The following is a 55,259-nucleotide window of genomic DNA, read 5'->3' as shown; positions in this document are numbered from 1 at the left end:
ATGAAGTATCATAGGATTTTTTTATAAAAACTCGAATTAACAGGTACGTTTTGTCTTGTTTAGTTTTCAAAGATCATTTTCGTTATCGCTCGTAAGCGACTTTAATATCTTACCATTTTAAATCAGTTAAAGTCAAGAACTTTTTTCAATTTCTTTTTTTAACCTCGTTGCTGTTTTGCGGCAACGAATAATAATATACCATCTGGATTCTTTCCTTGCAATAGTTTTTTTAAAAAAAGTTTCATTTTATGAAAAATAAAAAGCGCCATAGATAAAATGGCGCTTTGGTTGATGTATTAGCGGTTTCTCATTTGTGGGAAAAGCAGTACATCTCTGATTGATGGAGAATTTGTTAAAAGCATGATTAATCGGTCGATTCCGATTCCTAGACCACCTGTTGGAGGCATACCGTATTCTAATGCTTCAACAAAATCGTCATCCATTAGATGTGCTTCGTCGTTTCCTTCTTCACGTTCTTTTAATTGAGCTTCAAAGCGTTCTCTTTGATCGATTGGATCGTTTAGCTCTGTGAATGCATTTGCATGCTCGCGGCGTACGATAAACAGCTCAAAGCGATCAGTAAAGCGAGGGTCTTCAGGATTTTTCTTAGCTAATGGAGAAATCTCCACTGGATGTCCGTAAATGAATGTAGGCTGAACCAATGTTTCTTCTACTTTTTGCTCGAAGAACTCATTGATAATATGACCTACTGTCATATTTTTCGTGATTTCAACACCATGATCAGCCGCATGCTGTTTTGCTTCTTCAACAGACATCTCCTGCCAGAAGTCTACACCTGTTGCTTCTTTGACCGCTTCAACCATATGAAGTCTCTTCCATTCAGGTTTGAGATCAATTTCATCTTCTCCATATTGAATGGTTGTTGTTCCTAACACCTCTTGGGCAATATGAGCAATCAGGTTTTCAGTCAGATTCATGATGTCTTTGTAGTCTGCGTATGCTTCATACAGCTCGATCATAGTGAATTCTGGGTTGTGACGAGTTGATACACCTTCATTACGGAATACGCGGCCAATCTCGTATACTTTCTCTAGACCACCGACAATTAGGCGTTTTAAGTGCAGCTCGATCGCAATACGCATATAAAGCGGCATATCAAGTGCATTGTGATGAGTAATGAAAGGACGCGCTGATGCACCACCAGGGATGCTGTGCATTGTTGGTGTTTCAACTTCTAAGTATCCTTTAGAATCTAAGTATCTTCTCATGGATTGAATGATTTTGCTTCGCATGATGAACGTCTGCTTACTTTCTGGATTTACAATGAGGTCAAGGTAGCGCTGACGATAGCGTTGTTCAACATCTTTTAATCCATGATATTTATCAGGAAGCGGTCGAAGTGCTTTCGTAAGAACCTCAAAGCTGGTCGTTTTAATAGAAAGTTCTCCTACATTTGTTTTAAAAACAGTCCCTGTTACACCGATGATATCGCCTAGGTCTGAGCTTTTGAATAATTCGTAAGCTTCTTCCCCTACACTATCTTTACGAACATAGATTTGAATTTGTCCTTCTAGGTCTTGAATATGTGCAAAGCCAGCTTTTCCTTTTCCGCGCTTTGTCATCATACGTCCAGCGATTGTTACTTGAGCCGCTTTTCCTTCTAAGTCTTCTTTAGAAAACTCGTCATATTCAGCGATAATTTGCGCAGATTGATGAGAACGGTCATATCGTTCACCGAATGGATCGATACCCTCTTCTCTCATTTTATTCATTTTGTCACGTCTGACCTGGAATTGGTCATTTAATTCTTCGTTATTAAGCCCTTCATTACTCATTTATATCACTCCAATAATGTATTTTGCAGAGAAAAGCAGAAAAACTGCCAGTACATGCACTAGCAGTGAGCTACAAAAAGAAAGATAGTCTTATCCTACTTTTATACTTTGAAGCTCTTTTGCCTCGGCTTCGATCGTAAAGTCATCAAGAACTTGTACAAGCTCCGCTCTCGTTTCACTTTGATTGATTTGATTTCTCACGTCCGCATTGCCTCGGACACCTTTTAAGTACCATGCTGCATGCTTTCTCATTTCTCTGACAGCCACATGCTCGCCTTTCAGGTCAATGAGTCTGTCTAAGTGAAGTTTGCACACTGACATTTTCTCACGCACGTTTGGCTCTTCTTTCAGTTCACCCGTTTCTAAATAATGAACCGTTCGATAGATCATCCACGGGTTTCCTAGTGCGGCTCTTCCGATCATGACAGCGTCCACACCCGTTTCATCAAGCATACGTTTTGCATCTTGAGGGGTTTTGACATCGCCATTGCCGATGACAGGAATGGATACAGATTGTTTAACCTCTCTCATGATATCCCAATTCGCTGTTCCTTCGTACATTTGCACGCGTGTCCGTCCGTGAAGCGCAACCGCTTGTCCACCTGCTCGTTCAACAGCACGGGCATTATCAATAGCAAAGATATGGTCTTCGTCCCAGCCCATTCTCATTTTCACTGTAACTGGTTTGTCTACAGCTTCTACGACAGCAGAGACCATTTCATAAATTTTGTTTGGATCAAGCAGCCATTTCGCTCCTGCATCACATTTCGTAATCTTCGGCACAGGACAGCCCATGTTGATATCAATAATATCCGCTGTGGTATTCTTGTCTACAAACTTTGCCGCTTCGACGAGTGTGTCTTTTTCCCCTCCAAATATCTGAAGGCTCAAAGGCTTTTCCCGTTCATCAATGTATAGCATACCCATTGTTCTCGCGTTGTTGATCAGGATCGCTTTGTCACTGACCATTTCAGCGCAGACTAAGCCCGCTCCAAACTCTTTCACCGTCAGTCTGAAGGCAGAGTTGCACACGCCAGCCATCGGCGCGAGCACTACTTTGTTTTTAATCTCGATATCTCCGATTTTAAACATTTTTCCCCCTCCTTTCTTCTTCAAGAATTGGCGAAAGTTCTTCCACCGTTATATTTAAAGCATCTGCTATTTGACCAACCAATTGGTTTGTTGGTAATCGATTGCCTCGCTCAATTTCTCCTAAGACAGAGACAGAGATGCCCAGTCTTTTCGCGAACCCTTCCTGAGTATACCCTTTTAGCTTTCGGTATGCACGAATTCTTCTACCCCACATGTCTTTTTCCATATGCTTACACCTTCTTGGTCTGTTACGGCATTTATTTGCACTTCGCCGATTTCTGGGCAAATCTCACTCATCGGAACAAGAACGAATAAACGTTCGTACATTCTAGGATGCGGCACTACAAGTTGTTCTGTTTCAATATTTTCACGATTATAAAGTAAAATGTCAAGGTCAGCCGTTCGCGGACCCCACCTCACTTCTCTTGTTCTGCCTAACTCTTGCTCAATTTTCTGAGTAAGAGACAGTAGTTCCTCTGGACGAAGTGAAGTGGTAATTTTCACGGCCATATTTAAAAAATCATCTTGGTTTTCGTAGCCTACAGGTGTTGTTTCATATATCGATGAAATTAATTCCACTTGAACCTCTGGATGTTCATGCAGTTTTTTAACGGCTTCTTTTAAATAGGTTTCTTTTTTACCTATGTTTGAGCCTAGTGCGATGTATGCCGTGTTATTCATGTGCGTGATCTCGTCATTTCAATTGCAACGGACTGATAGTGACCTGGAATTGGCGGATCTGGCTTGATCACCTTCACTGTACATTCCTGGACTGTCGGAAAGTCCTTTAACACTTGGTTTGCAATTCTTTCTGTCAGTGTTTCAACGAGATTGACCGGCTCACCTTCTACGATGCTTTTGCAGATTTGGTAGAGCTCTGCATAGTTGATCGTCTCATTGAGGTCATCAGTTTGTCCGGCTTTACTTAAATCAAGTGAAGCTGTTAAGTCCACGCGGAATCGCTGCCCTAGTTTGTTTTCTTCTGCAAATACGCCGTGGTACCCGTAAAATTCCATTCCGTTTACATATACTTTATCGATGATAAGCGCCTCCCTTATTCAGCATGGCATCCATCATTTTTGCCATTCTTGCAATTTCTTTTACATCATGTACACGGACCATCGCACTGCCCTTTTGAATCCCAAGACAGACCGTCGCACCTGTTCCTTCAGTACGTTCTTCAGGCGGCAGATCTAAGACAGCACCAATGAATCGTTTTCGAGATGTAGCTAACAGCAGTGGATACCCAAGGTGACAAAAATGTTCGAGTTCATTCATGACCTTCAGGTTGTCCTCTTTATTTTTCGCAAATCCTACACCTGGATCTAATATGATCATGTCATCGCGGACACCCGCTTGCTGGGCAATTTGGACACTCTCTTTCAAATCGGCGATCATATCTGAAATCAGATGTGTGTAGTTTCGTTCTGGCCGATTGTGCATTAAAATGATTGGGACATTGTGCTTCGCTGCCACATGTGCCATTTGGGGATCTGCCTTTGCTCCCCATACATCATTAATGATGGAGGCTCCAGCTTTCACCGCTTCATCTGCAACACGAGCTTTATACGTATCAATAGAGATGGGTACATCTAATTCTTTTGTGATCTTCTCAATGACCGGAATGACTCTTGAAAGCTCCTCTTCTTCCGAGACAAGTGCCGCTCCCGGTCGAGTCGATTCTCCGCCAATATCAATAATATGTGCCCCGTCTTCTATCAGCTGCGCTGCATGAGCCAGCGCTTTATCTACTTGATTAAACTTTCCTCCATCTGAAAAAGAGTCAGGTGTGACATTTAAAATGCCCATAACTAATGTCTTTTCTTCATAACTAAGGGTATGGTGCTTGGCCTGTATGATTTTAGGCTGTTTTATCAATTGTTGTGTCATTGTGTCCACCTACTCTTTATGGTCTTGACGTTCTTTAGTGTATTGCATTCTTAACTTTGTTGAAATTGTCCGGCTGTTTTTGGGAAAGTGGATTTCTCCTATTCCTCTGAACGGTACAACTCCCTGAACAGAATTGGTCATCCATGCCTCATCAGCAGAAAGCAAATGTGAGACTGGGTATCGCCCTTCCTTTAGCGAAGCCCCCATAGCGCGGAGCGTTTCCATACAGTATCGACGAGTGACCCCATTTAAAATGCCTGTATCAAGTGACGGTGTATAGATCACATCATCTTTTCGCCAAAATATATTCGAGGTAATGCCTTCTGCCACATCATCTTCTTTTGTTAAAAAGATGCCTTCTAACGACGGGTCATTTCCCACTTCCCTTTTAGCGAGCAGGTTGTTCATATAATGATGAGACTTGAGGCGCCTTGGGCCTTCCGGTGTATTTCTTCTCGTTTGAAGAATGACTCCCTTTTTCTCATCCAAAATAGATTCTGGACGGAAAGGAGAAATCATGACAAAAACGACAGGCTCTTCATAAGGATCTGCAGAAAATCCGTTTCCTCTGCCCGCAGATACATTCAAGCGAATTCTCGCATGGCCGCCGGCTATTTGGTTTTTATTCAGTAAGGTATGAATGATGTCGAGTACAAATGGTTTCTCTATTGTGGATTCGATGCAAAGGTCACGTAATGATTGATTGAGCCTTTCAAGATGCCAATCCAACAGGAAGACTTGTCCTGCCAGGCTGGTAAATGTTTCGAATACACCGATGCCATATAGAAAACCATGATCAAAAGGAGAAAGAGTCGCGTCTTTCTCCTCTATATACTGACCGTTCAGATAAATGATCATGCGTTTACTTCATGCCCCTTTTTACGATAGGTTTCAATGAAATTTTTCAGCATTTCTTTTCCGAAGGACGTCATAATTGATTCAGGATGGAATTGCACACTTTCAATCGGCAATTCTTTATGGCGAATCGCCATGAGCTCGCCTTCCTTTGTGCTGGCTGTTGCGTCAAAGCACTCTGGCAGCGTCTCGTTTTTGACAATTAATGAGTGATATCTCGTTGCAACGAGCGGATTTTGAAGTCCTGTGAAGACACCTTTTCCGTCATGTTTAATCTCTGACGTTTTACCGTGCATTAAGCGCTCTGCTCGAACAACATCCCCGCCAAAGACTTGTGCGATGGATTGATGGCCTAAACACACACCGAAGATCGGAATACTTCCTGCAAAGTGCTTGATTGCCTCCATACTAATTCCCGCTTCATCAGGACTGCATGGCCCTGGAGAAATCATGAGAAAATCCGGCTTGAGCTCTTCGATTTCTTGAATGGTGACTTGATCATTCCGTTTCACGATCAATTCTTCTCCAAGCTCACCTAAATACTGGACCAGGTTGTACGTAAATGAATCATAATTATCAATCATTAAAATCATACTCTGCTCACCTCTAACTCAAAATAGTCTCTTCTTTGCTCAACTGTATTGCTTTTTTCACTGCATAGGCTTTTTTAATGGATTCTTTGTATTCGTGTTTTGGGACAGAATCTATGACGATCCCCGCACCTGACTGCATAAAGGCTTTTCCTTCTGTACAATACGCAGTCCGAATAACGATATTAAAGTGCATATCTTGATTGAATCCAAACCAGCCTATAGATCCAGTATAAAGCCCACGTCTTGTTGGCTCAAGTTCTTCTATGATTTCCATTGTTCTCACTTTTGGAGCACCTGTAATCGTTCCACCTGGGAATACAGCTCTCATGACATCTACCGCGTCACATTCATCACGCAGCTCTCCTTGTACATTGGATACAATATGCATCACGTGTGAATATTTCTCAATCGCCATAAATTCGTTCACTTTTACGGATCCATAAGTAGATACTCGTCCAAGATCATTCCGCTCAAGGTCAACGAGCATCACATGCTCTGCGCGTTCTTTTTCATTTTCAATCAGTTCTTTTGCCAGCGCTTGATCCTCAGAATCGTCTTTGCCTCGTGATCTTGTTCCAGCAATTGGTCTTGTTTCTAGCTGAGTTCCTTTTTTCTTAATAAGCAGCTCTGGAGATCCACAAACAATCTGGAAGTCAGGCGTATGCAGGTAAGACATATAAGGAGATGGATTCACTTGACGTAACGTTTTGTATAAATCATACGGATGAGTGTGAAGCTGTTCATCTTGTCTGATAGATAAGTTCACTTGGAACACGTCACCGTTTGCGATATATTGCTTAATTTTCTCTACTGCTTCCCCAAAGGTTTCTTCAGTAAAAGGTGCTGCTGGTACAAATTCTGTGGAAGATTCATTGACAGGTGATTGTGCTGATTCTTCAAAAGAGCTTGTCCACTTTCGCTTCCATTCTTCAAGCCTTTGATTCGCTTCACTCATTGGTTCTGCTTCCTCTGTGTGAGTAATAAGCCACAGTGCGTTCTCTTCATGATCAAAAACTGCAACATCGTTAAATACGAGGAAATAAAGGTCTGGTGTTTTAAGATCATCAATTGCCAGCATCTTAAAATGCTCGATGTATCTAGCATAATCGTAGCTTAAAAACCCAATCGCTCCGCCTTGAAAGTCGGGGTATTCGTCGTTCGTTTCAGTTTGAAGGGATTGAAACCAATCCGTAAACGCTCTGAATGGATCACCTTCTTTGAACAATACCTCATCTTGATAATGGATGGTCGTCATCCCATCTTTCCCCTTCGCTTTAGCGATCGGGTGAATACCAGCAATGCTATATGAACCGCCGCGTGCACTTTCAAGAAGCACATGATGTGTTTCACGAGCAGTTAATTGTTCGTATCTTTTCAAGAATGCATCTTTCGTAAAAGGAATTTTGATGCCCATCGGCCTGCGTTGTGTCATGTTATCATCCTTTTTCATTTTCATTAATCTTATTGTAATGCAATCCAATTTATTTAGAAAATAGTATTTGCTTTCCATCTTCAGAATTCATGAAAAAACCCCAGCAAATGCTGGGGTGATTGGTTTAATCAAATTGATAAAGAGGTGTACTGAGGTAACGCTCACCGTTACTTGGGATAATTGCGAGAACCTTTTTCCCTTTACCAAGCTTCTTCGCTGTTTGAAGTGCTGCGTAAATAGCTGCTCCGGAAGAAATACCGCCAAGGATTCCTTCTTCTTTCGCTGCTTTTCTTGCAAGCTCAAATGCATCTTCGTTTTTCACTTGGATGATGCCGTCATATATTTCTGTGTTCAGGATTGAAGGAACAAAACCTGCTCCAATTCCTTGAATTTTATGCGGCCCCGGCTTTCCGCCTGATAATACAGGGGAATCTGTCGGCTCTACCGCATAAAGCTGGATCGATGGGATGGCTTCTTTTAGGACTTCACCAGCACCTGTAATCGTACCGCCCGTACCGACACCTGCAATAAATGCATCAAGTTCGCCGTCAAACTGTTCAAGAATTTCTTTCCCAGTTGTACGACGGTGAATCTCCGCATTGGCTTCGTTGCTAAATTGCTGAGGCATGAAGTAACCATGCTCTTCTGCCAATTCTTCCGCTTTTTTGATGGCACCTTTCATTCCTTCTGCACCTGGTGTTAAGACAAGCTCCGCACCATAAGCGCGTAAAAGGTTGCGGCGCTCCTGACTCATTGTGTCTGGCATAACCAAAATCGCGTTGATTCCTTTAGCAGCTGCTACCATCGCAAGGCCGATCCCTGTGTTTCCACTTGTAGGTTCAATAAGGGTATCTCCAGCTTTTAGTGTACCTTTTGCTTCAGCATCTTCGATCATCGCTAAAGCAATACGATCTTTGACACTGCTTCCCGGGTTCATATATTCAAGTTTCAAGTAGACATCCGCACTGTCTTCATCTACTAAACGGTTTAATTTAACGACTGGTGTATTTCCTATTAGTTCAAAAACTGAATTTGCAATACGAGCCATCACTAACACCTCTATCTCCGAGTAATTTTATTGTATTAATATTAAATTATCAATTTCAAAAAATTTTGTCAATGCTTTTAGTCCTGCTCGCCATCGTAAAACCATGTGACTTTTGCTTCCTTCCACAGGGTTTTGACATTCGCCTTTTCACCTAGATCTTCCATGGCGATCTGCCTTTTAATCTGATCTTTGACTTCGTCATAGGAGAAAGAGCGGCCATTTAATTTTTCTTTTAACTGAATAATGGCATACCCGTTTTTGGTCTGAATTGGCTCTTTCGTCCATTCATCTGGCTGAAGCTTTTGAGCTTCTTGTATGTATAGGGCTGGGATACTTTCCTGCTCTTCTGTCACAAATCCAAGATCTCCGCCGTATGGTGAGGTGTAACGGTCGATTGAACGTTCAGCTGCTACGGCTTCAAAGCTGGATCCACCTTTTAAATCTTTCAATACATTTTCAGCCTCGTCCTTTGTCTTCACGACAATATGGCGAATGCGGTATGAATCATCATATTGATATAAGTCCTTGTTTTTTTCATAAAACGATTTCGCTTCTTTTTCAGAAACGACGGCATCTCTTGTTAAAAGCTGCTCTAATAAAATTTGATAACGAATCTGTTCTTTCCATTCCTTCTCACTTGTATGTCCATCTTCGTAGAAATTATTAGATACTGCTTTGAGCATAAGCAATTCACGATTGATCTCTTTCGAAGACACGTCCAGCTTGTTTTGCTTGGCAAGCTGATTGACCACCTTCTGATTGATCATTTGTTCAAGTGTTGCCTTTCCGTAGCGGTCTTCCATCTTCTTTAACCATTCTTGACGCGTTACCTTCTCTTTTCCAATCGATGCAATTTCTTCACCGCTCTTCCCGTTAGAAGAAGCCTGTGACATTTGTGACTTTGTTAATACATATGCAATGACAACGGCATTAATCATGAGCAACACGAGGATAAATGTCCATACCACTCTTGCTTTTAATCTCATCTTTCGTCTCCTTTCCATTCTAAAAAGAAAACCCGCTGCTTAGAGCTTAGCGGGTTAATTCTTCACGTAGCTCTTCTAGCTCTTCTTTTGTAAATACATACGTTTCGTTACAAAAATGGCATTGAGCTTCTGCTTGTCCGTCTTGTTCAATCATATCATCAATTTCGGCTTTCCCTAGGCTGATAATGCCATTTGCAAACCGTTCTTTTGAGCAGTTACAAGAAAATTCGACAGGTACAGTTTCTAAAATTTGAGGTTTTTCACCGAGTACTTCTTCTAATATTTCTTCTGGTGTCATCCCTTTTTCAATGAGTTTAGAGATTGGTTCAATGGTTGACAGGCGCTTTTCTAGTCTTTCAATGACAGCATCTTCTGTACCAGGCAGCAATTGAATGATGAAACCGCCTGCTGCGAGAATCGAATTATCTGGATTGACAAGGACGCCTACGCCTACAGAGGAAGGCACTTGCTCAGAAGAAACAAGATAATATGTGAAGTCATCTCCAATTTCACCCGATACGATTTCAGTTTGACCTGTAAAGTGGTCCTTCAGCCCGATATCTTTGACAACACTTAACGTTCCAGATGTTCCGACTGCACGTCTAACATCCAGCTTGCCATGTTCATTTAAGTCAAAGTGAACTTGTGGGTTTGAGACATATCCTCGCACCTGACCTTTTGCATTTCCATCAGCAATAATGGCGCCGATTGGTCCACCGCCTTCTATTTTGACAGTTAGCTTATTCTCACCTTTCAGCATAGCACCCATCATGACGGTTGCTGTCATCGTTCTGCCGATGGCAGCTGATGCAGTCGGCCACGTATGATGTCTTCTTTGTGCTTCGTTGATTGTATCTGTTGTGTTTGCAGCATATGCGCGGACTTTTCCGTCATATGCTAACGCTTTAACTAAGTAATCCATTTGATTTAAACCTCCTATAATACACCGACACGATTACGTTCATAAATGAGCTGCAGTCCTTTTAATGTGAGGAACGGATCGACAATATCAATACAGTCTGATTCATTTCCAATCAATGTAGACAAACCGCCTGTTGCAATGACTTTCGGTGTTTGTTTGGCTTGCTGCTTCATCCGTTTCACTATTCCCTCGACTTGACCAACATATCCATAAAGGATGCCGGATTGCATCGCACTGATGGTGTTTTTTCCAACAATGTGATCAGGACGGACAATTTCAATTCTCGGCAGCTTCGCCGCTCTTGTATATAAAGCCTCAGTTGAGATGGTAATACCAGGTGCAATTGCTCCACCCATGTATTGTTTTTGTTCATTGATATAACAGTAGGTTGTTGCTGTTCCAAAGTCTACCACAATAAGAGGCGCCCCATATAGATGAATTGCTGCTACTGCATTGACAATTCGATCTGCACCGACTTCCTTTGGATTGTCACACATAATGTTTAATCCAGTCTTCATTCCAGGCCCTACAATTTGGGGTGTTAGGTGAAAATACTTTTCGCACATTCTTTCAAGTGCAAACATCATTGGCGGGACCACAGACGAGATGATAATCCCTTCTATTTGATCAAACATCAGCCCCACATAATCGAATAAGGCCCTAATGGACATACCAAATTCGTCTTCTGTTTTATGTCGGCTTGTTTCAATTCGCCAATGGTAGTTTAGATCGCCATTATGATAAACACCTAAAACGGTATTTGTGTTTCCTACATCTATCACGAGTAACAACTTCATCACCACTTTGAATAGTTTCTCAAAAAGAGCATTTTTCGACTTTCTATCATACCATACACGAATTGAGTTCCATTTGTAAACAATTCGAAACCGATCCATTCATGAATCGAAATAAAAAAGCTGCCGGTGATCCCGGCAGCTTTCACAGAAGGAGATTAGATCTCCTCATCTTCTTTTTTCTTGATGTTTACTTTCACATCATCGTTTTTCTCTTCGTCATCTGCGTATACACGCTCTGGAAGCTTTCCAGTTTCGTAAAGAGATTTAATTTGTTCAGCATCTAATGTTTCAACTTCTAGGAGGGCTTGTGCGATGATTTCTAGCTTATCTTTATTCTCAGTGAGAATTTGTTTCGCACGTTCGTAGCTCTCCTTAATGAAGCGCTGAACTTCTTGGTCAATTTCGTAAGCGATCGCTTCACTATAATTCGGCTCATTGTTGAAATCACGGCCAAGGAATACTTGACCTCCTTGTGATTGACCGAATTGAAGCGGACCAAGTTTATCAGACATACCGAACTCTGTGACCATTCTTCTTGCAATGCCTGTTGCACGCTGGAAGTCGTTGTGAGCGCCTGTACTTACTTCACCAAACGTAATTTCCTCTGCAACACGACCGCCGAGCAAGCCGACAATCTTATCAAGAAGCTCTGGCTTCGTTTGGAAATAACGGTCTTCTCTTGGAAGCATGACCGCATATCCGCCTGCCTGACCACGAGGAACGATCGTTACTTTATGCACCATGTCCGCTTCGTCTAAGATAAGACCAATGACGGTATGACCTGCTTCATGGTAAGCCACGATATTACGTTCTTTCTTCGAAATGACGCGGCTTTTCTTCGCCGGCCCAGCGATGACACGGTCAGTCGCTTCGTCGATATCACGCATATCGATTTTCTTTTTGTTTTGACGGGCAGCAACAAGTGCTGCTTCGTTTAGTAAGTTCTCAAGATCTGCTCCAGAGAACCCTGGTGTTCTGCTTGCAATGGCTTTTAAGTTGACTGACTCGTCAAGCGGTTTGTTTTTCGCATGAACTTTCAGTACTTCTTCACGGCCAATAACATCTGGGCGGTCAACCGTAATTTGACGGTCAAAACGTCCCGGACGCAGCAATGCAGGGTCTAGAATATCTGCACGGTTCGTCGCAGCAATGATAATAATACCTTCGTTGGCACTAAAACCATCCATTTCGACAAGAAGCTGGTTAAGCGTTTGTTCACGCTCGTCATGACCACCGCCAAGACCGGCTCCACGCTGACGCCCCACTGCATCAATCTCATCAATAAAGATTAAGCAAGGTGCATTCTTTTTCGCATTTTCGAATAAATCACGTACACGTGATGCACCGACACCGACGAACATCTCGACGAAGTCAGAACCACTGATGCTGAAGAAAGGAACGCCTGCTTCTCCTGCAGATGCTCTCGCAAGCAATGTTTTACCTGTACCTGGAGGTCCTACTAGTAAAACCCCTTTAGGGATTCTTGCGCCAAGCTCCGCAAATTTACGTGGATCCTTCAGGAATTCCACCACTTCTACAAGCTCTTGCTTTTCTTCATCTGCACCAGCAACATCTTTAAATTTCACACGTTTCTTCTCTTCTGTGTAAAGCTTCGCCTTACTCTTACCAAAGTTCATGACTCGGCTTCCGCCGCCCTGAGCTTGGTTCAATAAGAAGAAGAACAGGATAAAGATGATGATAAACGGAATGATGGTTGTCAGAACTTGCAACCATCCATTTGTTTCAGGTGCTGGTTCTACTTTTACATCTGTATTCTTCAGTGCACTGTAAATTTGGTCAACACCTTGACCATCTGGAACATGGGTAATGAAGAATTGATCTTTCTTCGCGCCATCTAATTGACCACGAATTTCATAAACCCCTCTTACAGGCTGAATGGAGATACTCTCCACTTTTCCCGCACTTAGATTTTGCGAAAATTTGCTGTAAGACATGTTCTCAGGCTTTTGATTTGGGGATCCTAACCAACTAACGACCCCTATCACAAGTAATAAAATAAGTATATAAAAAATCGTATTACGAAAAACCCGATTCATTCCTTACCTCCTCCCACAGTAAGCACAACTATGTTCAATAGTATCATAGAAAATCATTCCAACACAACCAATAACCTCATGTATACGTATGCTGATCAGCCTTCGTAAACAGATGGTTTTAACACTCCAATATACGGGAGGTTTCGGTAACGTTCAGCGAAATCCAATCCATAGCCGACAACAAATGCATCTGGCACTTCAAATCCAACATAATCTGCTTTGATGTCTGCTTTGCGGCCGCTTGGTTTATCAAGCAATGTCACAATTTTAATGGAATTTGCTTTACGGTATCGGAAAAGCTCTACCAGATAGCTCAAAGTTAACCCACTGTCGATGATATCTTCCATAATCAAAATATCTCTTCCTTCAACAGAAGTATCTAGATCCTTAATGATCTTTACTTCTCCAGAAGATACGGTAGACTTTCCGTAGCTAGATACATCCATAAAATCAAGTTCTAAATATGTATCAATGTGTTTGATTAGGTCTGCCATGAATGGAAGAGCCCCTTTCAAAACACCAATAGCCAGGGGAAATTTACCATCATAATCGCTGGTTAATGTTGCACCCAGTTCCTTCACTTTTTGCTGGATCTCTTCTTCTGAGATCAAAATCTTTTCAATATCTTGTTTCATGCTTTTGCTTGCCCCCTACAAATTTTCGTGCTGTCTATATTGTAATACAATGAGATCGCTGTTTGTCATATCAATTTCTTCAAAAACAGATTTTTTCAGACCTGGGATCCAGATGATTTGATGATCCGAGTCAGTGACGATCGGCCAGCTGTCTCTTTCTGCAAGAGGCACTTTTTTATCAATAAATATATCCTTCACCTTTTTTGATCCATTCATCCCTTTAAGTTTGATTCGATCACCATTTTTTCGTGAGCGAATGATCAAAGGGAGACGAACATGATCTTTTTGAAGCAAGAAAAAATGATTTCCGTTCCGTGCATCCTTCGGAACATGATTTGATACGACGATAGACTGTCCATTTGGGAGAAAAAGCTCTTCTCCAAGCTCAACCTTTAAGTGAAGAGCATAAGACTGGTCTAATACATGCGATCGTTCAAAGGTAAACATACAGTGATCATAAGACTTGACAGCTTGTAAACCTTTTGGCAAATCTAATGATCCAGACGGTTGATCGGTATGAGATAACCAGTCCAAAGTCCCTAGAATATGCTGGTTTGAAAACGCTGATTGAGTGTTTTCATAAAGATAGTTTAATATTAGTTGAATGCCTCTTCTTTGTAAAGGCAAAGGCAGGTCAAGCAAAGGCTTCGTTTTGATCTCAATTTGCTTAGGCGATTGACTCATTATCACTTGGTTCATTTGTTCCTTTGTTAAAGCCTGCAAGTATTGCTCATCCTCAGTCAGCATGTCACTTACAAACTGAAAGCTTTCATGTACATGAGGTGCCTCTTCTTTTAACACGGGAAGAACGTGTCTTCTTACCCGGTTTCTCAAGTAGTCATCTGTATGATTGCTTTGATCAATGACATAGGGAACATGTTCTTTTTCACAAGCTTTTAGCACGTCGTCCTTAGAGTATCCAATGAGCGGACGAATCAGCCATCCATTTTGAAAAGGACGTTTTGCTTGGATACCCGCGAGTCCTATACCAACAGTTCCTCTCGCAAGTCTCATCAACATTGTTTCTACTTGGTCGTCTCCATGATGTGCAAGCGCTATAAATTGAGCGTTGTATTGCTCCATCAATTGACGAAAGAAAGCATATCTGCACTCCCTTGCAGCTGCCTGTTTGTTTAAGCGGTTTTCTTTTGCATATTGGGTGACCTGTATGCGGGACGATTCAAAAGGGATTTCGTGCTCCTTACAGTAAGCCTCAACAAATGCCAAATCAGCAAAGGACTCTTCTCCTCTGAACATGTGATCTACATGGGCTGCAATCAGCTGATAGGAACCTTTGCGACGCTTGTTAAGTTCATGCAGTAAGAGCATAGAATCCGGTCCGCCGGAAACCCCGACAATGACTGTCGTATTTTCAAGGTAAACATCATGTTTTTTCAAAAAAGATTCAATTCTATTCACAACTTCCTCCTCACAAAGAGCAGGTAATTTAAAGATATACATATCCTATCACTTTCAGTAGCTCCAAGCAAAGAAGAAGCCTGCTTTTTTACAGCTCTACAACAGGAACAAAACCACATATGCACAGTAAAGGGCGAGTACACTGCACACGATAAGAATGGTTTCAAAAAGTCCGCCTGATTTTTTACGTACTGACGTTCTTTTTGCTGCTGCAGCCCGCGATCGTGAAGCCACTTGTTGATTTTGATTAACAGCGGGTTTTGGCGCGTTTTTTTGCTGTTGCTTCTTTTGGCGCGTTTTTCTTGATTCAATCAGCTGTCCTTCTTTCAGCATCGCACTTTTCATGTCTGCTGCTGATTGATATTTACCTTGTAAAGCAGCCTTTAACACCCTTTCATATCGCTTTAATAAAGGATGTCCTTCAATGGCTCGATAAAGCTGCTTTTCTGGTTCTGCCCCTTTTTTGAATTCTTTCTTATACGCACAGTTAACCATCACCATGGCTAGGGCAAATAAATCATAAGCTGGTTCAGCTTTTCGTGAGCCGAATCCCCAATAGCCTCGATCAAAAAACTCGGTATACTCCTTAATTGCCCTGCCCGCTTTTGTCGTTCCTCCCACATCAATGCACCGGATCGTGGCCGGGGGACCAGAAACAATGAGATTATCAGGCTTTAAGTCACCAAAAATCCATCCTTCCTGATGTAAATGAGCCAGGCTAGATAAAAGCTGAATCATCAAAACAACGATCCATTCATCACCCTTTTGTTTCACAAATTCAAGCAGTAATGGGCCTCTGACATATTCCATCACGTAAAAGGAGCGTTTTTGAGGCATACCGGGATAAATCGCATCATCCATATCATAAAAAGAAGGCCCCATGGTTTTCACAGGAGCCTTTGAAAAGGATTTTAATACATTGACTTCAGATGCAATGAGCATACTGTCATCACTCACTTTAAGGGCCGCTTGCCCATGTGGCGATTCGGCCAGATAGACAACACCGTTCGCCCCTTTTCCAAGCTCTTTTACAATACGGTAATGATGGTGGTGCCATTTCCCTTGAATCACCGTGCCTAACGGGATGTTAGAAACCGAATTCATCATCATGCTCTTCCTTTGCTTCAAGTAGCCCTTTACGTGAGCGAACTGACTTGAAATGCTGAAGTGCTTCCCGAAGTGCTGGTCCCGTTGGGGTGATTCCTCCAGTGGTCAGTTTTGGGAAAATAGATGATAATGAATCGAATCGAGGCGTCCAATTCAACACAATTTCAGCATCTGAGTTTTTCCCGGGAAATACACACATCCCAAACTGATTTTCTCCAATTCTTGAATTTAAACTGATGGAAAGGTCGATAAGTGCTTCTTTGACAGTCGGCAGCTTCGGTTTCATACTTGCACTTGTATCAACAAGTACGAGTACTTGAAGGTGAACCGTCTCTCCTAACTCATCAACAACCTCCATTACTTCCCCGCGCTTATCAGGTGGAAGCTCTTCAATTTCAGTGTCTTTGCCGAGTATTTGCTGCAATTCTTTATTCACAACACCTTGTAAGGTTTGTGTCATCGCTTTTTTCGTGACCATTTGTACTGTTTGAGATAATTGCTGGACGTAGACAACTTGATGGATGCCTCCGCCTGCGAGAGCAATCCCCTCTACTTCTTTCATCGCTTCATGATCGTGTCTGTTTTCTTCCATAATGCCAATGACATTGACTGTAATCCCTTGTTCCTTTGCCAATGAGGCAATCGCAAGCGGATCTTCCCCGTGATTTGAGCAGCCATCTGTAATCAATAAGATTTGGTTGACGTGACCTTTTCGCATCTTCATTCCTCCTGGGATTGTAACTGAATGCTTATATCCCCATCATCGCCAGAAGAAATTCATATTATACGATATTTTAAGAAATCTCTTGTTTCTCAAGATAGAATGTACCTGTCGGAATGGAAGCCCATTTTGGTGTGTTGTGGTCGAGCCTGATGACAACAACCGTCATATCGTCATCAATTTGGCCTGCTCTTGTTCGAATGACCTCTTCCATTAATAAATCAGCAATTTCTTGTGGATCTTCTGTTTTAAAGCTTTTCATTTTCCGTTTCACCCACAGATCATGATTTTCAATATGCTTTGGTCCCTCAAAAATGCCGTCACTCATCATAATCAATAGATCTCCTGCCTTCATCTGTTCGCTCACAACCTCGACTTCGAACTCATCAATAATGCCAATCGGCAAGTTGCTTGCTTGTACCTTCATCACCTGATCACCCCGTTTAATAAAGCTGGGTGTTGAACCAATCTTCAGGAACTTACAGCTTGCATCCTGTAAATCAATAATCGATAAATCCAATGTTGAATAGATCTCGTCCGTCGTTCGTAAAGATAAAATACTATTAATGGTTTTAATCGCTACTTTTTCATTGATACCTGACGCCAATATTTTTTCTAACAGCTTAATCGTCTCATTGCTTTCAAAATGAGCACGTGCTCCGTTGCCCATTCCATCACTAATAGCTGCGGCATACTTGCCTGCACCAAGCTCCATCATGCTGTAGCTGTCTCCAGATACCAGTCCTCCGCCTTTTGCTGCATGTGCCACGCCTGTAGCCACTCGATATGATTTGGCAGAGCCAAATACAACGTGACAATAGCCTGTTGGATGCTCTGCACACTGCTCTGCTTTGACTAAAATCTGTTCTTCTAAAATATCTGAAAGCATTGGAGCAATGATTTTTTCACATTCCCCATGCCCTTGGCAATATGGGATTCTCATTTCAATATCGACATTTCCCTGCTCCAAGCTATAGATTTCTACTTGCTGAATTTCAATACCAAAGTGCTGAAGCGCTTCTATCATCTGCTCTTCTTGAATAAAATGCTGTTCTCTTTCTCGTTTTATTTCCCGGGAAAAATCCTCCATCACTTGTGAGACACCCATCAGCTGTTCAGCCACAAGACGCCTGCTGTCTTGGACTTTTTTCTTCAGTGTCTGGTTGGCTTTATAGTAAGCGATCTCCTCTTCAATCAATTCCTCGACATGTTTTGATTTTGAGCAGTGCTGACTAAATTTCTTTTTCAATTTCCGATTATGCTCATACGTTTTTTCATCAGATTCATGCATAACTTGTTTCATTAGTTCATAGGTTGTATCAAAGTTCTGCACCCAGCATTTATTTTTCTTATAGCACGTTTGACAGGATCGTTCTGTGATCGTACTTAAAAAAAGATCTACATCCTCTTCCTGCTTCTTCTCTTCAGGAATGGATTCGTAAAATGTCGCAAAACTCTCAGACAGCGCATGAAATACATTAGAGAATTGGTCTACCTTTTTTGCTGTCACGTCTCGTACTTTCCGAGCATATTGCTGCTGCTCCTGTACATGCTCTACAGTACCAGGAATGTATTTCGCTACCTTGGAGGTGACTGATTGCGGCGTGAGCAAAAAGAGCGCAACCGCTATAAGTGATTCATACAGTGTAGTCATGAGACCTGCTGACCCTTCCCCATACAGTGAAATGAGTAAGGAACCCACAATTAAGCCGATGGCTGCCCCTGCTTTCTTCCCTTCTTTCAGCAATCCGCCTAATAAACCTGAAAAGGCAAGAAGACTCATCTGATAAAGGTTTCCGATGTTGGCGAGACCGAGAATTAATCCTGTCACGACACCGACCGTACAACCAATACTGGCTCCGCCAATAAAAGCAAAGGTCAGCACTACATAACGTGACAAAATATGCTCTGCCTGCATCCCTTGAAAAGAGATCCCAGCAAGTCCAGTTAAAACTGAGGCAATTAAAATCATAAAACAAATAATTTCTTCGACCTTTAAAGAGTGTTTAATTTTCCTGACTGTAAAAATCGGCAGGCTTTGAAGAAAAATCAGTGTCAAAATGAAGGCAAGTCCTGCTTCGACACCCGCCATGACGTAATCATAGCTTTGCACAGCACCTTGCTCTAGGTAAACAAACGCTCCTCGGGTGATCAGCATCGAGAGAACAATGACAACCGGTAATGTTTTCACTGGGTCTTTAATGATGAAAGAAACCACCTTTGACATAAGGAGAAACATAAGTAGCGATGCAAACACAAACAATGCATTTTGAGGTGATATCGTCATCGCCCCAGCGAGTAAAGCGAGACAAGCAAGCATTGCCTTATCTCTTTTAATAAGCAGCATGGAACCAAAGAAAGGCAGAGCAAACGGCATAATTTCAGATAATATAAAGGCTCGTCCCAATAAAAAGCCTAGAACAACATAAATAAACCCTTTATAGAAAAAAAGAGAATGCGTGTGATGAAGAAACAGGTTTTTCATCTTTTTTAACCCTGCACTGATTCTTTCAAACCCCGCTCCTGTTAAATCAGTTCTTCTTTCTAGTTTTTCCATCTTCTCATCCCCCACCTGATATTCGTTGCTTGTCATTATAGCGAAGGTGAAAAAGAAATTTTGTCAAAAGAAGTTGTCGTTTCCATAAAACGTTCGACGCTTTATTCGTCAAAGAGGCATACTTTCATGAAAGTCGATGTCTTTCATCAGAATTTTACGAAAGCACAAAAAAACAGCTTTCCTATAGAAAGCTGTTTCGAAGATGACCCGTACGGGATTCGAACCCGTGTTACCGCCGTGAAAGGGCGGTGTCTTAACCGCTTGACCAACGGGCCTTGCTTTATGTTCTAGTTAAAAGGATAGCGGCGGAGGGGATCGAACCCCCGACCTCACGGGTATGAACCGTACGCTCTAGCCAGCTGAGCTACACCGCCATAATAATAATGCGCTAAGAAGCACAAGAACTATAATACAAAGGATTCGCTTGTCCGTCAATAGAAAGTTTTAAATTAAATGACGAAATCTCAAAAAATGTAGGATAGGTCATGAAAAAAAGCACCTGCTGAACAGCAGGTGCTTTGTTGTGAAAATATATAGAAAGCAGCAACAAGTTAACCTCTTCTTGCTCCGCGCCCCCCACGTTTTGATTCCGTGTTACGTTTTAAAGATGTTAAGCGATCTTCGCTATCTTTTAAGAATTTGTTCATTTTTTGTTCAAACGATTCCTTCGGACGGAAATCATTTCTGCTTGGTCTTGATTGTTGTTGAGGACGATCTTTTGCTTTTTTAATGGACAAGCCGATTTTACCGTCTTTTTCAACGTTAATCACTTTCACTTCAACTTGTTCACCGACTTTTAAATGCTCATTAATATCTTTTACATAGTTATCGGCTACCTCACTGATATGAACGAGACCAGTTGAACCGCCTGGCAACTCCACAAAAGCTCCAAAATTTGTAATGCCCGTAACTTTCCCTTGTAACTTGCTGCCAACTTCAATCGACATAAAAAAAGTGCTCCTCCTTAGACTTATAAAAAAATCTCATTTGTTCAATTATACATAAACTGAATTTTAAGTGTCAACAAGGCTAATCGCTCTTATTGCCCACATCAAAGATTTTTTCGCCTTTTTTGGACATATAATAGTCCCGTCGTGCCAGTTCGAGTACGTATTCCTTGCTTTTCAGCTTCTTAATTTCATCAGAAATATCTTCCTGCTTTGTTTGTAATTGCTTCAACTCTTTTTCGAGCGCAACCTTCTTCTCTTCTTTTTCCTTTAGTGAAGACGATTGCGACCAGAGGGCACTTGTCACCAAGACAGCAAACATGAGCGCGATCACACCAAACACGGTAAGCCTTCTAAGGAGTCCGCGACGTTTGCGTTTTAAGCGCTGTGCTTGCTGTTCCATTTGTTTTTGGTAATCATTTTGAATTTGTGCGATATTTCTTTTTCTCTTGTTCAAGGTTGAAGGCCTCCTCTCTTACTTTGTCCAGAATTGTTTCCATTTCGTTTTGATGGTACCAGATAATTTCTTGGCCCCTTGTAAAATTCCTGCTCCTTTTGAGAAAAACAATCTCATTGATGTTCGCCATTTTTCGGGAATCCGATGAATAATGGTCACATTGAGTAACCAGATGAGCGGATAACAAACAATCGACAGCACCTTCCACACGAGCCGAAACGTAAAACGAACTAGACGTAAGAGCGAGTGGAGCAAGAACAGAATAGCACTTATGACCAATGTGATCATCCAGCGGATCGGCTGGAAGACAATCGACATGACCAGCCTTTTCAGGAAGAGAATGGTCTGATATACACACATCATGATAAACTTGAGAATCTTGAGATACAGCTGTTTCATCAATGCCTGATACATCGAGAAACCTAGAGCAACGGCTAGAAAAATATAAAGCCTGAATTCTCCCTCATTTGTCAGCAGCAGGACGTAAAAGAATAATAGACCCTGCACCATCCAAAAAAGGAGATCGTGTATAGCCAAAAGCCATTTTGCTGTTTTTTCCCGGTTCACAAACAGCTTGTACGTATCAAGCGATGCGCCCAGCCAGATGCCCATCGCCGCCATGGAAAGCATCGTATAAAACTGGACTGTCAGCGTCATTTAAACAGCTTGCTAAAAAATCCTTTAGCTTTCTCCCCGTGCTGCTCATCAACATAGATTAAATCAAAGACACGCCCTTTGATCGACACAACGCCCTTTTCGACGTCTAGATTCTTCATTTGCAGATTTTCTCCACGGATGGCGAGAATCCCCATGACCGTCTCTAGCAGAAATTCCTCACTATCAAAGCTTTCCACTTGTTTGACACCAGTGATATCTAAATGCTTTCTGTTTCGCATTGTGACATTGTGCTCCGCGTCTGATGACAGCTTCGTGCCTTGAGGTTGATTATAATATTGATTCATTTATACATCCCCCATATCTCATACTTGCATGTTACTGCATTGTATGTGATAAGAGGGTCATTTAGAACAAGCCCTATTCTGCTGTTTTTTCTTCTTTTAGCACAGTATACATGCCAGCCGCTTCTTCTTTTTTCGTCGTGTCCTTTAACTCGTTGACTTGAACAGTCACTAGTTTTTGACCAAAGCGGATTTGCAGCTCATCTCCTTCTTTCACGTCAGAGCTTGCTTTCGCCTGTGTTCCGTTAATAGAAATTCTGCCTTGATCAGCTACTTCTTTTGCCAATGTTCTTCTTTTAATTAAACGGGACACTTTTAAAAACTTATCTAGTCTCATGTATGTTCACCTCTTTCTATACGTTTCGCATCGTTCCAGAGATCGTCCATTTCCTCTAGCGTTAAGTCATCTAATGAACGTCCCATGTCCTTTGCTTTTTGTTCGATATGCTGAAAACGCCGCATGAATTTTGTGTTGGCAGAAGCGAGCGCCGTTTCAGGCTCTAGGTGATAGAACCGTCCAATATTGACGAGAACAAACAAAAGATCTCCAAATTCATCTTTCATCTGCTTCGTTGCACCTTCGTCCGTCTTCTCTGCCACTTCAACGAGAAATTCCTGCTTTTCTTCTTCGTATTTGTTCCAAATATCTTGAACATCTGTCCAATCAAAGCCTACCTTGGCGGCTTTCTTTTGGAGCTTATATGCCTTTGTTAGTGCTGGAAGTGTCGCCGGAATCGATTGCAAAATAGAACCGGTCCGCTCTGGCTTCTCCTGCTGCTTGATTTTTTCCCAGTTGGCCACCACATCTGCTGCCTCAGAAACATTCGTGTCACCAAACACATGGGGGTGTCGCCGAATCATTTTTTCTGTGACATGCTGAATGACGTCATCGATTGAAAAATAACCGTCATCTTCGCCTATTTGAGCGTGAAGTAATACCTGCAGCAGCACATCGCCGAGCTCTTCCACCATATGATCTGGGTCATCTTCATCTATCGCTTCAAGCAGCTCATAGCATTCTTCAATTAAATATGGTTTGAGTGACTCATTGGTTTGTTTTTGATCCCATGGACAGCCGCCCGGACCTCTTAATGTACGTATGACGTCACGGAAGGTGTCAAATTGTTGATAAAGCAGCTGTTCTTCTTGAATCGGAGGAACATAAACACTTGTTAAGTTATTTATCGACACATCTCGATCAAGTTCAAATAAAGGAACGGCAGTAATCTGTTCCTGACTGCTTCCAGCTGCAGTCACAATATAAACTTCATAATCGTCAGGGAGCTTTTCCATCAGCGTGAGCTTCACATTCGATGCTGTCATCTGATCATATACCTGACAAATCAGGACGTGCTGGGTTAATTTCAGATCATCCGCTCTCATATCCCCAGCATCAACGAATTGTAATCCTTCGATGGGGTCAATCTGCAAGGAGTTGAATGTCGCATCTAAAAAGCTTTGTCCACCAGCGACAGACACCTCAATCCCGCTCTCTTTCTGCCCGGCGACAAGCAGCTGTACGGTCTTTTCTGCCACAAATGGATGACCAGGTACTGCGTACACAATGTCTTTTTCCGCTGCCTCTGCAAATAATATTTCGGTAATTTCCTGATACACCTGATCAAACTGATCGTGCTTTTCATAAATTTCATCAAAGAAGGTGAGAGATGGGACCTCCTGCATTAACTCTGCGGTAAGCGGATGATCCTGCGTTCTCATATATACTTCTTTCGCCTGCTTCAGCTGCTTATATACACCGAGCGTCAGCTGATCCATGTCGCCTGCCCCGAGACCGACGACGGTAATCTTACCTGCCATTTTGATTCCCTCTCATCTGTTTAAAATATAAAACCTTTTTTCCTAATGGAATGAGTCTCCATTCCTCTACCGTGAATACTTCTAGCTTAAGAATACTATATAAAAAGGCGAAACCACCAATAAAAACTGATGTCAGGCTCTCTAAAACGGAAAACGGACGTTTTTCGAAAGGGATCACCCAGGAAAACAAAGCCTGATATCCCATTAAGACAACAGCCATGAAGGCGGCTGATAAAAGAATTTTCACTGGGAATAGCTCTCTCAATGAAATCCATCCTTTATGCTTCAAATAAACGGCATTGAGCACGGCTGCTGTGAGAAAACCACATACAGTTGACCATGCGGCACCGTGGATGCCAAATAACGGAACAAGCGCAATCGTTAGAATCCATTTCACCAGCACGCTGATGATCACCACAACAGCGGGATACACAGTATGTCCGAGCCCTTGCAGTAAAGCCGCCTGCGTAATGGCAATCGACGTAAACGCAATCGATATACAGAATATTTGCAGGGCATCTGTGCCTAAATCATTACGAAAAAGCATTGTATTTACTGGTGATAAAATACAAATCAGCCCAACAGCTGACCCAATCCCTAATACCGACGTGGTCTTAACCGATGACCGCACTTTTTGCCGTATCGTTTCATGCTCCCCATTTCTCATGGCTGCCGATAAAAATGGCACAAGAGAGGTTCCGATGCTGATGGCAAACACCGTCCCTAGCTGCAAGAACGGCTGACCTCGGTCATACACACCTTTTGCCGCCTTTGCCGCCGCTTCACTGAGACCCTCACTGCGCAGCAACGCATACAGATGAAAAGCATCAATCATTTGCATCCATAAAATAAGCAAGCCGCTGACACAAATCGTCAATGTATACAGCACCAAACTCTTCAAAATATCTTTTTTTCGAAGTGTCGCCTGTTTGCCTGACATACTTGCAGCAGACTGTTTTCGATAGGTCAACCAAAGGAAAAGAAGCAAAATGAGCGACGCCGCACTTCCTGCGATAGAAGAGAACACCGCGCCCGCCCCTGTTTCATAAAGCGAATAGCCGTGCCTCACGAAATAAAAAGATAAAACAAGCAGTACGCCTACCCTAATGAGCTGCTCTATCAACTGAGAAACAGCCGTTGGAAGCATCAGACCGTCACTCTGAAAAACTCCCCTCAGCATCACAGTGAGCGGCAGAAATAGAAACACAAAAGCACTCATCTGGATGAGCAGAATTAATTGACTATCTGCCATAAGGGTCGCCATTGTGCCTGCTCCTATGTAAAGACAAAGAAATAAGACCAAGCTCAGTAAAGTGATATATACCAAGGATACCCTTGTAATGATCCGCCGATTCTCTTCCCCATGCTCACTCAGAAGCTTGGACACCATGACAGGAAAACCTGTTGTACCAAGCATGATGGCAATACCAAGGAAAGGATATACCTGCTGATAAATATAAAACCCTGTGTCCCCTACGATGTTTTGAAACGGGACACGGTAAACGGCACTTAGTACCTTTGATAACAAGCCTGCGATGGTCAAAATTACCGCACCCTGGAAAAGCCAATGCGGCTGATTCACAGCATTTTTCATGGATGACTCCTTTAAAATAGATCTACAGTTAAACGAACTCATTATATCATACGTGAATGAAAAGCCGTTTCTTTCTAAGGAGTAGACGGCACATGTCCCGATTTGTTTCATCCCATATAAAAAACCGACAAAATCAAATGATTTCATCGGCATTTTTTCGTTTTATCAAAATGATATAGAGTTATTAGACCTAATGTTCCATTTGACGGGCTAAGAAGCCAGCTGCCGTTTCTGCCGCTTTATGCTCCACTTCTCCCATTGAACGCTCTTTAGAAAATAAGACGACGGCGCCAATCGGATCTCCGTTTGCAACAATAGGTGCAATGGTATAAGCAGATACGTCATCATCAATACCATCGACAAGTTGAATTTCTTTTTTGCTTTCTTCTAAGACAGAATTACGCTGATCCATTGTTCGTTCAAGTAAATCACTGATGGATTTGTTTAAGTACTCTTTTTTCGAACTGCCGGATACAGCAATATACGTATCTCGATCACAGATCAGGATGGAATGACCCAAACTGTCGAATAATGCATCAGCATATTCCTTCGCAAAGTCTCCTAGCTCACTAATCGGCGAATACTTCTTCAAAATCACTTCTCCATCGCGGTCGACGAAAATCTCAAGCGGATCTCCTTCCCGGATGCGCAATGTTCTGCGAATCTCCTTTGGAATAACCACTCTACCTAGATCATCGATACGGCGTACAATTCCAGTTGCTTTCATTCACTGCTGCCTCTCTTTCGTTTGATGATGTGTTGGGTGAATGGAACAAAAGCGTCCACTTTATGCAACATTCACCACTTGACCCTGAGTTTAGTATCCGTCACATCAAACGTAATATACACGAGAGACAAACAAAATTTTATGAAGATGGAATGGTTTCTTTTTTCACATCTTGAAGGCCTCGAAGCATATTAAGAACAACCTCAAGCCATTCCTCCGTTTTCTTGCCTTTCGTTTGGACAGAAATAATCAGCTTGCTGCCTTCCATTCCCAACCCAATTTCACGTCCATATTTACTGCCAAGCTCAAATAATTTTTGACCGTCGATTTCACTGCTTGCTTGCTCATCAAGGGTCATTCTGACAATGCCTTTCTCCATCTTGATCAGCTCGACACGTTCCTGGACAGCGTACACCTTCATTGTCGCAATCGTAAACAAGTCTGCCACTTCTTGCGGATATTCACCAAATCGGTCGATCATTTCATCCTGAAGCTCTTTTCGCTCTTCAATCGATCCAATTGCTCTGAACTGTTTATACATCTCAATCTTCTGCTTGCCATCCGAAATATAAGTGTCTGGGATGTACGCATCAATTTGCAGATCAATTTCTGGCTCGAATTTATCTTGAGCCGTTGTATCGCCTCTTCTTTCCTCAATGGCTTCTTTCAGCATTTGAGAATAGAGGTCGAATCCAACCGAATCAATGAAGCCATGCTGCTGAGCCCCAAGTAAGTTCCCTGCTCCTCGAATCGTTAAATCACGCATCGCAATTTTAAACCCAGATCCAAGCTCTGTGAATTCTTTAATGGCTTGAAGTCTTTTCTCTGCAACTTCAGAAAGAACTTTATCTTTTCGATATGTGAAATAAGCATATGCGACACGATTCGAGCGTCCTACTCGTCCTCTTAGCTGGTACAGCTGAGAAAGCCCCATTTTATCTGCATCGTGGACGATGAGCGTGTTCACATTTGGAATATCGACTCCCGTTTCAATGATGGTGGTACTGACCAATACATCTGATTCACCTTCAAGGAAATTGATCATCACTGATTCCAGCTCGTTCTCACTCATTTTCCCGTGTGCATAACTGACTTTTGCGTCTGGGACTAGCATGGAGATTTCGTCTGCTTTTCGTTCGATATCTTCAACACGGTTGTAAAGGAAGTACACTTGACCGCCGCGTGCTAATTCTCGCTCAATTGCTTCTCTGACTAAAGCGCCGTTGTACTCAACCACATAGGTTTGAACAGGGAATCGGTTTTCAGGCGGTGTTTCAATAACCGATAAATCCCGCACACCAAGCATGGACATATGAAGCGTACGCGGAATTGGCGTAGCCGTTAATGTCAGTACATCGATATTGGCTTTCATCTGCTTAATTTTCTCTTTATGCGTCACACCAAAACGCTGTTCCTCATCAATGATCAACAGCCCTAAATCCTTGTAGACGATGTCTTTTGAAAGAAGACGGTGTGTGCCGATGACCATATCAATCGTCCCGTTTTTCAGCCCTTTTAACGTTTCAGTTGTTTCTTTTCTTGTACGGAAACGGCTCAGCTGCGCGATTTTGACAGGGTAGTCTTGGAATCGGTCCATGATTGTATCAAAATGCTGCTGCGCTAAGATAGTTGTCGGAACTAGCAGGGCTACCTGCTTCCCGTCAGCAATCGCTTTAAAGGCCGCACGAATAGCCACCTCTGTTTTTCCGTAGCCCACATCTCCACAAAGCAGACGGTCCATTGGACGTTCCCGCTCCATATCCTGCTTAATTTCGTGAATCGAACGGATTTGATCATCTGTTTCCTGGTAAGGGAACGCAGATTCAAACTGGCGCTGCATCTCATGGTCAGGCGAAAAGGCATATCCTTTGCTAGCCTCGCGTTCTGCGTACAGCTTAATCAGATCATCTGCGATGTCCTGTACAGATGTTTCAACTTTTTTCTTCACGCGTTTCCAATCGCTGCCGCCAAGTTTGTACAGCTTTGGTTCTTTACCTTCTGATCCTACATATTTCTGCACCTGATCAATTTGTTCAACCGGTACATAAAGCTTGTCGCTTCCTTGATAATGAATATTTAAATAATCTTTATGAATGCCGCCAATTTCAAGCGTTTCAATTCCTAAATATTTACCGATCCCGTGGTTAATGTGCACCACATAATCGCCGACTTGAAGCTCTGAATAGCTCTTGATTCGCTCTGCATTGGTCAGCTTTTGCTTACGTGCCTGCTTTTTCACACGTTTCTTGAAGAGTTCACCTTCTGTGATCACAGCAATTTTTGATAACGGCAGTTCAAAGCCTGTTTGCAGCTCACCTTGTAAAATATACACCTGTCCGCTCACAAGCTCAGCGTCCGGTTTAGCAAGAGCAGCTTCAATGTCATAATCATGCAGAACAGACGATAGCTTTTCTGTCCGCTCTTCATCCGCACCTAAGAAGACAACTGTGTACTGCTGTTTTTTATAGCGTTCAATTTCACTCGCCAGCACATTCATCTGCCCGTGGAAATTCTGCATTTGCTTACTAGATACATTGACGATATTTTGCGGATTTGTCTGCTGGACATGTCTCAGGAACAAGGAGTAGTACAGAATGGACCTTGATTGCTGATTGATCAGTTCTTGGAACGGGAAAGAAAGAGATAAATCATGAAGAATGTTCCCTTCTTCAAGCAGACTAATTGTCCAATCGGCTTCTTCCTGTTCAAGCTGTTCTTCCATCTCCTGAATTCTGCTGATTTCATCTAAAATAATAATCGTATCCTGCGATGTGTAATCTAGCAAACTAGCAGGCTTTTCATAGAAATAGGCTAGGTACTTCGTCATTTCCTGTGTCACGATGCCTTCTAGCAGCTTCTCGCGGTCAGCAGAAATATTTTGATGAAGCAGCTCTTTTTGCTGATCTGAGTTGAATTTCTTTAAGCTCTTTGCCAGCCCTTGATCAAGCTGTTCAATGGCTCTCACTCGTTCAGGACCTCTCACAATCAGCTCTTTTGCAGGACCTATTTTGATTTCTTGAAGGGTTTCTAATGAACGCTGTGTATCTGAATGAAACGTTCGAATCGAGTCTACTTCTGTATCAAACAGTTCAATACGGATTGGATGATCTTCCGTTAACGCATAGATGTCAATGATTCCTCCGCGCACACTAAAATCTCCGGGCGCTGCAACCATCGACGTCCGGTCATAACCAATTTGTACGAGCTGTTTTGAAAACGCCTCCAAATCAATTTCTTCACCGATCTTTAAATGGATCTGACTCTCCTTCCAGAGCTCAACTGGCGGAAGCATCCTGCGCACCGCAGCAGCGGGAGTGACGATAATGGGATTTTCTCCATTCGCAAGCCGGTTCAGGACATCTAAACGCTGTGCTCTCAGCTCAGGGCTTGCCACTGCAATTTCTGAAGCGATAAGTTCATTGACAGGATAAAGAAGAACCGAGCGATCCGGCATCACACTTGCTAAATCATCTGTTACCTTCTGTGCCTGATATAAATTGTGAGTCACAATAAACATTGGCCGCTTCAGTTCGTCTGATATCGCGGCTGTAAATAAAGATCTGACGGAGCCTGATAGTCCGGCAAGCAGCTGTTCTTTTAACCCTTCCTTTAGTCCATTAAAAATGGACTGAAAATCATCACTTTGTTTGATAAATGATTGTATGTTTTTCATTTGGCTCCTCCTCCCTGTTTGTTTAAAACAGAAAAACGCTTTGGTCTAATATCTACACCAAAGCTTTTTTATTGAATAAAAGTATGATACTGATGGTAATCAGGATTTCTTTCGAGCGCCTCTTGGCAATCCTCACAAATGGTTTGTACATGTAAATCACCATTTTCCCTATAAGAAATCATATCGTTTCTTTCCTCATTTGTTAAGTGATGAAATCCAAGTGCTTCACTTTGGACAGCGGATTCATCTAGACTGCCAACCTTTACACCACAGTGGCGGCAGTAATAATGCAAAGCCATACGTGATCCTCCCATGCTGAGATTTTATGATCAGTATGTGCTTTGCTTATCATTCTTATACCTTCTTGTTAAAATCATTCATCACTTCTAAAAATGGCTTTTTTAAAGCTGCTTCACAGGCCTCGACAGACGATTGAATGGCTGATGCGATATCAGGCTGTTCCTCTTCTGAGAAACGTCCTAGTACGTAATCAACGACCTTCATGCCGTTTTGAGGACGTCCAATGCCGATACGGAATCGGTCAAATTCAGGTGAACCTAAATGTTGAATCAATGATTTGATTCCATTATGCCCGCCTGCACTTCCTTTTGTACGTAAGCGAATTCGGCCAGTTGGCAAATCAAGATCATCATAGATCACTTTCAAATGTTCAAGGGGAATATCGTAATAGTCCATCAGCGGACGCACACATTCTCCTGATAAGTTCATATATGTAAGCGGCTTTACAAGTAGAACCTTTTGCCCCGAAACAAACCCAGTTCCAAATTGTCCATGGAATTTTGATTGATTTAAAGGAATGTCCCATTTTTTCGATAGTTCATCTATTGTCATAAACCCGACATTATGTCTTGTTTTTTCATATTCTTTTCCTGGATTACCCAATCCAACGAATGCAATCATGAAACCAATAACCTCCTTTGTCACACAGCACACGCCTAAAAAATGAGCCAATCAGATTGCCTCATGTAAAACGTATGAATTCTTTTCATTCTAGCACAAAAGACGCAACCGCGGGAGGGTTACGTCTCTAAATGACCAGTTATTCTCCATCGTCATCCTTTTCTTTAATAGCCTCAGGCTCTTGCGGCTCCTCTTCGCTATCTGGCTCAGGAACCTCTGATTGCTGAGGCGGCAGAATGGATGCAACGACTTCTTCTGGATCGTTATTGATTTGATAAGATGACTGAACAGGCAGATCAGCAACTGTTAAGACATCATTGACTTCTAAGTTTGTAATATCAGCTTCAATATTCTGCGGGATATCTTTTGGTTTCGCTGTAACAGATAGTTCAAATAGTGGCTGCTGAAGCACACCACCATCTTTTACCCCTTTAGACTCGCCAATCAGCTGCACTGGTACATCCGCGTCAATTTCACGCTGTAAGTCAACGACTTGGAAATCAGCATGGACAAGTTCGTTTTTCAGCGGATCTGTTTGTAACTCTGTCACCATCACAGATTTCGTTTCACCACCCACGTCTAAGGTAATGATTGTATTCTTCCCTTCATCACGTAAGGTTTTTAATAAGTCGATGCTGTCTAATGAAACAGCCAGGCTGTCTGTATTTTTTCCGTATATGACACCAGGAACGTGTCCTGAATGACGGATTTTTTGCAGTGTGGAACGTTTGAAATCAGTTCTTTTATTTGCTTTTAAAGTTGCCATATTCAGCACCATCCTATTTCTTTTTTGTCACTACTCTCATAATTACCCATAACCGAATCATTTTAAACATGTTTGCCTGTGATTGATGAAAGCAAAAAGACCCTAAGCTGATGCCTAGGGCCTTTTCCATAATAAAATTAGCTGAAAAGGTAGCTCACAGATTCTTCTTCATGTACACGGATGATGGCTTCTGCAAGCAAAGGCCCAACTGAAAGCGGAATGAATTTTCCAACTTTCTTGTCATCAGTTAATTGAATACTGTTTGTCACAACTAATTCTTTAATTTTAGAGTTTGTGATGCGTTCTACTGCTGGTCCAGACAATACTGGGTGCGTACAGCAAGCATAGACTTCAGCTGCTCCATTTTCGACTAGCGCATTTGCTGCAAGTGTAATGGTACCAGCTGTATCAATGATATCATCAATCAAAATAGCTGTTTTGCCTTCAATGTTACCAATAATGTTCATGACTTCAGCAACGTTTGGCTTTGGACGGCGTTTGTCGATAATTGCGATTGGCGCTTTCAGGCGGTCTGCCATTTTACGCGCACGCGTCACACCACCGTGGTCAGGAGACACAACAACGATATCATTCAAGTTCTTCTGTTCGAAATAGTTTGTTAAGATTGGCACAGCCATTAAGTTATCGATTGGAATATCAAAGAAACCTTGGATTTGCGGCGCATGAAGATCAAGTGCAATAACACGTGTAGCACCTGCTGTTTCAAGCAAGTTTGCAAAAAGCTTCGCAGTGATTGGCTCACGAGGTTTTGCCTTACGATCTTGACGTGCATATCCGTAATAAGGGATCACAATATTGACAGTTTTCGCAGAAGCGCGTTTTAGCGCATCCACCATAATGAGCAGTTCCATAATATGCTCATTGACTGGCGCACTTGTTGATTGAATGACATAACAATCACAGCCGCGGATACTTTCTTCAATATTGATTTGGACTTCACCGTCACTAAAGCGTTTAACAGAGCTCTTTCCTACATCAACTCCGATACGATCGGCAATTTCTTTGGCAAGTTCAGGGTTTGAATTCAAAGAGAATATCTTTAAATTCGCATCAGCATAACGATTAGACATGGTAAACCTCCGGGTATTTGGATTATTTTTTATGAATATTTTTCACATAATCTTCTTTATTGACTTGTCTTGCTCTAGCAATAGACAGTGCATCCTGCGGTACATCTTCTGTAACTGTTGAACCGGCTGCAACATATGCCCCTTTTCCGACAGTGACTGGTGCAACGAGATTTGAATTACAACCAATAAAGGCGCCGTCTTCAATCTTCGTTAAGAATTTGTTTTTCCCATCATAGTTGACTGTAATGGAACCACAGCCAAGATTTACATCAGTTCCGACCTCTGCGTCTCCAATGTAGCTTAAATGAGATGCTTTGCTGCGGTCTCCGAAAACTGTTTTCTTGATTTCGACAAAATTCCCGATTTTCACTTCATCGCCAATTTTCGACAACGGGCGAATATGAGCAAACGGTCCAATTGTCACATCAACTCCAACCTCACTATCGCAGACGACAGATTGCTTAATGACTGTTCGATCTCCGATGATGCTGTCAACAATTTCAGTGTTTGGCCCGATAGTGGCGTCTGCACCGATTTTTACATTCCCTTTGATGACCGTCCCAGGATAAATAACTGTATCTTCACCGATGACAGCATCTGGCGAAATATACGTGTTCTCAGGATCAATCAAGGTCACACCATTCTTCATATGCTGATGATTAATACGTCGCTTCATGAATTGCTCTGCTTGTGATAGAGCGATACGGTCATTAACTCCAAGTGTTTCTTCAAAATGCGGTGTTTGATAAGCTGCAACTGTTTGCCCTTCATTTTTTAAAATTTCAATGACGTCTGGCAAGTAGTATTCACCCTGTGCATTTTCATTCGACACTTGCTCAATCACACGGAAGAGATCTTCATTTGAAAAGCAATAAGTCCCTGTATTAATTTCATTCACTTGACGCTCTGCATCGTTCGCATCTTTATGCTCCACAATTTTTACGACAGCACCTGTTTCGTCACGAATAATTCGGCCATAGCCTGTCGGATCGTCCGCATGTGCTGTTAAAATAGTGACTTTCGCTTGATGTTTTTGATGCTCGCTTAACATGGCTTCCATTGTTTCCGCTGTCAATAATGGCGTATCACCACAAATGACAATGGTTGTTCCCTTTTCCTGCGCGAGGAACGACTTTGCTTGTTTGACGGCATGAGCTGTTCCCAGCTGTTCTTCTTGAAGTGCATACTCACTTCTGTCTCCAAGCTGCTCTTTGACGTCCTCTGCTCCATGACCGACAATCGTCACTAGCTTGGCTAAAGAAAGCTTTAACGCTTCATCTGCCACATGCTCGACCATTGGTTTTCCGCAAACTGGATGAAGTACTTTATATAGCTTCGACTTCATTCTCGTCCCTTTTCCCGCTGCTAAAATCACTGCGAACCGCTTATCCATTGATTGGCCTCCAATATCCCTATTATCCATAGAAAAATATATCCTAAATAAAGACTGATTTCAAGGATACAAAAGGAAGTACAATAATTTTCTAACAGATGAAAGACTTAAGAAACAAGAGAAAGAACGCAAAAAAGACAGCATTTAAAAGAAAACATTCATTTTCTCTTAAAGCCGTCTTTTTAGGTTTAAGTATGATTAAGAAGCTCCAGCTTCTTCATATTCAATTGTCTCTTCCTCTTCGCCTAAGCGATGATATTCATTTAATACAGCATCTTGGATTTTACCCCGAGTGCTTGAATTAATTGGATGTGCAATATCGCGAAACTCTCCATCAGGCGTGCGTTTGCTAGGCATTGCAACAAACAACCCATTGTTTCCATCAATCACACGAATATCATGAACAACAAATTCGTGGTCCAGCGTGATGGATGCAATCGCCCTCATGCGACCATCGGTATTCACGCGGCGTAATCTTACGTCAGTAACTTCCACAGTAGTTCACCACCTTTTCCCAATATAAAAGCATTACTTAGGTATTCAACGATCGTGGTGATTCTCCTGCTCTTTTTTTAAACTTTTTTTGAAATATCGGGATATTTATACATTATTTGTCATATTCGTGACGGCGCTTACATCCTCAGCATGAAAAAAGACATCATGATGATGTCTTTCCCTGCATATGATGAAACCAAACGGCTTTCATCGAGAGTGCCTGTTTATTTTACTAGTGCAACTACTTCTATTTCTACAAGCGCATCTTTTGGAAGTCTTGCCACTTCCACGCATGAACGAGCTGGCTTATGTGTATGGAAATACTCACCGTACACTTCATTCACTTCAGCGAATTGTTCCATATCTTTGATGAAAACAGTAGCTTTCACGACTGTTTCAAAGGAAGCACCTGCTGCTTCAAGAACAGCCTCAAGATTACGGAATACTTGATGTGTTTGTTCTTTAATATCTCCATTAACAAAATCTCCAGCTGGGGTTAATGGAATCTGCCCTGAGCTGTAAAACATGTTATTGACAATAATTCCTTGAGAGTAAGGTCCAATGGCTGCTGGTGCATGTTTGGTTTGAACAACTTTTGTCATATCAATCTCTCCCATTCAAATACATGTTTAATTAAAGCTTACGCTTTCGAATGAAAAAACTCGTGGAAATTACCTTCATTGATCTCAATGATTTTTTGCTTCATATCAATGGTTGAAAGCTTTAACAACGAGACATATTCATCAACAAGACGTTCATCTACGCCTTCATCTTCTAAAAGAACACCGATTCCTGCAACATTTGCATTAAATTCCTCAAGCAAATTCATCATGCCGTTAATGGTTCCGCCCGCTTTCATAAAGTCATCAATAATCAACACATTGGAGCCTTTATCTAAGCTGCGCTTTGCAAGGGACATGGTTTGAATTCGGTTAGAAGAACCTGACGCATAATTAATACTGACAGTTGATCCTTCGGTTACCTTATTATCTTTTCTAACGATCACAACAGGCACATTTAAATAACCCGCAACAGAATAGGCAATTGGAATCCCCTTTGTCGCAACGGTCATGACGACATCAATCGCACGGTCCGCAAAGATGGTCGCAAACAGCTTACCGATTTTCGCAAGAATCGATGGATTGCCTAAAACATCGGTTAAATATAAATAACCGCCAGGAAGTACACGTTCAGGAGTTGATAATGCCTCTCCGATATCGTTTACTACGTCATCTGCTTCTTTTAGGTGAATTTTTGGAATATATTTCACTCCGCCAGCAGCGCCAGGTACAGTAAGTAATGTGCCGATTCCCTGCTGTTCGAAGGTCTGTTTGATAATCGTTAAGTCTTCACTAATGGAGGACTTTGCAGATTGATATCGTTCTGCAAAAAAAGTTAAAGGTACTAGTACGTGCGGGTGGGCTAACAAATAATTTGTTAAGTCCACCAATCTGCCGCTTCGACGAAACTTCATGAACTTACCCCCAGAACCCGAATAATTTATGAATAATATAACTTAATATACGGATTTAATCAAGGGCATTTTGTTCGCCGATCATGCGGACAGCGTATACTTGATCACAAAATCCTCTCAGTCCGTTATATATTCTTTGTACCTTCGATTCATATTGAATCAGGCCAAATACAGTTGGGCCGCTTCCACTCATTAATACAGCATCAGCACCGAAACGCTTCATCTGTCTTTTGATCATATCTACTTCCGGATACATCTTTAATGTCACAGACTCCAGAACGTTACCGAGTGAGCCGCACATCTCTTTATAATCTTTCGCTTCAATGGCTTCAATCATACGCTGTACATTTGGGTGTTCTACTTTGCTTGCGTCATATTGTCTATAAACTTCAGCTGTAGATACCCCAATCACCGGCTTCGCTAAAATCACCCAGCAATGCGGCGGTGTCGCGATATGCTTCAGTTTTTCTCCACGTCCTGTCGCTAGTGCTGTGCCTCCGTGTACACAAAAAGACACATCTGAGCCGATCTCCGCTCCAAGCTCAGCTAGTTCATCTAACGTGAGATTTAACTTCCACAAACGGTTTAAACCGCGAAGCGCTGCTGCAGCATCACTGCTGCCTCCAGCTAAACCTGCTGCCACAGGAATTGCTTTTGTGATGACAATCGATACCCCTTTTTGAATACCGAACCTTGTTTTGAGTAATTTAGCCGCCTGATAAGCCAAGTTACGCTGATCATCTGGCACAAATCGATTATGAGATGATACACGGATTTCATCTTTGTCCAGCTCCGTCAGCTCAAGTCGATCTGCAAGGTCTATTGTTGTCATCACCATCTCCACTTCGTGATATCCATCCGGTCTTTTTCCATGTACATCAAGTGAGAGATTAATTTTTGCCGGTGCTTTTTCTAAAATACGCAAACATTTCACCTACTTCTCCATCTAAACATAAGTATCAATATTGTATCACATTTGATGGATCTGATGAATATTGGCTTTTACGCCCAGCACACTGACTTTTTCAACAAAAAAGCCAGAGACACCCGAGGTATCCCTGACCATTTTTCTATCGTTGATTCTCATCCTGAGCCATGTGCTGCTGAGCTAATTCGATGGCACGTTTGACCATATTACCTGCGTCACGTGCACGAATTTCTCCCCAGCCTCCATTTTTGACGGTATCATAAAATCCAAGATCCTTCGCCAGCTCGTATTTGAACTCATCTGACATAATGCCTCGGCGTCTACCCAAACGAAACAGCCCCTTTAGTCGAGAATTCGAATCAGTGCCACTGCTTTTGTGGCTTTCTTATTTTGTATCGAATCCTTTCTTTTACCCCTTTCAAAAAATGGACAGACTCCCATTCAGAAAAAAAGGCAAAACAAAAAGCAGTAAACAAAAAGTTCACTGCCCATTAATAGGCGACTGAGCTAGCGGCATCATCGAACGTTAATTCGACCGTCTCAGTCAGTATATCTGCATAACTGTAAGAAACTCTTTCAAACGAATTCTCATCTTGATCTAATTGAATCACAAATACAGAAGGGTACGTTTCAGCTAAAATGCCCGAACGCTCAATTGTTTTACGGCGGCCTCCGTTAGCCTTTAACGTCAAACGTTTACCTAAGTTACCATCAAGCGATCTTTTGATGTCGGACAAAGTCTTCGCCATTGCATCCACCTCACTGAGATAATTATACAACAACGGCCCATTTTTGTCAAATAAAAATTAAATTATATCAACCAACACGAGCCATTGTCAACAAAATAATTTTGACAAACTTCTACCTTTTCTCCTCCCTATTTTTCTCAAATTCCGGTGAATTATGTATCCATTTGAAATTTCTTTTTACACATAGAAAAAACCTGACTGAAATCAGTCGGGTTATGTCGATTCATGGTCTTTTTTATATGGCATACCTACCCTTAAAACACCCTTCGTCTCGATGCCTCCGAGACCTTTTTCTCTTGTTAATGTATTACGAAGCACATCCCACACATTGATTCGATCTACAAATGGAGTGAAGCTGATCTTCGCAACGATATAGACGGGGTCGAGCGCATGGATGTTCACACGTGAAGGTGAGCTTGCAAAATTGGCACCTGCTTGAATCAATGATTCGAAATGAGATTGACAGGCGCCCGCAAAGATCACAAGCTGATCTAAATGAGGAATTTTCTTTCTTGCTTTTTGAACCGTTTCAACGAAATGACGAGAATGGCGATAAGCACCAATATCATTTACGCCGCCTTTTTGCTTGGAATACGCATCATGCCCTGTAATGACCAAAATATCAGGCCGATATTGATCAAGTAACGAGTCGATCACGCTTGGCATTTTCTTCTCATGACAATGCACTCCGTATACAGGCACACCAATTCGTTCATATACATCTAAGCATTTCTTTAAGTATGAAGCATCTCCATCTAAATGAAGGACCTTTCCAGGCATGTGAAAATACTGCTCCTGATGCTGATATTGTCCAGAAGTATAATACTCTTGTTTTTCACGCAGCAGCTGATAATCCTGTCTTAGTAAGTCGAGCGATTCATTAATCTTCCGTTCGTCGTCCTTCTCCCTTGTCAGCTGCTCCTCTTTTTGAATCAAGACGAGATCCGACATCTTAGCATCAGCAATCAGCCTCACTTCATTCCCATGCAATATGGCAGTGGCTTCGTGCTGATCTGTCTCATCAATTCGAATGATTCGAAACATAATATCCATTTGATAGGATGCCCTCGTCACCATATCTCCTATTTGAAATTGCATGCTTTTCACTCCACAATCAGGCTCATATCCTGTTGGTATCGTCTTGCCCTAAACATATTCATCTTTCATATGTGCTGTTCTTTCTAGCCTATGCCTGAACAGTTGAAGTGGTGAAGAACTAAAGAAAAAAGCCCTTACGATAGGGCTTTTTGTAAAACATTCGACAATCTGGCAAATTCCTCAATGGATAATGATTCTCCGCGGCGCTTTCCATCAATATCTGCTGTTTGAAGAGCTTCCTCGATGATCGCTTTATGTTTTTTTCCATCAGGAAAATTGTTCATCAAATTATTCATCAATGTTTTCCGGCGCTGGCCAAAGCTCGCTCGGATCAATTGAAAGAAAAACGCATCATTTTCTACTGAGACAGCAGGCGTTTCACGAACAGTCAGCTTAATCACAGCCGAATCAACATTTGGCTGTGGAACAAAAACCGTTTTAGGCACAACCATCACCGTTTTTGCTTCCGTATAAAATTGAACTGCAATAGACAACGAATTGTATTCCTTTGATGAAGGGACAGCTGCCATACGATCTGCTACTTCTTTTTGCAGCATGACCACGATTCCTTTCAATGGAAGGTTTTCTTCAAGCAATTTCATAATAATCGGTGTTGTCACGTAATACGGAAGGTTGGCTACGACCATCACTTCTTTACAGTCAGCAAAATTTTCTTCGATGACCTTTCTCACATCCGCCTTTAATACATCTTGATGAATAATCGTGACATTATCATATGGAGAAAGCGTATCGTTTAAAATAGGCAATAAACGCTGATCGATTTCAAAAGCGGTGACTTTCTTTGCACGTTTAGCGAGCTGCTCTGTCAATGCGCCGATACCAGGCCCAATTTCAATGACGCCGGTCTCATCTGTAACCTCTGCGTGATCGACAATGCGATCTAAAATATTTGTATCAATTAAGAAGTTCTGCCCTAAGCTCTTTTTAAAAGAGAAACCGTACTTCTTTAGTATTTCCTTCGTTCTGACGGGTGTCGCAATATCTTTATTCATCGGCTTCCTCCTGCATGACGGTCTTTAAGGCCGCAATAAAATCATGTTTGGTTATTTGGAACATGTGAAGGCGCTTTTGCAGCTGCTTCGCATTGGTATATCCTATATTTAAAAGCACTCCTAGTCGTTCGCGGCGGCGTTTCGATGCTTCGCCTCCAATAAGGCCTGCGTCAAATAAGTCGTCTAATGTAATGTCACTTTCCGATTCTTCCATTTCTTCATGGACATGGGCAAGACATTCCCGAATACTGTCCAGGGAAGCATGCTCGACACCAATTCCTTTATCCCGCTTCGCCTTCGCAAGATGCTTTGGCAAAAAAGCGTGCTTACAGCCAGGAACCGCCTCTGCGATGGTTTTACGGATCTTCTCACCAGGAAAATCAGGATCTGTTAAAATAATGACCCCTCTCGTCTCCTGAGCAAGACGCACTTGTTGTATGACTGTATCGCCAATGGCAGATCCGTTTGTTTCGATCGTATCTGCATCCACCGCCATCTTCACTCTGGCAGTGTCATCACGACCCTCCACCACAATGATTTCTTTGATTTTCATGTATTCCTCCGCTTGCAAAAACAATCTACATTTTTTGGTTAAAAAAACGAAACCTTTCATGCTGTTTTTGCGTCTAATTAATTAGAAAACAGTGCTTCTATTATAACCAAAAAAACAGAGGGTGCGCAAAGCCCTCTGTTCATATAAATGATTTGATGTGTTTATTTGAGTACTCTAATTTTCACTCGTTTATTTCCCCATTGATAAGCTGCCGACTTACTTGGGACGAACACATCAATTTTATTCCCTTTTATAGCAGATCCAGTGTCTGATGCAACGGCATAACCATAGCCTTCCACATATACTTTTGAGCCCAGCGGAATGACACTCGGATCAACTGCTATGACCTTTGCACCCGGATTCGCTTTTAAATCAAAACCTGTAGACGTTCTGCCCGTACATCCAGCACAGCTCGCTGTATAGGCTGTTGACGCCACATAAAATTCTTTTCCTGAAGACTCATTGCTTCGTGAAACCACAGGGGACGCTGTAGGCTCCTTTTTGGTCACTTGTGTACCAATAGCCACTAAACGGTCCTTACTATCTTTTTCGGTCACTTCTTTAATCAATTCTTTAGACACCACTTTGCCGTTTTCTTTCACAATGGCATAGTGCTTCTTCAATTTACCTTCTTCACCTTTTTTAAGTACCTTCTCTTTCCCTTTTTCAAGAGAATGGTCCTTTTTATGTTTGGTATCAAAAGCAATTTTCTCTTCCACTACATCGGTGACTTTTTCCACCCGAGTGATCTTTATATCTGCGCTCTTTTTAGAAAGGTTACTATGTAACGCAGGCTTGATCTTATCGTGCTTCTTGAGCTTCAGCTCTTGTTGCTTTAAAAAGTCAGCGACCGTAGTCGAAGTGGTCCACACTTTTTTATCTTTTCCTCCATCATTTAAGCTGACCTGGAAGGCCTGCTGAACCACAAGCTTCATATCCTTTGTTAACTTGTCATTCTTTCCTGGAGTGACTTGATCGTGCTTCCCGATATCTATCTTCTCATTCTTCAATAATGCTCCAACCGTCTGATCTGTTGTCCATATCGTTTTCTCTTTCCCATCTAGGGTCAGATGAACCGGTATAGCCGCATCATACACAATGTTCATATTGTCTTGAATCTTTGTATTTTGACTTGGAGAGATATAATCCTCCGCCTTGGTCCTTATGCCAAGGTCTGAAAGCAGCTGTGCTACTGTCTCTTCATGTGTACGAATTGTCTTCTCTTTACCATTGATTGAAATGGTAATAGACTGCTTAGTGAGCTCATGCGCACCGTAAGCCGTCCCAGTTCCAGCTAAAAGCAAGCAAACAACTAGTAATAAAACCTTGCCTTTTCCTAGCTTAACAGAAAACAGATTTTTCATTTTTTGTACGATGAAAAACGCCTCCTTCTCCTCGGAGAGATTATATAGAGTATCTCAAAACCTGTCAACCCTTCCACCCACTGTACAAAAATGCTCGATTGTAAACCTATTATGGGAGATTTATGGAAAGAAGGGAAGAAAGACTTATCGACAACTTATCCTATGAGGAGGCGCAAACGTGTAGAACTTTTTCGTTATGTTTCACAATTGGACAAGCTTAAACAAGGATTGACATCATATACTGTCAGTTTATACGGAAAACTTTTTTTGCATTTTTTGTTGTCAATTCGGCAAGCTCTTCAAAGCTGATTTCTCTCAGCTCCGCAATTTGTTCTGCGATATATTTGACATAACTTGGCTCGTTACGTTTCCCCCTAAATGGTACTGGCGTTAAGTATGGGCAGTCTGTTTCAATCAAAAGCCGGTCACTTGGTATCTCTTTTACAACTTCTTTTGGCTTTTTGGCATTTTTAAATGTCACGGGTCCACCGAATGAGATGTAAAAATTCATATCCATACACACTTTTGCAGTTTCTAAGCTGCCCGTAAAGCAGTGCATAATACCTCCAACCTCAGCTGCTCCCTCTTCCTTTAAAATCATCACGACATCTTCCGTTGCGTCACGGTTATGAATAACAATTGGAAGATTCACTTCCTTCGCAAGAGCAATTTGGCGTCTAAAGACTTCCTTTTGTACATCTTTTGGTGACTTGTCCCAATAGTAATCCAGACCCATTTCTCCAATCGCAACCACTTTTTCGTGTTGAGATAAATCTTTAATCCAAGCCAAATCTTCATCTGTCATATCAATAGCATCGACTGGATGCCAGCCGATAGCTGCATATATGAAATCATACTCTTCAATTAATTCCATCGCTCTCGTAATTGTCGGACGGTCAAACCCCACCACCACGATTTTCTCAACTTTTTCGCTTTTCGCTCTTTCGATCACCTGCTCTAAGTCTTCCTTATATTGTTCTGCATTCAAGTGGGCATGTGTATCAAATAACATTGTTGATTGCTCCTTTCGACAATTCTCCTAAAAAACAAAAGGTGTTCGACGAAATGTTACACGTGGAACACCTTTGTTGATTTATAAAATTTTTGTTCCATTTGCTAGAGATTGATCTACTTCAAGAACCTGCAATTTCCCGCCTGTTTCCCCAGTTAAAATCATTCCCTGGGAAATTTCCCCTCTGAGTTTAACTGGTGTAAGATTCGCTACGCAAACGAGCTTTTTCCCTACTAATTCTTCTGGTTGATAGTGTTTGGCAATCCCTGAGACTATTTGTCTTTTTTCAAATCCAAAATCAAGCTGAAGCTTTAAAAGACGATCCGCTTTTTTCACTGGGGCTGCTTCCAAAACCTGTGCGACTCGAAGATCGACTTTCGAGAAATCATCAAATGCAATTTCAGCTTCCAGCTCAGGTAATTCCGTTTCTTCGATTTCCACTTTCTCTTCTTCTACCTTAGGTGTACTTCCCTGCATTTTTTCTTTAATGTAGGCTACTTCTTCTTCAACCTCTAAACGCGGGAACAAAGGCTCGCCTTTTTGTACCGTCGCATGTTGAATTGCACCAAATGATAGGATACTATCCCAGCTTTTGAGCTTCTCTTCTTCAATTCCAAGCTGGAAGAAGATTTTCTCAGGTGTTTTCGTTAGGAATGGCGTTAAGAGGACTGCTGTGATTCGAAGTGATTCTGCTAAATGATACATAACAGAATGCAATTCTTTTCGTTTTGTTTCATCCTTTGCCAGCACCCATGGAGCTGTTTGATCAATATATTTATTGGTTCTGCTGATTAATGTCCAAACATTTGAAAGAGCCACAGAGAATTCAAGGTTTTCCATCGCCTCTTCATAGGCTTTGACGGTTTGCTCAGCGACTGCTTTCAGCTCTTCATCAAACTCATTAACAGGGCCCTTATAGCTGCTTAAAGTGCCGTCAAAATATTTTTGAACCATCGCAACTGTACGATTAAGCAAGTTACCTAAATCATTGGCAAGGTCATAGTTTACACGTTCCACGAATCCTTCTGGTGTAAACACACCATCCGCACCAAATGGTACTTCGCGAAGCAGATAATAACGGAGGGCATCGAGGCCATAGCGATCAATTAATGTGACCGGATCTACCACATTCCCTTTTGATTTAGACATTTTGCCATCTTTCATGAGCAGCCAGCCGTGTGCGAAAATTTGCTTCGGTAGAGGCAGATCTAATGCCATTAACATAATCGGCCAATAAATCGTATGAAAGCGTACAATTTCTTTTCCTACAAGATGTACGTTGGCAGGCCAATATTTTTTATATTTCTCATCTTGATCTGTTCCATAGCCAATCGCAGTTAAATAGTTGAATAACGCATCAATCCATACATAAATGACGTGTTTTGGATTGTTAGGAACTTTAATTCCCCAATCAAAGGTTGTTCTTGATACGGCTAAATCCTCTAAACCTGGTTTAATGAAGTTATTAATCATTTCATTCTTTCTTGATTCAGGCTGAATAAACGATGGATTCTTTTCGTAATAATCGAGCAAACGATCCGCATACTTACTCATACGGAAGAAATATGATTCCTCTTTAATTAATTCAACAGGGTGTCCGCTGTCAGGGCTTTTCCCGCCAATGACTTTCCCTTTCTCATTACGCTCAACATCAACAAGCTGTGTTTCCGTATAGAATGTCTCATCAGGAATACTGTACCAGCCCTCATATTGATCTAAATAAATATCGCCTTGATCAAGAAGTTTTTGGAATACCTGCTCGATGATTTTCGTATGTCTTTTTTCTGTTGTACGGATGAAGTCGTCATTCGAAATGTCGAGTTTCTTCCATAATGATTTAATGTCTTCAACGACTGGATCTAAATACTCGATTGGTGTGATATTTTGTTCTTCAGCTTTTTGCTGAATTTTTTGTCCGTGCTCATCTGTACCCGTTAAATACATCACATCATAGCCTTGAAGACGTTTATAACGAGCCATAGCATCTCCTGCTACTGTCGTATAAGCATGTCCAATATGTAATTTTCCGCTCGGATAGTAAATAGGTGTTGTCAGATAAAACGTTTTTTTCTTTTCTGGCATGTCGGAACCTCCTGCGTGTGTGTAAATGTCAAAAACTCCCGCCCAATGGACGAGAGCGGTTATCATCATTACATGAAAATGTGTCAGATCAATTCATTTAATTTTGCACTTGTGCTTTCTCTATGATACCATCTTAGCCTTTAAGATCAAGCATATATACATAGAACAAGATGAAATGATCGAAAAAGATGAGTTTTTCGAAAAAAACGACAAACCCGTCGACATTTTGTCGAATATTGTCGTATGAAATCTATTTCCAGATTTACAATTGGCTAATTTAGGGCAAAAGTCTTGTTAATCTGAACTCGTCATTTCTTATATTTTCATAGAAAAAGCCTACAAAATCCTTATACATCAGTAGTTTCAAGGTCTTTTGACTTTAAGAGTCATATTTTACAAACAATAGTAAACAAAATGATTGACGATTTATGGAAACCTTGTTATGCTAGGAATGTAAGGAATTTGTCGAATAATGACGAAGATAATATTATTTTAGTAATAAGAACTTTTTGGGAGGAGAATGAAGATGAAATCTACAGGTATTGTACGTAAAGTTGACGAATTAGGACGCGTGGTGATTCCAATCGAACTTCGCCGTACGCTAGGAATCGCTGAAAAAGACGCTTTGGAAATTTATGTTGATGATGAAAAAATTATCCTAAAAAAATATAAACCAAACATGACTTGCCAAGTAACAGGTGAAGTATCAGACGATAACCTTAAACTTGCTAATGGTAAATTAGTTCTTAGCCGTGAAGGTGCAGAGCAAATCATTAACGAAATCCAAAACCAACTTCAATCACAAAAATAAGTTTCATATAAAAAAGGTTCTTGCACCGTTTGCAAGAACCTTTCTTTATTGTTCAATATGATAGGCATCGTATATCGTGCGCTTTGGTACACCACGCTCGACAGCTGTACGTTTAATGGCTTCTTTCGACGTTAATCCTTCTTCTATGTAATGGATCACATGTTCTTTTTCAGATAAGGACGTCCACCATGCTTCTTCATTCATCTCTTCTTCAGCTTGATCATTTCCTTGTACCACAAGACAGAACTCACCTCGAATTTGATTCTCCGCTGCCCATGTCAGCACAGATTCTAAATCCCCACGAATAAACTCTTCGAATTTTTTCGTTAGTTCTCTCGTAATGGCGATGTTTCGATTTCCCCACACTTCCTTCATCAAAGTCAGCGTTTCTTTTAATCGATGGGGCGCTTCATAGAAAATGATCGTTTCTTGGCGTTTCTTCAAGGCTTCAAGCTGCTTTTTCTTTTCTTTTTTTTGACGGTCGAGAAAACCGTAAAAGAAAAATGGCTGAGGCGCGATTCCTGATGCAATGAGTGCCGTTAGTGCAGCATTTGCGCCAGGTAACGGAATAACATAGCCTCCGATGCTAGTAAAATCTCGAACCACTTCAGCCCCCGGATCTGAAATCGTCGGTAAACCGGCATCACTCACGAGTGCGATATTTTTCCCTTCTTTTAGCCATTCGATTAACTTGTGGCCGCTGCTGTCTTTGTTATGCTCATGATAACTCGTTAAGGGTGTATCAATTTCGTATACATGACAAAGCTTTTTCGTTTGCCTTGTATCTTCTGCGGCAATATAGTCTACATCTTTTAACGTTTGTATCGCTCGGAACGTCATATCTTCTAGATTTCCAATCGGGGTTGGGACGAGATAAAGAATGCCCATGTCAGATTGACCATCAAAGCTTTTCTGTGTCTTTTTCATGTGCCGCCTCCTTTTCCATTCGCATTTCTTCTATATACATGTCTTTCTTTTTCCGTGTCCACGTTTTGAAACGATATTCTTGCTGCATGGCTTCTCTTTTGGTTGCAAAACATTCATGATAAAAAAGCTCAACCGGCCGTCTCGCTCTTGTATACTTTGCTCCTTTTCCACTATTGTGGGTCATCAATCTTTTTTGTAAATCATTTGTATAACCCGCATACAGGCTGCCATCTGCACATTTTAATACATAGAAGTAATGATTATGCTTCTCCATACAGTATCGTCCTGATTTCATCTGTATACTCCTGGTCTTCTCCATAAACAAAAAGAGGCGGGAGAATTTTCAGATCTGGTTTTCCATCTTTTATGCCCTCTACCAAGATGGTATTGGCTTCTTTCCCTTGTTTGGGATAAACAAATTGAATACGTTTTGGCTCAATTCGGTATTTCTTCATTAATTCCACAATCTCAAGCAGCCGTCCTGGTCGATGAACCATCGCCAGTTTCCCCCCTTGCTTTAGCAGCGTGGAAGAAACACGAATAACATCTTCTAATGTACAATGAATTTCATGCCGGGCAATCGCCAAGTATTCATTTTCATTGATTTCATCCTTAGAAGGTGTTTTAAAATATGGCGGGTTACATGTAATCACATCAACTTTATGGTTGCCGTAGCGTTCCGGCATATCATTCAAGTCACCACGAATCAATTCGATCTGGTGCTCAAGTTGATTATACTCCACACTTCTTTTTGCCATATCAAACAGCCGTTCTTGGATTTCAACACCCGTAATCGAGGCCTTAGAACGAGTCGAAAGCAGCAATGGCACGATGCCATTTCCGGTACAAAGATCAATGATTTCCCCTTTTTGGATTGGCACATAAGCAAATTTAGCTAATAACACTGCGTCCAATGAAAAGGCAAACACAGTTTTACTTTGAATAATCTTCATATCTTCGGCGAGCAGGTAATCTAAACGTTCATCTTCTCTTAACGAAACCATGATGTATCCTTTCTTTTCCTGTGAAAAAGGCTCCCGATTCAGCGGAAGCCTTTTCTCATTTTTTATTTAAAAATGACAGACAGAACAAACAGTCTCCCTCTTTACGAATGCTTCCATAATGTACATTACAAATATGGAAGCCCTCCTGATATAATCGGGCCAGGTTATCATGACCTTCTCCTATATCAGAATGACTTGCCTTCTGGGCAGAATCATTCTCTGCCTCAGACGATTTGTCTCGATCGGACTGATCCAGACGTTCACGCAAGTGCTGATTCTCCATCTGCAGCTGATGATTTTCTTCAATCACTTCACCGATATGATTTTTCAAATCACCTAACTGGCGATAAAGAGAACCGATTTGTTCTTCTAAATTAATCACCGTATCAAATAGTTCCTTTTTATCCAAGGTGGCACACCTCGTTACTCAGTTGTTTGTGCAGATACAACGCCTTCTTGTAATAATTCTTCCCATGTATATTCTATCACTTTTTCTTGCCCGGTTAATTCAACTTGCAAAATTCGTTCTAAAATATTGAGCCCCACTACCTTTGCAGAGCCATTAGACGTCTGAATCGTTTCACCGATATCCGGTAATTGTTCCTTCGCTGTTTCATACTCATCATTCTCATATTTCAAGCAGCACATCAAACGGCCGCAAAGTCCTGAAATTTTTGTAGGATTTAACGATAGATTTTGATCCTTTGCCATCTTAATCGACACTGGTTCAAAATCTCCTAAGAATGTCGAACAGCAGAGCATTCGCCCGCAAGGACCAATGCCTCCAAGCATTTTTGCCTCGTCTCTTACACCAATCTGGCGAAGTTCAATTCTCGTTTTGAAGATTGATGCAAGATCCTTCACTAGCTCACGGAAATCAACTCTGCCATCTGCTGTGAAGTAGAAGATGACCTTGTTGCGGTCAAATGTAAACTCAACATCGACCAGTTTCATTTCCAGCCCATGTTCACTTACCTTCTGAAGACATGTATCAAAAGCTGTCATCGCTGCTTCTTTGTTTTCCTCAACGATGAGCCGGTCTCGTTCGTCTGCTACACGAATGACTTTACGCAGAGGGAGAACCACATCGTGTTCATCTACTTTTTTGTTGGCGATGACCACTTGTCCGTACTCAACCCCTCTGACTGTTTCTACAATGACACAACTATCATTTTCTATATGAAATCCATTAGGATCGAAATAATAGATTTTGCCCGCTTTTTTAAAGCGAACACCAATTACGTTGTACAAGCTTATCCCTCCTGCAACATCAACACCAATTGCTCCATCAGCCCTTGGGCATTCACGTTGGATTGAAGTCTCTTTTTCGCTTCTAATACAGCAAGGATCTGGCTGGTCACCATCTGCTGTGTGGAATGCAGCGCATGCTGCTTCATTGTCTGGAATAAGTCTTGATAAATGACTTTATCTTCATTTCCTATTTGAATCGACAATACATCACGATATATAAATAAAAGCATATCCAGACCTGTTTCTTGAAGGTCTTTCTCTTTGAAAAAAGGCATCCATTGATCCTGAATATAAAAAAATGCATGTTCTTTTCGCTGGTGTAAGACTTCATACAATTTTATCACTTTCGCTCTAGACTCTGCAAACTGATCATTTCGACTTAATTCGAGTGCTTCTGCTAAATTATTGGTTAAATTCGACAAAAGCCTTGCGAGATGCTGAGATACGCCTTCTTGTAAAAGCTGCTGCTCCAAGGATTGTGGCTGCAGCGGCTGAAAGCTGAGCATCTGACATCTTGAAATAATCGTATCCAGCATTTTATGCGATTGCTCAGTGATTAAAACCGCCATCGTTTCCCGATTGGGCTCCTCTAGGAACTTCAATAAACTGTTCGCGGCATTGACCGTCATTTTGTCCGCATGAAGAATAATATACATTTTCCGGTGAGATTCTACACCCGCTTTTGTAAATTCCTCCTGCAGTGCCTGCACTTGCGCCTTCTTAATTGATTGTCCATCGGGCTGCACAAGATGTAAATCGGGATGGTTTCCTGATGCAATCCTTTTGCAGTTTTGACAGGATTCACATGGTTTCACTCCTGATTCCAAACAAAAAAAGCTCTTAGCCAACAGCATCGCTGCATCCAGCTTACCGGTTCCTTTTTTCCCTTCAAATAAGTAGGCATGCGCAAGTCGGTCTTTTTCAATACTATTAAAAATCAGCCGCATGACGCGCGGCTGCAAATCATTCATGTCATCCCAGCTAATTGCCATGTTATCACTCTCTATGTGTAAAGGTTAATCAATAAACCTTTTATTTCTCCAATACGTTCAAGCAAATCAATAGATGGTTTCTCTTGGTCCATCATTTCCTCGGTTAATTCAATCAGCTTCTCATCTAAGGCTTTGACTAAAGCAAGTGTACGTGTGTTGCCATAAATGTCAAAGCTCCTTGATGTTTCTATATTTAATCCATTATCGACTGTCTCTTTCACAAAGCGCTTCACCAGTCCTTTAAACCTAGCCAAATCCTTTAGGTTTCGTGACTTCGCTAGCTTTTTACCGAACACTTCGATATCACTGAGCATGACCGTCAGCTGTTCTAAGCGCAGTTTGCCGCTTTGCGTCTCCATCGAAGCTTTAAAGGAAGCAGATGTTTGGTTTCCTTTCAATGCTTGAAGTTCACGCTTTTCTAGACGCAGCCGCATATCTTGATTAATTTTCACAGCAACCCATCCTTAAAATTGATGAAATTGTTCAACTGGCAGAATAAAAACAGTAGCTCCGCCAACTTCAACCTCAACAGGGTATGGTACGTATGAATCTGCATTTCCACCCATTGGGGATACAGGCGCGATCATTTGATCACGTTTACGGCAATTTTCTTTTATAAGCTGTAATGCTTTATCCACTCGGACATCATCACAACCAATAATAAAAGTCGTATTCCCAGACTTTAAAAACCCACCAGTTGAAGCTAATTTTGTCACGCCGAAATGATGTTCAGTCAATATTTTCAACAACTTGCTGCTATCTTGGTCCTGTACAACGGCAACAATTAATTTCATTTGATTGGCCTCCTTTATTTTAGGCACAGATGACATGCCGATGTCTTCCTCTATATTATAACAACGATTGGGAATTAGGTCATATTTGATTTTGCTTTAATGTGTCCTGAATTAATTGGAGGACTTCTTCATAGACAGCCTGCATCGGCTGAGACGCATCCACTACACGGAATCGTTCTGGTGATTGTGCAATAAGCAGTTCATAGCCTTCTCTGACCAGCTGGTGGAAATTCAGCGTCTCCATGTCTAATCTATTCTTTTCTCTTCCCTGGTTGGCATCAATTCGCTTTAGCCCTTCCTCAGGTGTAATAGAAAAATAAATGGTCATTTGCGGCATCGTGCCATTAATAGCAAAATCGTTAATTGATTTTACTGCTTCAATCCCAAGCCCTCTCGCATAGCCTTGATAAGCAAGGGAGCTATCAACAAAACGATCACATAAAACTGTCTGCCCGCGCTGTAATGCCGGTTCTACCTTCTCAGCCAAATGCTGCCTTCTCGCCGCTGCATATAGCAAAGCTTCTGTTTTCGCGTCCATTTTTGTGTTTTTTTCATTTAAAATGACTTCACGAATCTGTTCTGCAATGTCAATGCCGCCAGGCTCACGTGTCGCCATCACTTCATATCCTTGGCGTTCCATTTCTTCATACACTTTTCGAATCACTGTCGTTTTTCCGGCACCCTCTGGCCCTTCAAACGTAATAAACATACCGCTCATAGTGTCTCCTCTTCTATATAAACATATAATTTTCTCTGATGAATCACCTGACTCGCTTGAACATGAACCTGATGTCCAAGCAAACGGCTTAAAGCCGCGATTTGATCGCTTTCAATACATTCTCCCTTAACGATCAAAGGAATACCCGGTGGATAAGGAATAACCGATTCTGCACTAATCCGGCCTGCTGCATGTTCAAATGGGACGGCTTCTATATCCTCTCTATGCTCATTGTTTTCAATAGCCAGTGCCTCTCTTTGGATATGATCTTTTCCTTTGAGAAATGAATTGCTTTGATTAAGGGCCTGCTCTATTCGGTTAAAAGGAATATCCTTCTTCTGTTCTAAACCAAAGACAAGTAAAACCTGATGTTCGTCCGCAAGCTCTGGGTGAACCTCCACTGATTCAAGCACTCGTTTTAGTTCATAACCCGTCAGCCCTTTTGTTGATCGAATCACACATTTTAATGGATCGTTAAAAAGCAATTCAGACTGGACTACTTCAAGCTGAGGTATACGGTTGAACTCATTTTTCAGCTCTGCCAGCCCTTTCATCATTCCATCCAGGATCTCTTTTTTCTTGATCTCCTCGACATAGGCCCTTGCCACATCTAATGAGGCCATAATTGGATAGGATGGAGAACTGCTTTGAAGCATCGTGAGGAATGTTTTCAAACGTTTTGCATCCATTCGTCCCCCCTGAAGATGAAGGTAGGAACCCATCGTCATGGCTGGAAGGGTTTTATGTGCTGATTGTACCACCACGTCAGCTCCATAGGAAAGAGCAGATGGAGGAAAAGCACCGCCTAATACAAAATGTGCACCATGTGCCTCATCAACCAAAACGATCATGCCTGCTTCGTGGCACATGTGAATCAGTTTTGATAAATCAGCTGCATGACCATAGTAGTTCGGATAAGTCAAAACGATCGCCCGGCAATTAGGATGTTTGGCTATGGCTTTTTTGACTGTTTCATCTGTCACATGTGTTGGAACATGTAGATGTTGATCTATCTCAGCTTCTACCATAATAGGCGTTGCTCCTGCAAGCTCAATCGCATGGTAAACAGACTTATGACAATTTCGCTGGACGAAAATCTCATCTCCCGCACGACAGGCCGCCATCACCATCGCTAAATTTCCGACAGTTGTCCCATTCACAAGGAAAAAGCTTTGATCTGAACCATATAGCTTTGCCAATAAATGTTCAGCCTCTTGAATCACACCAGTTGGATGATGAAGATCATCTAATCCTTCAAGCTCTGTTACATCCAGCTGAAGAATTGAGTCATAATAAGTCCGTGCCTCATCAAAAAAGACATCTCCATTGTGATGTCCTGGAACGTGGAAAGAATAAGGTTTCTTTTCCGCATGTTGTACTAATGCTGTATATAAAGGTGTTTTCAAACAAATCGATCCTTTTCACTTTCGATATCTTAAGTCTATTATAACGTTCATACAAGGGAACCGAAAGATGGATTCTCATTCCTTTATTGGCTGGTGATTTGTCAGCTGCTGTTCTGCCTCATACATGCTGTTTTTCAATTGAGCTCGTTCTTGGCTTCCATGCTCTTTCACCTGTAACGTTTCCTGTAAGGTTTCTGCTAATTGGCGTTGAACCTTTTTCAACGTATCTATAGGTGCAAACGCTGCTTCTTCAAGAAGTTCTCCCTGCTGCTTTGATACCTTTTCGTATGTTTTTTGGATACGATTCTGAAGAGCTGAATTGGCACGCTGCTGAATATGCGTTAACGCAATCGACATTTGGTTGATCCATAGAGGAATGGATGCAGAAACAGTTGATTGAATGTGATTGGCCAATGTATGATTCGTATGCTGGATCATTCGAATTTGGGCATTACATTGCAACGCAATTTGCCGGCTTAACAGCAAATCATATTTCCGTTCCTTCAACCTCTCCATATACTCTTCTGCATTGAATTCCTGACTCATCAATTGCTCCTCTATAGTCCGATTACCAATATGCTGTGTATCTGATATGATCTGCTTTTCTAAAGTTGTCATTTTCGCTTCAACTGCTGCAACCTGCATCGTCATCTCTTGGAAATAAGTTTGATTTTCTTCAAATAAACGCTCTAATAACATATGATCCGAGATTAATCCGCCTTTTGCGTAACGAAGTCTTGCTGATAATCTCTCGATCTGTGATTTTGCATGTTGAAAACGCGATATGATTTCCTGAGTAGAACGCTTCTCCCGCTGAAACAACTTCAAAAAAAAGCCCTGCTTCTTTGGCAGTAAATCCTCAGGTTCTACTATATGCAGCTGGTGCAAAAAGGCCTCAAGCACGTCTCCTATTTGATCGATATCTTTTTTCTCAACATATTTCATCATTTGTTGTGATTGTTCCAATAATCGTTCCTGAACACGTGTACCATAGAAAAGCAGTTTTTGCAGATTGTCAGGGATCTGCTCAGCACGCTGTATGGCTTCTTGTTTCTCCTCATCAGATAAGGTATCAAACACCCGAAACTGAAGATCTGTAGTGGAAGCAGTTGATGATCGGATGTGATCTTCTGATTTCATGGCGTTTGACTCCTTTCATTATTTCTTTATCATTTTATCTGCCACTTCAAGCTCAATATGAAGAGCTTCTATGTCTCTTCCTAATACTTGCTGCAAATCATTCGTCAATTGCTTTTGCAGCTCTGTCAGCGTCACTCGAGTTTGGCTAAGTGTCATTTCCAGCTCATGACTGCGATCAGGCTGATTATACAATAGTGCATATTTTTCAGTTAGTTCAACAACAGAATCCAAGCTTTCGAAATAAAAACGCTGTGCATCATAAAACCGGTTCGGCTCTTTTTTTGTAATCGTATAGATTCGTCGTGCAAGTCTGAGAATTTCATAATTATGTTTGATCGTTTGTACGTTTTTCACAGCAAATAAAGCTTTCTTTAAACGTACAAGCTTTTGTCCTGCTTCTTTTAAATGCTGTTTGATATATACATAATCACTACGAGACAGTCCGTGTTTTTTTAAAAACAACTGGAAAGCAATCCATCTGCTCCCTGCAAACATCACGCCCCACCCTATCATCGCATACAGTATCGATAATCCAACATGATGATGGAAAACCCCAATACTGACGGTTAAAATCACAAGCGAAAAAAAAGTAGAGAGGATGGCCCATATAAATGTATAAAAAATTGATTTCATGTTCATCGACTCCTATGAATAATCAGGCTCTCTGTTTATCTTATTATTAATTACGGATGATGTCCAAACTAAGTTCCAAAAAACAGGCCCAATCCTTCATGGCTCATAAAAAAAGACCATCTAATGGTCTATGAATACAAAGGCGGCGTATGAAGATTTTTAAGCTTTCTAACATAATCGGCATAGCTGGGATCCGAGGTCGATGTAGAAATTAACTTTCGCTCACATTCTCGGCACAAAAACTGATGATATAAATAAATTCCCTTTGTTTTTTTCTCTTCACAAATCAAACAAATCGCTTCTCGCTCTTTTTTGCTCATTGTGACACCTCCACTTATAGCTTCAGTATGCCCTAGCGCTTTCAATTGTATACAAAATTAAGAATGTTTTAGATGGTAGTTTAGTATATGTATCCATGTCAGATCGAGTGTTTGTTCCTTTTCTTAAAAAACAAAAAAGACCAGTTCCAAATGGAACTGATCCTTATAGAAGCTTGGCGGCGTCCTACTCTCACAGGGGGAAACCCCCAACTACCATCGGCGCTGAAGAGCTTAACTTCCGT

The 55,259-nt window shown here is 41.6% G+C and carries 58 protein-coding genes, 2 tRNA genes, 1 rRNA gene and 1 pseudogene; 1 reads left to right on the top strand and 61 read right to left on the bottom strand.

Features of this window, described 5'->3' with window-relative positions; translation table 11 throughout:
• Nucleotides 1–296 precede the first annotated feature (296 nt).
• The 47 genes and pseudogenes from lysS to metG form a co-directional block, all read right to left on the bottom strand.
• Nucleotides 297–1,796, bottom strand: coding sequence for a lysine--tRNA ligase (gene lysS / locus QSJ46_RS18700; RefSeq protein ID WP_285605153.1), 1,500 nt, complete (start codon nt 1,794–1,796; stop codon nt 297–299).
• 90 nt (nt 1,797–1,886) lie between these two features.
• Nucleotides 1,887–2,888 (bottom strand): tRNA dihydrouridine synthase DusB, encoded by a 1,002-nt coding sequence (gene dusB / locus QSJ46_RS18695; RefSeq protein ID WP_269104246.1) that lies wholly within the window; start codon nt 2,886–2,888, stop codon nt 1,887–1,889.
• Nucleotides 2,881–3,114, bottom strand: coding sequence for a helix-turn-helix domain-containing protein (locus QSJ46_RS18690; RefSeq protein ID WP_024425661.1), 234 nt, complete (start codon nt 3,112–3,114; stop codon nt 2,881–2,883). The genes dusB and QSJ46_RS18690 overlap by 8 nt, the downstream gene beginning before the upstream one ends.
• Nucleotides 3,066–3,569: a 2-amino-4-hydroxy-6-hydroxymethyldihydropteridine diphosphokinase gene (folK, locus tag QSJ46_RS18685; protein ID WP_041085284.1), complete on the bottom strand. Its 504-nt coding sequence runs from the start codon at nt 3,567–3,569 to the stop codon at nt 3,066–3,068. Before folK ends, QSJ46_RS18690 begins: the two co-directional genes overlap by 49 nt.
• Nucleotides 3,566–3,928, bottom strand: coding sequence for a dihydroneopterin aldolase (gene folB / locus QSJ46_RS18680; protein WP_024425659.1), 363 nt, complete (start codon nt 3,926–3,928; stop codon nt 3,566–3,568). The genes folK and folB overlap by 4 nt, the downstream gene beginning before the upstream one ends.
• Entirely contained in the window at nt 3,921–4,778 is an 858-nt protein-coding gene (gene folP, locus QSJ46_RS18675; protein ID WP_024425658.1) for a dihydropteroate synthase, read from the bottom strand. Before folP ends, folB begins: the two co-directional genes overlap by 8 nt.
• A gap of 9 nt (nt 4,779–4,787) precedes the next feature.
• On the bottom strand, nt 4,788–5,636 hold the full coding sequence (gene pabC / locus QSJ46_RS18670) for an aminodeoxychorismate lyase (protein ID WP_073980045.1): 849 nt from the start codon (nt 5,634–5,636) through the stop codon (nt 4,788–4,790).
• Nucleotides 5,633–6,226 (bottom strand): aminodeoxychorismate/anthranilate synthase component II, encoded by a 594-nt coding sequence (gene pabA / locus QSJ46_RS18665; protein WP_024425656.1) that lies wholly within the window; start codon nt 6,224–6,226, stop codon nt 5,633–5,635. The genes pabC and pabA overlap by 4 nt, the downstream gene beginning before the upstream one ends.
• Before the next feature lie 13 nt (nt 6,227–6,239).
• Entirely contained in the window at nt 6,240–7,658 is a 1,419-nt protein-coding gene (locus QSJ46_RS18660) for an anthranilate synthase component I family protein (protein WP_285605152.1), read from the bottom strand.
• A 124-nt stretch (nt 7,659–7,782) separates the two neighbouring features.
• Entirely contained in the window at nt 7,783–8,706 is a 924-nt protein-coding gene (gene cysK / locus QSJ46_RS18655; RefSeq protein ID WP_024425655.1) for a cysteine synthase A, read from the bottom strand.
• Nucleotides 8,707–8,783: 77 nt separating this feature from the next.
• A complete protein-coding gene (locus QSJ46_RS18650) occupies nt 8,784–9,692 on the bottom strand; it encodes a peptidyl-prolyl cis-trans isomerase (protein WP_047202025.1) in 909 nt (302 codons plus the stop codon).
• Between the two features lie 46 nt (nt 9,693–9,738).
• Nucleotides 9,739–10,614, bottom strand: coding sequence for an Hsp33 family molecular chaperone HslO (gene hslO, locus QSJ46_RS18645; RefSeq protein WP_024425653.1), 876 nt, complete (start codon nt 10,612–10,614; stop codon nt 9,739–9,741).
• A 14-nt stretch (nt 10,615–10,628) separates the two neighbouring features.
• On the bottom strand, nt 10,629–11,405 hold the full coding sequence (locus tag QSJ46_RS18640; protein ID WP_039175940.1) for a type III pantothenate kinase: 777 nt from the start codon (nt 11,403–11,405) through the stop codon (nt 10,629–10,631).
• 161 nt (nt 11,406–11,566) lie between these two features.
• The gene (ftsH, locus tag QSJ46_RS18635; protein WP_047202024.1) at nt 11,567–13,468 is read right to left on the bottom strand and encodes an ATP-dependent zinc metalloprotease FtsH; all 1,902 of its coding nucleotides are present in this window, start codon (nt 13,466–13,468) and stop codon (nt 11,567–11,569) included.
• A gap of 95 nt (nt 13,469–13,563) precedes the next feature.
• Nucleotides 13,564–14,103, bottom strand: coding sequence for a hypoxanthine phosphoribosyltransferase (gene hpt / locus QSJ46_RS18630; RefSeq protein ID WP_008357399.1), 540 nt, complete (start codon nt 14,101–14,103; stop codon nt 13,564–13,566).
• Nucleotides 14,100–15,522 (bottom strand): annotated as a pseudogene (gene tilS / locus QSJ46_RS18625) (tRNA lysidine(34) synthetase TilS). The gene hpt and the pseudogene tilS overlap by 4 nt, the downstream one beginning before the upstream one ends.
• A 96-nt stretch (nt 15,523–15,618) precedes the next feature.
• Nucleotides 15,619–16,626, bottom strand: coding sequence for a serine/threonine protein kinase (locus tag QSJ46_RS18620; RefSeq protein WP_107164255.1), 1,008 nt, complete (start codon nt 16,624–16,626; stop codon nt 15,619–15,621).
• Nucleotides 16,610–17,347 (bottom strand): vWA domain-containing protein, encoded by a 738-nt coding sequence (locus QSJ46_RS18615; protein WP_034325063.1) that lies wholly within the window; start codon nt 17,345–17,347, stop codon nt 16,610–16,612. Before QSJ46_RS18615 ends, QSJ46_RS18620 begins: the two co-directional genes overlap by 17 nt.
• A gap of 76 nt (nt 17,348–17,423) precedes the next feature.
• Nucleotides 17,424–19,907 carry a stage II sporulation protein E gene (gene spoIIE / locus QSJ46_RS18610; RefSeq protein ID WP_058838225.1) on the bottom strand — a complete coding sequence of 828 codons (2,484 nt, stop codon included), beginning with the start codon at nt 19,905–19,907 and terminating at the stop codon, nt 17,424–17,426.
• A 203-nt stretch (nt 19,908–20,110) separates the two neighbouring features.
• Nucleotides 20,111–20,182 (bottom strand) — tRNA-Glu (locus QSJ46_RS18605).
• A 25-nt stretch (nt 20,183–20,207) separates the two neighbouring features.
• Nucleotides 20,208–20,281 (bottom strand) — tRNA-Met (locus QSJ46_RS18600).
• Nucleotides 20,282–20,458: 177 nt separating this feature from the next.
• A complete protein-coding gene (locus QSJ46_RS18595) occupies nt 20,459–20,854 on the bottom strand; it encodes a S1 domain-containing RNA-binding protein (RefSeq protein ID WP_008357409.1) in 396 nt (131 codons plus the stop codon).
• 82 nt (nt 20,855–20,936) lie between these two features.
• Nucleotides 20,937–21,311: an FtsB family cell division protein gene (locus QSJ46_RS18590; protein ID WP_070326886.1), complete on the bottom strand. Its 375-nt coding sequence runs from the start codon at nt 21,309–21,311 to the stop codon at nt 20,937–20,939.
• Between the two features lie 18 nt (nt 21,312–21,329).
• A complete protein-coding gene (yabQ, locus tag QSJ46_RS18585) occupies nt 21,330–21,968 on the bottom strand; it encodes a spore cortex biosynthesis protein YabQ (RefSeq protein WP_285605151.1) in 639 nt (212 codons plus the stop codon).
• Nucleotides 21,965–22,273, bottom strand: a complete 309-nt coding sequence (gene yabP / locus QSJ46_RS18580; protein ID WP_024425646.1) for a sporulation protein YabP — start codon at nt 22,271–22,273, stop codon at nt 21,965–21,967. Before yabP ends, yabQ begins: the two co-directional genes overlap by 4 nt.
• A gap of 73 nt (nt 22,274–22,346) precedes the next feature.
• A complete protein-coding gene (locus QSJ46_RS18575; RefSeq protein WP_008341839.1) occupies nt 22,347–22,607 on the bottom strand; it encodes an RNA-binding S4 domain-containing protein in 261 nt (86 codons plus the stop codon).
• Nucleotides 22,604–24,088, bottom strand: a complete 1,485-nt coding sequence (gene yabN, locus QSJ46_RS18570; RefSeq protein WP_107164249.1) for a bifunctional methyltransferase/pyrophosphohydrolase YabN — start codon at nt 24,086–24,088, stop codon at nt 22,604–22,606. The genes QSJ46_RS18575 and yabN overlap by 4 nt, the downstream gene beginning before the upstream one ends.
• Nucleotides 24,078–25,682: a putative polysaccharide biosynthesis protein gene (locus QSJ46_RS18565; protein ID WP_107164250.1), complete on the bottom strand. Its 1,605-nt coding sequence runs from the start codon at nt 25,680–25,682 to the stop codon at nt 24,078–24,080. Before QSJ46_RS18565 ends, yabN begins: the two co-directional genes overlap by 11 nt.
• 190 nt (nt 25,683–25,872) lie before the next feature.
• Entirely contained in the window at nt 25,873–26,409 is a 537-nt protein-coding gene (gene spoVT, locus QSJ46_RS18560; RefSeq protein ID WP_003217990.1) for a stage V sporulation protein T, read from the bottom strand.
• Nucleotides 26,410–26,548: 139 nt separating this feature from the next.
• On the bottom strand, nt 26,549–30,082 hold the full coding sequence (gene mfd, locus QSJ46_RS18555) for a transcription-repair coupling factor (protein ID WP_039175917.1): 3,534 nt from the start codon (nt 30,080–30,082) through the stop codon (nt 26,549–26,551).
• A 68-nt stretch (nt 30,083–30,150) separates the two neighbouring features.
• Entirely contained in the window at nt 30,151–30,381 is a 231-nt protein-coding gene (gene fin, locus QSJ46_RS18550) for an anti-sigma-F factor Fin (RefSeq protein WP_003217967.1), read from the bottom strand.
• Nucleotides 30,382–30,436: 55 nt separating this feature from the next.
• Nucleotides 30,437–31,003: an aminoacyl-tRNA hydrolase gene (gene pth, locus QSJ46_RS18545; RefSeq protein ID WP_024425643.1), complete on the bottom strand. Its 567-nt coding sequence runs from the start codon at nt 31,001–31,003 to the stop codon at nt 30,437–30,439.
• Between the two features lie 139 nt (nt 31,004–31,142).
• Nucleotides 31,143–31,769: a 50S ribosomal protein L25/general stress protein Ctc gene (locus tag QSJ46_RS18540; protein WP_039175914.1), complete on the bottom strand. Its 627-nt coding sequence runs from the start codon at nt 31,767–31,769 to the stop codon at nt 31,143–31,145.
• Between the two features lie 137 nt (nt 31,770–31,906).
• The gene (locus QSJ46_RS18535) at nt 31,907–32,860 is read right to left on the bottom strand and encodes a ribose-phosphate diphosphokinase (RefSeq protein ID WP_024425641.1); all 954 of its coding nucleotides are present in this window, start codon (nt 32,858–32,860) and stop codon (nt 31,907–31,909) included.
• 22 nt (nt 32,861–32,882) lie between these two features.
• Nucleotides 32,883–34,253, bottom strand: a complete 1,371-nt coding sequence (glmU, locus tag QSJ46_RS18530) for a bifunctional UDP-N-acetylglucosamine diphosphorylase/glucosamine-1-phosphate N-acetyltransferase GlmU (protein ID WP_024425640.1) — start codon at nt 34,251–34,253, stop codon at nt 32,883–32,885.
• Nucleotides 34,254–34,451: 198 nt separating this feature from the next.
• The gene (gene spoVG / locus QSJ46_RS18525) at nt 34,452–34,748 is read right to left on the bottom strand and encodes a septation regulator SpoVG (RefSeq protein WP_008357439.1); all 297 of its coding nucleotides are present in this window, start codon (nt 34,746–34,748) and stop codon (nt 34,452–34,454) included.
• A 224-nt stretch (nt 34,749–34,972) separates the two neighbouring features.
• Nucleotides 34,973–35,350: a 2-iminobutanoate/2-iminopropanoate deaminase gene (ridA, locus tag QSJ46_RS18520; RefSeq protein WP_024425639.1), complete on the bottom strand. Its 378-nt coding sequence runs from the start codon at nt 35,348–35,350 to the stop codon at nt 34,973–34,975.
• Between the two features lie 38 nt (nt 35,351–35,388).
• Nucleotides 35,389–36,222 carry a pur operon repressor gene (purR, locus tag QSJ46_RS18515; RefSeq protein ID WP_024425638.1) on the bottom strand — a complete coding sequence of 278 codons (834 nt, stop codon included), beginning with the start codon at nt 36,220–36,222 and terminating at the stop codon, nt 35,389–35,391.
• A 55-nt stretch (nt 36,223–36,277) separates the two neighbouring features.
• The gene (ispE, locus tag QSJ46_RS18510) at nt 36,278–37,147 is read right to left on the bottom strand and encodes a 4-(cytidine 5'-diphospho)-2-C-methyl-D-erythritol kinase (protein ID WP_019743558.1); all 870 of its coding nucleotides are present in this window, start codon (nt 37,145–37,147) and stop codon (nt 36,278–36,280) included.
• A gap of 145 nt (nt 37,148–37,292) precedes the next feature.
• Nucleotides 37,293–37,478, bottom strand: a complete 186-nt coding sequence (locus QSJ46_RS18505; protein ID WP_012008653.1) for a small, acid-soluble spore protein, alpha/beta type — start codon at nt 37,476–37,478, stop codon at nt 37,293–37,295.
• 163 nt (nt 37,479–37,641) lie between these two features.
• Complete coding sequence (veg, locus tag QSJ46_RS18500) at nt 37,642–37,899, bottom strand: biofilm formation stimulator Veg (RefSeq protein WP_024425637.1); 258 nt, start codon at nt 37,897–37,899, stop codon at nt 37,642–37,644.
• Nucleotides 37,900–38,112: 213 nt separating this feature from the next.
• Complete coding sequence (gene yabG / locus QSJ46_RS18495; protein WP_024427198.1) at nt 38,113–38,997, bottom strand: sporulation peptidase YabG; 885 nt, start codon at nt 38,995–38,997, stop codon at nt 38,113–38,115.
• Nucleotides 38,998–39,131: 134 nt separating this feature from the next.
• Nucleotides 39,132–40,010, bottom strand: coding sequence for a 16S rRNA (adenine(1518)-N(6)/adenine(1519)-N(6))-dimethyltransferase RsmA (gene rsmA / locus QSJ46_RS18490; RefSeq protein ID WP_039175905.1), 879 nt, complete (start codon nt 40,008–40,010; stop codon nt 39,132–39,134).
• The gene (gene rnmV, locus QSJ46_RS18485) at nt 40,003–40,563 is read right to left on the bottom strand and encodes a ribonuclease M5 (protein ID WP_017359323.1); all 561 of its coding nucleotides are present in this window, start codon (nt 40,561–40,563) and stop codon (nt 40,003–40,005) included. The genes rsmA and rnmV overlap by 8 nt, the downstream gene beginning before the upstream one ends.
• A 161-nt stretch (nt 40,564–40,724) precedes the next feature.
• Nucleotides 40,725–41,927: a G5 and 3D domain-containing protein gene (locus QSJ46_RS18480; RefSeq protein WP_099662811.1), complete on the bottom strand. Its 1,203-nt coding sequence runs from the start codon at nt 41,925–41,927 to the stop codon at nt 40,725–40,727.
• A gap of 244 nt (nt 41,928–42,171) precedes the next feature.
• Nucleotides 42,172–42,939 carry a TatD family hydrolase gene (locus QSJ46_RS18475; protein ID WP_285605150.1) on the bottom strand — a complete coding sequence of 256 codons (768 nt, stop codon included), beginning with the start codon at nt 42,937–42,939 and terminating at the stop codon, nt 42,172–42,174.
• Between the two features lie 81 nt (nt 42,940–43,020).
• Nucleotides 43,021–45,021 carry a methionine--tRNA ligase gene (metG, locus tag QSJ46_RS18470; RefSeq protein WP_285605149.1) on the bottom strand — a complete coding sequence of 667 codons (2,001 nt, stop codon included), beginning with the start codon at nt 45,019–45,021 and terminating at the stop codon, nt 43,021–43,023.
• Between the two features lie 520 nt (nt 45,022–45,541).
• Between metG and QSJ46_RS18465 the strand changes: the two genes are divergently transcribed.
• Nucleotides 45,542–45,832: a transition state genes transcriptional regulator AbrB gene (locus tag QSJ46_RS18465; RefSeq protein WP_087975202.1), complete on the top strand. Its 291-nt coding sequence runs from the start codon at nt 45,542–45,544 to the stop codon at nt 45,830–45,832.
• A gap of 45 nt (nt 45,833–45,877) precedes the next feature.
• On the opposite strand, the gene rsmI is transcribed toward QSJ46_RS18465, so the two are convergent.
• From rsmI to rrf, 14 genes are all read right to left on the bottom strand, one after another.
• Nucleotides 45,878–46,759, bottom strand: coding sequence for a 16S rRNA (cytidine(1402)-2'-O)-methyltransferase (gene rsmI / locus QSJ46_RS18460; protein ID WP_107164251.1), 882 nt, complete (start codon nt 46,757–46,759; stop codon nt 45,878–45,880).
• Entirely contained in the window at nt 46,734–47,033 is a 300-nt protein-coding gene (locus QSJ46_RS18455) for a GIY-YIG nuclease family protein (protein ID WP_039175889.1), read from the bottom strand. The genes rsmI and QSJ46_RS18455 overlap by 26 nt, the downstream gene beginning before the upstream one ends.
• Nucleotides 47,020–47,763, bottom strand: a complete 744-nt coding sequence (locus QSJ46_RS18450) for a tRNA1(Val) (adenine(37)-N6)-methyltransferase (RefSeq protein ID WP_048239534.1) — start codon at nt 47,761–47,763, stop codon at nt 47,020–47,022. Before QSJ46_RS18450 ends, QSJ46_RS18455 begins: the two co-directional genes overlap by 14 nt.
• A gap of 55 nt (nt 47,764–47,818) precedes the next feature.
• On the bottom strand, nt 47,819–48,172 hold the full coding sequence (yabA, locus tag QSJ46_RS18445) for a DNA replication initiation control protein YabA (RefSeq protein ID WP_039175883.1): 354 nt from the start codon (nt 48,170–48,172) through the stop codon (nt 47,819–47,821).
• 14 nt (nt 48,173–48,186) lie between these two features.
• A complete protein-coding gene (gene ricT, locus QSJ46_RS18440) occupies nt 48,187–49,014 on the bottom strand; it encodes a competence/sporulation regulator complex protein RicT (RefSeq protein WP_024425628.1) in 828 nt (275 codons plus the stop codon).
• Nucleotides 49,015–49,016: 2 nt separating this feature from the next.
• A complete protein-coding gene (holB, locus tag QSJ46_RS18435; RefSeq protein WP_024427206.1) occupies nt 49,017–50,006 on the bottom strand; it encodes a DNA polymerase III subunit delta' in 990 nt (329 codons plus the stop codon).
• A gap of 11 nt (nt 50,007–50,017) precedes the next feature.
• Nucleotides 50,018–50,458 carry a YaaR family protein gene (locus QSJ46_RS18430; protein WP_039175878.1) on the bottom strand — a complete coding sequence of 147 codons (441 nt, stop codon included), beginning with the start codon at nt 50,456–50,458 and terminating at the stop codon, nt 50,018–50,020.
• Between the two features lie 12 nt (nt 50,459–50,470).
• Complete coding sequence (locus QSJ46_RS18425; RefSeq protein WP_024425625.1) at nt 50,471–50,800, bottom strand: cyclic-di-AMP receptor; 330 nt, start codon at nt 50,798–50,800, stop codon at nt 50,471–50,473.
• A 79-nt stretch (nt 50,801–50,879) separates the two neighbouring features.
• Nucleotides 50,880–51,518 (bottom strand): dTMP kinase, encoded by a 639-nt coding sequence (gene tmk, locus QSJ46_RS18420; RefSeq protein ID WP_058838215.1) that lies wholly within the window; start codon nt 51,516–51,518, stop codon nt 50,880–50,882.
• On the bottom strand, nt 51,515–52,924 hold the full coding sequence (locus QSJ46_RS18415) for an aminotransferase class I/II-fold pyridoxal phosphate-dependent enzyme (protein WP_224931077.1): 1,410 nt from the start codon (nt 52,922–52,924) through the stop codon (nt 51,515–51,517). The genes tmk and QSJ46_RS18415 overlap by 4 nt, the downstream gene beginning before the upstream one ends.
• A 75-nt stretch (nt 52,925–52,999) precedes the next feature.
• Entirely contained in the window at nt 53,000–54,064 is a 1,065-nt protein-coding gene (locus tag QSJ46_RS18410) for a toxic anion resistance protein (protein ID WP_224931078.1), read from the bottom strand.
• Between the two features lie 18 nt (nt 54,065–54,082).
• A complete protein-coding gene (locus tag QSJ46_RS18405; RefSeq protein WP_107164254.1) occupies nt 54,083–54,697 on the bottom strand; it encodes a 5-bromo-4-chloroindolyl phosphate hydrolysis family protein in 615 nt (204 codons plus the stop codon).
• 128 nt (nt 54,698–54,825) lie between these two features.
• The gene (locus QSJ46_RS18400; RefSeq protein WP_024425620.1) at nt 54,826–55,017 is read right to left on the bottom strand and encodes a sigma factor G inhibitor Gin; all 192 of its coding nucleotides are present in this window, start codon (nt 55,015–55,017) and stop codon (nt 54,826–54,828) included.
• Between the two features lie 171 nt (nt 55,018–55,188).
• A 5S ribosomal RNA gene (gene rrf, locus QSJ46_RS19665) occupies nt 55,189–55,259 on the bottom strand; the annotation flags it as partial.

This window comes from Bacillus sp. YKCMOAS1 (assembly GCF_030268125.1).
GTDB classification, from domain to species: Bacteria; Bacillota; Bacilli; order Bacillales; family Bacillaceae; genus Bacillus; species Bacillus safensis.
This window is presented reverse-complemented; position numbering and strand designations above follow the sequence as displayed.

Excerpts from the sequence above, each read along its gene's own strand:
- lysS (WP_285605153.1), bottom strand. The coding sequence starts at position 1,796 with ATGAGTAATGAAGGGCTTAATAACGAAGAATTAAATGACCAATTCCAG.
- dusB (WP_269104246.1), bottom strand. The coding sequence starts at position 2,888 with ATGTTTAAAATCGGAGATATCGAGATTAAAAACAAAGTAGTGCTCGCG.
- QSJ46_RS18690 (WP_024425661.1), bottom strand. The coding sequence starts at position 3,114 with ATGGAAAAAGACATGTGGGGTAGAAGAATTCGTGCATACCGAAAGCTA.
- folK (WP_041085284.1), bottom strand. The coding sequence starts at position 3,569 with ATGAATAACACGGCATACATCGCACTAGGCTCAAACATAGGTAAAAAA.
- folP (WP_024425658.1), bottom strand. The coding sequence starts at position 4,778 with ATGACACAACAATTGATAAAACAGCCTAAAATCATACAGGCCAAGCAC.
- pabC (WP_073980045.1), bottom strand. The coding sequence starts at position 5,636 with ATGATCATTTATCTGAACGGTCAGTATATAGAGGAGAAAGACGCGACT.
- pabA (WP_024425656.1), bottom strand. The coding sequence starts at position 6,226 with ATGATTTTAATGATTGATAATTATGATTCATTTACGTACAACCTGGTC.
- QSJ46_RS18660 (WP_285605152.1), bottom strand. The coding sequence starts at position 7,658 with ATGACACAACGCAGGCCGATGGGCATCAAAATTCCTTTTACGAAAGAT.
- cysK (WP_024425655.1), bottom strand. The coding sequence starts at position 8,706 with ATGGCTCGTATTGCAAATTCAGTTTTTGAACTAATAGGAAATACACCA.
- QSJ46_RS18650 (WP_047202025.1), bottom strand. The coding sequence starts at position 9,692 with ATGAGATTAAAAGCAAGAGTGGTATGGACATTTATCCTCGTGTTGCTC.
- hslO (WP_024425653.1), bottom strand. The coding sequence starts at position 10,614 with ATGGATTACTTAGTTAAAGCGTTAGCATATGACGGAAAAGTCCGCGCA.
- ftsH (WP_047202024.1), bottom strand. The coding sequence starts at position 13,468 with ATGAATCGGGTTTTTCGTAATACGATTTTTTATATACTTATTTTATTA.
- hpt (WP_008357399.1), bottom strand. The coding sequence starts at position 14,103 with ATGAAACAAGATATTGAAAAGATTTTGATCTCAGAAGAAGAGATCCAG.
- QSJ46_RS18620 (WP_107164255.1), bottom strand. The coding sequence starts at position 16,626 with ATGAATTCGGTTTCTAACATCCCGTTAGGCACGGTGATTCAAGGGAAA.
- QSJ46_RS18615 (WP_034325063.1), bottom strand. The coding sequence starts at position 17,347 with ATGCGAAAAGGTCACGTCAACCAAATCTTATTGATTACAGATGGCTGC.
- spoIIE (WP_058838225.1), bottom strand. The coding sequence starts at position 19,907 with ATGGAAAAACTAGAAAGAAGAACTGATTTAACAGGAGCGGGGTTTGAA.
- QSJ46_RS18595 (WP_008357409.1), bottom strand. The coding sequence starts at position 20,854 with ATGTCGATTGAAGTTGGCAGCAAGTTACAAGGGAAAGTTACGGGCATT.
- yabQ (WP_285605151.1), bottom strand. The coding sequence starts at position 21,968 with ATGACGCTGACAGTCCAGTTTTATACGATGCTTTCCATGGCGGCGATG.
- yabP (WP_024425646.1), bottom strand. The coding sequence starts at position 22,273 with ATGAATCAATATTATAATCAACCTCAAGGCACGAAGCTGTCATCAGAC.
- QSJ46_RS18575 (WP_008341839.1), bottom strand. The coding sequence starts at position 22,607 with ATGAGACTAGATAAGTTTTTAAAAGTGTCCCGTTTAATTAAAAGAAGA.
- yabN (WP_107164249.1), bottom strand. The coding sequence starts at position 24,088 with ATGGCAGGTAAGATTACCGTCGTCGGTCTCGGGGCAGGCGACATGGAT.
- QSJ46_RS18565 (WP_107164250.1), bottom strand. The coding sequence starts at position 25,682 with ATGAAAAATGCTGTGAATCAGCCGCATTGGCTTTTCCAGGGTGCGGTA.
- spoVT (WP_003217990.1), bottom strand. The coding sequence starts at position 26,409 with ATGAAAGCAACTGGAATTGTACGCCGTATCGATGATCTAGGTAGAGTG.
- mfd (WP_039175917.1), bottom strand. The coding sequence starts at position 30,082 with ATGAAAAACATACAATCATTTATCAAACAAAGTGATGATTTTCAGTCC.
- fin (WP_003217967.1), bottom strand. The coding sequence starts at position 30,381 with ATGGCTTTGCATTATTACTGCCGCCACTGTGGTGTAAAGGTTGGCAGT.
- pth (WP_024425643.1), bottom strand. The coding sequence starts at position 31,003 with ATGATTGCATTCGTTGGATTGGGTAATCCAGGAAAAGAATATGAAAAA.
- QSJ46_RS18540 (WP_039175914.1), bottom strand. The coding sequence starts at position 31,769 with ATGGCAACTTTAAAAGCAAATAAAAGAACTGATTTCAAACGTTCCACA.
- QSJ46_RS18535 (WP_024425641.1), bottom strand. The coding sequence starts at position 32,860 with ATGTCTAATCGTTATGCTGATGCGAATTTAAAGATATTCTCTTTGAAT.
- glmU (WP_024425640.1), bottom strand. The coding sequence starts at position 34,253 with ATGGATAAGCGGTTCGCAGTGATTTTAGCAGCGGGAAAAGGGACGAGA.
- ridA (WP_024425639.1), bottom strand. The coding sequence starts at position 35,350 with ATGACAAAAGTTGTTCAAACCAAACATGCACCAGCAGCCATTGGACCT.
- purR (WP_024425638.1), bottom strand. The coding sequence starts at position 36,222 with ATGAAGTTTCGTCGAAGCGGCAGATTGGTGGACTTAACAAATTATTTG.
- veg (WP_024425637.1), bottom strand. The coding sequence starts at position 37,899 with ATGGCGAAGACTTTGTCCGACATCAAAAGATCGCTTGATGGTAACTTA.
- yabG (WP_024427198.1), bottom strand. The coding sequence starts at position 38,997 with ATGCAATTTCAAATAGGAGATATGGTGACGAGGGCATCCTATCAAATG.
- rsmA (WP_039175905.1), bottom strand. The coding sequence starts at position 40,010 with ATGAATAAAGATATTGCGACACCCGTCAGAACGAAGGAAATACTAAAG.
- rnmV (WP_017359323.1), bottom strand. The coding sequence starts at position 40,563 with ATGAAAATCAAAGAAATCATTGTGGTGGAGGGTCGTGATGACACTGCC.
- QSJ46_RS18480 (WP_099662811.1), bottom strand. The coding sequence starts at position 41,927 with ATGAAAAATCTGTTTTCTGTTAAGCTAGGAAAAGGCAAGGTTTTATTA.
- QSJ46_RS18475 (WP_285605150.1), bottom strand. The coding sequence starts at position 42,939 with ATGTTATTTGATACACATGCCCACTTGAATGCAGAACAATATAAGGAA.
- metG (WP_285605149.1), bottom strand. The coding sequence starts at position 45,021 with ATGCCAGAAAAGAAAAAAACGTTTTATCTGACAACACCTATTTACTAT.
- QSJ46_RS18465 (WP_087975202.1), top strand. The coding sequence starts at position 45,542 with ATGAAGATGAAATCTACAGGTATTGTACGTAAAGTTGACGAATTAGGA.
- rsmI (WP_107164251.1), bottom strand. The coding sequence starts at position 46,759 with ATGAAAAAGACACAGAAAAGCTTTGATGGTCAATCTGACATGGGCATT.
- QSJ46_RS18455 (WP_039175889.1), bottom strand. The coding sequence starts at position 47,033 with ATGGAGAAGCATAATCATTACTTCTATGTATTAAAATGTGCAGATGGC.
- QSJ46_RS18450 (WP_048239534.1), bottom strand. The coding sequence starts at position 47,763 with ATGGTTTCGTTAAGAGAAGATGAACGTTTAGATTACCTGCTCGCCGAA.
- holB (WP_024427206.1), bottom strand. The coding sequence starts at position 50,006 with ATGGCAATTAGCTGGGATGACATGAATGATTTGCAGCCGCGCGTCATG.
- QSJ46_RS18425 (WP_024425625.1), bottom strand. The coding sequence starts at position 50,800 with ATGAAATTAATTGTTGCCGTTGTACAGGACCAAGATAGCAGCAAGTTG.
- tmk (WP_058838215.1), bottom strand. The coding sequence starts at position 51,518 with ATGAGCGGTATGTTTATTACGTTTGAAGGGCCAGAGGGTGCCGGAAAA.
- QSJ46_RS18410 (WP_224931078.1), bottom strand. The coding sequence starts at position 54,064 with ATGAAATCAGAAGATCACATCCGATCATCAACTGCTTCCACTACAGAT.
- QSJ46_RS18405 (WP_107164254.1), bottom strand. The coding sequence starts at position 54,697 with ATGAAATCAATTTTTTATACATTTATATGGGCCATCCTCTCTACTTTT.
- QSJ46_RS18400 (WP_024425620.1), bottom strand. The coding sequence starts at position 55,017 with ATGAGCAAAAAAGAGCGAGAAGCGATTTGTTTGATTTGTGAAGAGAAA.